We start from the raw sequence: 55,978 nt of genomic DNA on the forward strand, positions 1-55,978 counted from the left end.
GCGTTCTCGCGACGCCTTATGGGATCGAACCGGACAACTCCTCGACCTCTTCCCCGCCCACGAATGTCAGAATTATATCCGCCATGCCGGATATGATCCCGTATGATCACAAAATGCTCTAAATCAAAGGGCGATTTCGGCAAACGCCGCAGTTATAGCTCAGCGCGAGGGCGCCGTGGAATTTGTCCACGCCGCATAAGGACCGCTGGCCAAGATGGTCTCCGCAGCACAAGCTCCTAACACTGCCGTGGCCTAGAAGGCCATTGCCGGTTACGGATTGTCTTGGGCCTTGGATCGATCGATCACACCACCTGCTCGTTTCTTGCAAGATCCGGCATCAGGCCAACACGGTTGCGCTTAATATTTGCTCATCGTGTCCGGCTGATTCCTTTCACGCTGCGACGCCTTGAACTGTCCGCATAGTGCTACGTCGATACTGCTCGCCACTCACCATCATCTTCCAGGCGATCCGAGCGATCTTGTTGGCGAGAGCCACGGCTACAAGCTTCGGCTTTTTCCGCTCAAGCAAGCCCAGGAGCCAAGGAGAGGCGTTCCGGCCCTGCGTCCGACGAACATGGCCAATGACCGCAGTCGCACCGACGATCAGTGTGCTTCTGAGCAATTCATCGCCGGCCCGCGTGATACCCCCAAGCCTGGTCTTACCGGCAGTCGAATGATCTTTGGGCCTAAGCCCCATCCAGGCCGCAAAATCGCGACCCGACTTAAACAGCCGCGGATCTGGCGTCTTCATCATCAGGAAGGAGGCGCCGATCGGTCCAACGCCCGGGATCTTGGCCAATCGCTGGCTGCATTCGTCGCTGCGATGCCATGCCATCAGCTTCTCCTCGACCCGCTCGATCTCGCACTTGAGGGCGCCGTACTCCCCCGCATGAAGCGCAAACAGTTCACGCGCTAAAGCCGGGATTGTTTCATCCGCGGCTATCGTCTCAAGCAGGGGCTCGATCCGGCACATTCCGGTTGCAGTGGTCACGCCAAACTCGGCAGCGAACCCGCGTATTGCGTTCGCAAGCTGAGTGCGTCGTTTGATCAGACGTGCGCGCATTCCTACCAACATAAGCGCGGCCTGCTGGTCCGCGGTCTTCGCTGGCACGAAGCGCATCGTGGGGCGACTCATCGCCTCGCACAGCGCCTCGGCGTCGGCTGCGTCGTTCTTGCCGCGCTTCACGTAAGGCTTGGCCAACTGCGGCGCGATCAGCTTCACCTCATGACCAAAGGAACCCAACAGCCGCGCCCAAGGATGGGAAGCTCCACAAGCCTCAAGCGCAATGTCCGTAGGCGGCAGCTTCTCTAGAAACCTGATCATCTCACGGCGGCTCAACTGCTTGCGTAACACCACTTGTTCCGAAGCATCTACGCCATGCAGCTGGAAAACGCTCTTTGACGTGTCGATGCCGATGCGGGTAATATCTGTCACGGGCGGCTCCTTGATGTGAGTGTTTCAACGACCTCATCTTGGCACATCCGATGCCGTTGGGAGCCGTCCAACCCAACACTGCCCCAGGTGCCAGGGTGCCGCGGCACGGACCTGGCTCGCCGAGCGCGAGGACGCGATCGGCTACTTCCACGTCGTGTTCAGGCTGCCGGCCGAGGTGGCGGAGATCGCGTTCCACAACAAGGCGCTGGTCTATGATCTGCTGTTCAAGGCGGCGTCGGACACGATGCCGATCGCCGCCGATCGAAGCATCTTGGCGCGCGCATCGGCATCACCGCCGTCCTGCATACCTGGGGCTCGGCGATGACCCACCACCCGCACTCCATATGATCGTGCCGGGTGGTGGTATGGCGCAAGACGGTAGCCGCTGGATAACATCACGCCCGGCGTTCCTCCTGCCGGTTCGGGTGCTGGGCGCATTGTTCGGCGCCTGTTCCTGACCCGGCTGCTCGCGCTGCGCGATGCAGGGCGGCTCACGTTCTTCGGCCTTGCCCCCTTGCCTATCGCCGCGCGTTCCTGCGGCACCTCGCTCCGGTCAGAAGGAAGCGCTGGGTAGTCTATGCCAAGGCGCCGTTGCCGGCCCCGAAGCGGTACTCGCCTATCTGTCGCGTTACACGCATCGGGTCGCGATCTTGAACAGCCGGCTCATCGGCTTCAGCGAAAGCGGCGTCACGTTCCGCTACAAGGATTACCGCCGCGCCGGCACGGATCGGCAGCAGGTCATGACGCTCGGCGTTGACGAGTTCATCCGCAGGTTTCTGCTGCATATCCTGCCCAAGGGGTTCCATCTATCCGGCATTACGGCCTGCTCGCCGGGGCGATCCGCAAGGTCAGCATCGCGCTGGCCAGGACGCTGCTCGTGGTCGCACCACCATCTGGTCCCTGACGAGCTCGAAGAACCGCCCGATCCCCGGCCTCCTTGCCCATGTTGTGACGGTCGCATGATCGTCGTCGAGACCGTGCCGCTGGTGGCAGCCGCGCGGATCCAAAGATGCGGCGCGCCATGCTCAAAGTCTTTGCTTGGCCGGGCTTCCTTGACCCCACGGCTCGGCCGGTTCTTGAGACACTCACTCAGGATCATGAGGAAGAGATGTTCGCCGTTGCAAACGCACTGGCCAGCGAAAACCCGAGCCCCTTTAGCGGGAATTTTCTGTTATGGTCCTGCGCGGTCTCGGTACCAGAGGGCAAAGTTTCGCCAAGCTATTCAGTAACAGTGCTATCCGTGAGATCTCACAACCTCAGCCTTACGAAGCCGCGCCCCTTTCCGTCAGCCTTTAAGCGTAGCTCGCCTGCAAGCAGCCAATCAGCTGACGGCCCAGCTTAAGTCATTGCGCGCTCGTATTTCGGAGTCTCGGCCCGCGGGATTTCACCCGGCTCCAGTGATGCTGGGTCCATCATCTGCTCGATGCCATCGGCCCATTCTTGGAGCATGCGCCTGCGGGGCGAGAGGTAGAGCGCGCATGTTGGTTGCGGGGACAGGAACCACCAACGCGCAACTATCAACACAACACATTGGATTTACGTCAGACTATCCTGAAGCCGCGCCTGGAATATCCCCCTGGATATCCCCACAATGATCGGATGCGATGAGACGATACACGCCTGCGGCCAATGCCGAAGTGAGAACGCGGCGCTCTCCCCGTAAGCTGCTGATTGGTTCGCGAGTGACCTGCGCGCGACAGCCGCATCTGCTGCAGCCATCGGCCTCCTTCGGCACCCCAATGATCCGCTCTTCCGTGAACCTTGTACGCATCGACGAAGATGCAGGAGGTGCCGTCGCAGTGTCGGGGCTGTCGTAATGATATCATCGAGCGATGCAGGCAGCAGATAGTCCTGCCGACGGTCTTCCCCGTGAACCAAACGGCCCATGCCAAAGCCCCCGTAACGCCGGAGAACCAATATCAGATTCCGGCGTTTTTACACAACCTCGGACGCTTCCCGCCGGGCAGCTATCGGTCGCGTCGATGCGGATAGCTGACGTAGGCACACCTTTCCTGCCCGTTGTTTTCCGAACGGGTTGATGAACGTTGGCCTGCGGTAACAGTTGACTCTGGGCGACCCGTATACCGGTGTGCGGAAAACGGCCGTTTTCCGCACACTGCTTAAGCTCGCGCATTCGCGCTAGTGGATTGACGCTCGTGTCCGCCCTCGACCCGACCAGCGTAACCGATCGTGTCTCTGGTCCGTATAACCGGATGCTATCAACGCCAGGGAGGTTCCAATGCGCCACGTATCGTCGCTCGCTGTTCTTGCGCTTTTTGCCGCCGGTGCCCCAGCCATCGCCGTAACGGCGTCCGCGGCTGCTCCATCCATCCAGCCATTCAATCAAGCGGCGTTTGACGCCGCCCAGAAAGCGGACAAGCCGATCCTCGTATGGGTCCATGCGCCGTGGTGTCCGGTCTGCCGGGAGCAGGCGAAGACGATTGCCCGAGTGACGGCCGAGCCTGCCTATCGCGACATGCAGGTGTTCCGCATCGACTATGACACGCAGAAGCCGTTGTGGCAGAAGTTCGGCGCGACGATGCAGTCGACGGTGATCGCGTTCCACGGCAAGCGGGAGACTGCCCGGATCGCCCACGAAACAGATGACGGCAAGGTCGCCGCGGTGATCCGCAGCGCGATCGCCTGACGTCAAGGATGGCGTCCTCTCTCAATCCCGCGCTCGCCTATGCGGCGGGCGCGCTTACCATCCTGTCGCCCTGCGTCCTGCCGCTGGTGCCGATCGTGCTCTCGTCAGCGGCGCAGCGGCATCGTTTCGCGCCGCTGGCGCTGGCGACGGGGCTGGTGGTCGCGTTCACGGCGACGGGTTTTATCGTCGCGGCCTTCGGCCAGGCGCTGGGGATCGACACACTTGTCGTTCGCGCGGCAGGCGCGATTGTCCTATGCGTGGCCGGCGTGGTCCTGCTCATGCCGAAGCTGCAGGACGTGCTCACCCGTCTCGCGACGCCGCTTGCAGCCTGGGCGAGCCGTCGACAATCAGCGCTGGATGACAGGGCCGGACTATGGGGACAAGCGCTGGTCGGGGCGCTCCTCGGTATCGTCTGGGCGCCCTGCGTTGGTCCGACGCTGGGCGCCGCGGTCGCGCTCGCGGCGGAAGGCAAGGACCTGGGCGAAGTCGCCCTCGTCATGGTCGCGTTCGGCCTTGGCATCTCGACGGTGCTGCTGGTCATCGCCTTCGCGGCCCGCGGTGCCCTCGCCCGGTGGCGTGGTCGCATGATGGTGGCTGGCGGACGCGGAAAGGCGGTGCTGGGCATCCTCCTTTTCCTGGGCGGCATCTTCATCCTGACCGGGTTCGACCGGAAGGTCGAAGCATTCGCGCTCGATCATCTCCCGGACTGGATGGTCGAATGGTCGACCCAGTTCTGACATGTCCTTTCCCAACAGCCTCAGGGAGATGAAACATGAACCTTAGCGGAAAGCGTGCCCTGGTGACGGGCGGTTCGAGCGGCATCGGCCTCGAGATCGCGCGGGAGCTGCTGAAGGCGGGCGCGAGCGTCGGCATCACCGGCCGCCGACAGGAGGCCGTCGACAAGGCTCTCGGTGAATTGCGGAGCCTGGGCACGGTCAGCGGGGTCTCCGCGGACGTGCCGACGGCCGACGGTCGCGCCCGGTCCCTCGATCTGGTGACGCGGACGCTCGGTGGGCTGGACATCCTCGTCAACAATGCCGGCGGTGTCCGGGCGGGACGCCTCGAGGCGATCGAGGAAGACGAGATCCGCCAGATGGTCGAGGTGAACCTGACGGGTCCAATTCTGCTCACGCGGGCGGCGCTGCCGCTGCTGAAGAAGAGCGCGGACGCGCTGGTCGTGAACGTCAGCTCGGGCATCGCGCTCGTCGGCATGGCGTTCCACACGCCCTATGCGACGGTGAAGGCCGGCATCGCGCATTTCGGCAAGGTACTGCGTCGCGAGCTGGACGGCGAAGGCGTCCGCGTCCTGACGGTCTATCCGACCGCCACGGAGACGCCGATGATGGCCACCTCCGGCCTGACTCGGGACGGCGGCCGCGAAACGCCCTCGGACGTGGCCCGAGAGGCGATCGAGGCGATGGCGCACGACAGCATCGAGGTCGTGCGCGGCGGTCCCGAGGCGCATCGATACCCCTGCGAGCCCCTCCCGGTTCAGGCGCGATCGGCAGGCGCGAAGCGCATCGCGACGCCGTTCATGCAGTAGCGCTGGCCCGTAGGCCTGGGCCCGTCGTCGAACACATGGCCGAGATGCCCGTCGCAGCGGGCGCAGCGCACCTCGGTGCGCTCCATGAAGAAGCTGGTATCGCTCTTCGTGGTGATCGCATCGGGCAAGTGGGTCCAGAAGCTCGGCCAGCCGGTGCCGCTGTCGAACTTGGTACGAGCCGCGAACAGCGGCGGCGCGCAGCCGGCGCAGAGAAAGGTGCCGGTGCGGTGTTCCGAGTTGAGCGGGCTGGAGAACGGGCGCTCGGTCGCGGCCTGCCGGAACACGGCATAGGCTTGCGGCGACAGGCGCCGGCGCCACTCGGCGTCGGTCAGGCACAGGGGGCGCGGCGCTGCCGCGAGCGCGGGCTGGGCAGCGCCTGCCATGGCGGCGCCGGCGAGCGCGAGAACGCTGGTGGCGAGAAGGGCTCGGCGATCGGATGTCTGGGTCATGTCCGTCTTGCGCTCAATCGTAGGCGCCGGTTACGCGTAACTCTTCGCCCCGGCGCCGCGTATGTCCGAGCAGCAAAAGGAGTTCCCGGCCATGCGTTCAGTTTCCTATCTCGGCCTCGGTGGCGTTCTGGCAGTGGCGATGGTGGCGGCCTCCTCGGCCGTCGGCGCGTCCGCCGAGACGTTCGTCCATGCGCCTCAGCCGCGGGTCACGGCGCCGGCCGCAGGCAAGACCGAGACCGCGATCTTCGCGGGCGGCTGCTTCTGGGGCGTCGAGGGCGCGTTTTACCATGTGAAGGGCGTCATCTCGGCGGCGTCCGCCGATGCCGGCGGCACAACCGGCTCTCCCAGCTACGAGCAGGTGTCGACCGGCACGACCGGGCATGCGGAGGCGGTTCGGGTCGTGTTCGACCCCGCCAGGGTCAGCTATGCCGACCTGCTGCGCATCTATTTCTCGGTGGTGGCCGATCCGACGACGCTGAATGCGCAGGGGCCCGACCATAGCTCCCAGTACCGGACCGCGCTGTTTCCGCAGTCAGCCGGCCAGGAGCGGGTCGCGCGTGCCTACCTCCAGCAGCTCACGGCGGCGCACATCTTCGCCCGCCCGATCGTCACCCGGATCGAACATACCAGCCGCTTCTATCCGGCCGAGGACTATCACCAGAAGTTCATGGCGAAGAATCCGACCTACCCATACATCGTCATCAAGGACGCGCCCAAGGTCGACGCGCTTCGCCGCATGATGCCGAACGTCTATCGGTCGTGACGACCCGGTCGACTGCGCTCGCAAGCCCGTCTTCGCGAAGGACGTGCTGCCCGATAAGGTGAAATCGGAAATGTTGTAACCGCCCGCGGGTCGGCGGCGTAAGACCGGAATGAGGATGGGCACCAGCGAAGCCGAGCTCAAAGCGCTGATGATCGGCAGCCTGGGGGGCGATGCGCTCGCGCATAGCCTGTTGTTGCGCGCGCTCGTGCCCCTTCTCCAGACATTCTATCGTCGCCGCGTGGCCGATGCCGACGTCGACGATCTCGTACAGGACACCTTGATCGCCGTGCATACCCGCCGCGAGACCTTCGACAGGGACCGCCCCTTTACGGCGTGGCTCTATGCGATCGCGCGCTATCGGGCGATCGACCACTACCGGCGCCGTCGACAGACGGTGGCGATTGAGGATGTAGAGACCATTCTGGTGGCGGAAGGCTTCGAGGACGCCGCCAATGCTCGCATGGACGTCGACACTCTCCTGCTGACGCTTTCCCCCAAACAGGCCCGCGCGATCCGCGACACCCATGTTGATGGCAAGAGCGTCGCGGAAGCCGCTGCCGGCGCCGGAATCGGAGAGTCGGACGTGAAGGTTTCGGTGCACCGCGGCCTGAGGGCGCTCAGCGCCCGGATCAAAGGCTCATCACGATGAACACCGAACAGCTCATCCAGTCGCTCAGCCGGGACGTTCGGTCCGTGCCACGCCACGCCGTCGCGAAGCGGATCGGCCTGGGCATCGCTGCCGGTTGCGTTGTTGCGATGCTCCTGGTCACGGTGACGCTCGGCGTCCGCCCCGACCTCCGTGTCGCCATGCACGGCTTCTCCTTTTGGATGAAGTGGACCTACACGATCTCCCTCGGGCTCGGCGCGGTGTACGGGATCTCGCGCCTGGCGCGGCCCGCGCCGGGGTCGCTCGGCGGGCTATGGCTTCTTGCGGCGCCGGTGCTGGTCCTGGCCGGGATCGGGGTGGGCGAGCTCGCCCGAACACCATCGTCGGACTGGTTGGCGATGTGGCTCGGCCGTAGCTGGATGGTCTGCCCGTGGCTGGTGCTGGCGTTGGCGGCACCGATCTTCGCCGGGCTGCTCTGGTCATTCCGCAAGCTCGCGCCGACTCACCTGCGGGCGGCCGGGGCGGTTTCCGGCCTCGGCGCGGGAGCCTGGGCCGCAACGATCTACTGCGTCCATTGCCCTGAGGTGTCAGCGATCTTCGTGCTCACCTGGTACAGCTTGGGCATTCTGCTTGCGGCTGGGACCGGCGCGCTGCTCGGGCCGCGGCTGCTCCGCTGGTAGCAGAGCCGGGCCGTGGGAGCTGCTATCCCCGACGTCAGGTGCGAAAAGCCGACGGACAACAAACTACGGGCCGACACTTCGTCGGGTGATTACCGCAGCATCTCGTTGAACTCGATCACGTTGAGGTCGGGATCGCGAATGAAGCAGGTGATGCGCCGATCATGCCCCAGCCTGATCGGCCCTTCGCTGATCCAGATACCTTCCTCGCCAAGCCAGCGCACCAGCTCGTCCATGCAGTCGATGACGAAGGCGGCGTGGGTGTAACCCGGCCGCTTCACAGGAGCATCGAGAAGCACGTTGCCCTCGCTCGCGGGCTCGCCGTTGTAGATGAGGTGGATGCGCAGGCCGGTCGGATGCACCAGGCCGCGCCGACACTTCGGGTGCATCCTCGTCGGGATCGGGCACAAAGCCGAGCTTGGCGTAGAACCGCTCCGCGATCTCGAGATTGGAGACGCGGATGCCGATATGGTCGAGGTGCAGGTTGTCGAAGTTCACGAGCTGGGATCCCTGTTTTCGGGCTGGTGAGGTCCAGAGAATCGCTTCGAGGCCCGCCGGGGTCCGGCGGAACGGGATGAAGCCGGGCAGCGACTCGATCCGGCGCAGCCAATCCGCCACGGCCGGGTAAACCGGACGTATCGACGTTCCCCTCGGGCGCCCGCTCCACATAGCTGTAGAGCGCGACGTCCGCGATCGTGGGTTCGTCCGTGCCGGCGATCCAGCGGTTCCACTCCAGGGTCCGCTCCATCACTTCCAGGGTGGCGTGGGCTCGGCCGATGACTTCCTGGGCATTGAAGGAGGCACCGAACACGGTGATGAGGCGGGCGGCGCGGGCGCCGTATGCGATCTTCCCGGCCGCGACCGACAGCCAGCGCTGGACCCTGGCTTCCTCGACCGGGTCGGCCGGCAGCCAGTGCGACGGGGCCCACCTTGCGGGCGACACAGACCAGGATCGCATTCGAATCCGCGATGATGACGCCGTCGTCGTCGAGGACCGGGATCTCGCCAAAGGCATTGAGCGCCAGGAACTCGGGCGACTTGTGCTCCTTCGCAGCCAGGTCCACCTCGACCAGCTGGTGCGCCGCGCCGGCGAGCGAGAGAAACAGGTGCGCGCGGTGGGCGTGACCGGACAACGGATGGTAGTAGAGCTTCATTCGGGTCGTCCTCGTTCGGCGCGAGCTTCGATGCCGGCTCAGTGCTGGCGCTAGATCGCGGCGAACCACTGATAGTCGGCCGAATCTTCCCAATAGCCGCCCTTGCCCGCGCCGATCCCGGCGAGGCTGTCGACCGCCTCGACGCGCATCACATACTTGGCCTGCTTGTAGCCGAGCTGGCGTTCGACCCTCAGGCGAAGCGGCGCGCCATGGCCGATGCTCAGGAGCTGGTCGTTCATGCCCCAGGCGAGGATCGTCTGGGGATGATAGGCGTCGATCAGGTCGATGCTCTCATAATAGGGGTCGCCGTCGAAATCATCGGCACAGTGGAACACCACATAGCGGGCGGACGGCAGCACGCCGGCCGCGTCGAGCGCCAGCTTGAGCGGCAGGCCGGTCCACTTGCCGATCGCGCTCCAACCCTCGACGCAATCGTGGCGGGTGATCTGCGTGCGGGCGGGCATTGCCCTGATCTGGGCAAGAGACAGCTTCTGCGGCCGTCGGACCAGCCCGTCGACTTCGAGTCTCCAATCTGCAAACCGGTTGGCCGCGTGCGCCTGATAGGCTTCGCTCGCCGGCATCGTGTTGCCGTTGGTTCGGAAGACCGGCGATATGTCGGAGGCGGCGAACTCGCGGGCGAGCGCGCCCCGGTCGATGATGAGCCGCTGCGTGCGCATCGTCAGGCCCTCGCCCAGCTCGAGCACGTCCTGCACCTTGGGCGAGGCTGCGATCCGGTCGCAGCCGGAGAGCAGGAGGCCGCCCGCGCCGGCGCCGAGCGAGCCGATCAGGCGACGTCGGGTCAGCAGCGTCATTGGTCGCGCTCCCTGGGCAGGCGATACCAGCCGGTGATGATCGAGCGCAGCTCGTTCAGCAGTCCGGCCAGCAGCACCATCGCGAGGTGGACGATGATGAAGCCGGCGATGAGCGCCGCGCAGATGAAATGGATCGAGCGCGCCGACTGGCGGCCGCCGAACAGGTCCAGCAGCCACGGCCAGGCCGCGTCGATACCGGGTGACATGGTGAGCCCGGTCAGCACCATGAGGGGCAGCAGACCGAAGATCACGCCGACATAGCTGAGCTTCTGGAGCACGTTGTAGCGCCGCGCCGCCTCGCCGGTGTGGAAGCGCAGGCGAGCGTGATCCTTGACGTCCTGCCAGAGGCTGCGTGGCCTGAGCTCCTCTGCGGTCGGCGCGAGGTCGCGCTGGACGTGCCGTGAAACGAAACCCCACAGCCAGAACAGCAGGCCCGGCACGACGAGCAGCCAGGCGAAGAAGAAGTGCCACTGGCGGGCGGCGGCAAGGTTGTAGCCCGAGGGGATCGTCACCAGCGGCGGAAAGGCGCGCTCCTCCCCGCCGGCGAGACCCAGCACGCCGGTCGTGGGTATGATTGCAGGGCCGACGCGCAGATAGCCCCGCTCGCCATCGCTGCCGATCTCCAGCCAGGGCATATCATGGTTCGCGCCATACTGGCCCCAGTAGAGGTGAGGGTGCGCGTTGAGGTTCCGAACCTAGCCATTCTAGGGTGTTGGTCGACCTCGACAAATTTGTAAGTTTTCGATAAAAAATCAGTGCGTTGATCGGAGATTCCGCGCTCGATTGGACTTCATCAGTCCACTTGGATCCGCGCCGATCCACGACCCAAACCGGGTTGGAAACCGGGTTGCTAACCGAGGTGACAACCCCTCTCGGAAGTGTCGGAGATTGGCTGTGTCGCGTTCCATTCACAAGCTCAGCGCGAGGCGCGTCGAGGCGGAAAGGGTTATCGGCAAATATTCCGATGGCGGCGGATTGTGGCTCTACATCACGAGGGACGGTTCGAAGCGTTGGGTGTTCGCCTACGAGCGGGATAAGAAGCGCCGCGAAATGGGGCTGGGTGCGGCAAGCGATGTGCAGCTTGGTAAAGCGCGCAATCTTGCGGCTTCGGCCAGGCAGTTGCTCGTCGACGGCATCGATCCGATCGAGGCGCGTCGTGCAGCCGAGGCCGAAGCCGCCGAAGCGGCTAGGCAAGCCGAACTGGAGCGCCTGGGCCCAGTTCTCTTCGGCGCCTTTGCCGATAGGTACATGGATACTCACGAGGAGGGATGGAAGCACCCAAAGCATCGGCAGCAGTGGCGAAACTCGATCAAAACGCATGCCGCCGCGTTGCTCAAGAGACCCGTCCAGGACATCAGCACGGACGATGTGGTTGCGGTTCTCAAACCCATCTGGCGGTCCGTCCCGGAAACTTCGAGCAGGCTACGCGGCCGCATCGAAATCATACTTGATGCTGCTAAGGCAGCGAAACATATCCAAAGCCCCTGGGAAAACCCAGCACGGTGGCGCGGCAATCTTTGCCACCTGCTTCCCAAGCAAAGAAACAAGAATCAGGTCCGTCATCATCCAGCAATGCCGTTCGAAGAAATTCCGGCATTCTGGATACAGCTTCAGAAGAAGACCTCGCTCACCGCACGCGCACTCGAACTGACCATTCTCTGCGCAACACGGACCAGCGAGACATTATGTATGACCTGGTCCGAGGTCGACCTTGAGACCGCCGTGTGGACGATACCCGCCGCTCGCATGAAGATCGGAATTCAACATCGCATACCCTTGTGTAACACTGCCATTGCGCTGCTTCGGACATTGGCGAAGAGATCGAATTGCGAGCCGGATGCCTTCGTATTTCCCGGCCAGAAGATGGGCAGGCCTCTGTCACAGATGTCGATGCCGATGTTACTGCGCCGAATGGACGTTGGACATTATACCGTTCACGGCATGCGGAGCACGTTTCGCGACTATATGGGCGAAATGACCGATCACGCCGAATCTGTTGTCGAGCAGGCGCTCGCCCACCAGGTCGGTAGCGAGACCTCCCGTGCCTATCGCCGCGGTGATGCCTTTCTCAAACGCCGCGTATTGATGGACGACTGGGAAGCCTACCTGCTTGGTTCATAGAAGCGTCCGACACGCCCCCTTGGCAATAGGATGCGCGAACACCGGGTCGCTAGCAGCTCGCAGACTGCACGCGCTCGATCCATGCGTGAACCTCGCGCTCGCTCCACCGCGCGGCTTTCGGCGTAAGCTTGTAAGGGCGCGGAAATCTTCCCTCGGCGATCAGCGCATAGATCTTGCTCTTTCCGAGCCCCACCCGGCTTTTTACATCAGAGATGCGAAGTAGCCGATCTGGCATGTCGATGTTTCCCGTCATTTTCCACTCTCGCGAAGCGCCTCTCGCGCTTTGGCAAAGCCGCGATCTCCGGCCAGGAACGCCGCCAGCATGTGAGGTATGAGTTCGGTGACCGTCTCTTCGCGGCCATAGGCCGCCGCATAGCAGCGCGCATAATCCTGCAATGATCGATGCAGTTCGGGCGGCAGGCTGACCGATATTTTCACCGGCGTGCGGTCAGGCAACTGTCCCAGTTTGAGGTCGGTCATATTTCCTCCTATCCGCGCCACGGCGCGAGGATAAGGTCCTTGTGGACGGTGAGCAGCACCCGCGCGCCGGGCCGGATGGTGATCGCCGGCTGCACGGCGAGGTTGCGCGAAGTGATCTGGTCGCCCGCGCGCGAGACAGTGTCTTGGGTCGAGAGGCGGATCGCCTGGACGAGGTCGCTCTGCCCGGAAAGCGCGAGCTCCGGCCCCACCCCGAGCAGGGTCGAGAGCACCACACCCTTGAGCAGTGCCCAGCTGTGGAAGTCGACTTGCGAATTCATGCGCCGATGTCTTTGGCCGCACGCGGCTTGGACATGCACATCGGCCACCCGGCCGCGCTCACAGCAGCCAAGATCCTTCGTCCGCAAGCGAGGTTCTCAAGCCTCGGCACCCCGACTGGGTGCAAATGAAGACTATTCCCAAAGCAGCCGGCTGCGCAACCCCTACAACCACCGCAGCATTCGCGATCGACAGCCCATGCCGACGCCGCACTGCTGACGGCGCCTGACCCGAGGTTCGCGGCTCGATCCGCCGCTCGCGGATCTCGACAGGCGCAGATGTTGGCCGCGCGCCGCTCACTCGAGATACATATCGCGCAACTTTGCGAGATCGCCGCGCGACAGGCCAAGCGTATCTTGGAAATAGCCCTCCGGACCGCCGCGATGCTGGTCCAGGACGGCGAGCGCCGCTTCGATATAGCTGCGGTCCGCCGCCATCAGCGCCCGCTGCACAGGCGCGGGCAGCCGCATCCATGCATTGGGCGTCGTGCTGCCGGAAGCGATGAGCCGGCGCGTGTCGAGATAGCGATTGGTGAGCAGATAATTCTGGGTCACCGTCTCGCGCGGCACGCCGAGGGCGGTCAGCAGCAGGGCGGCCGCGACGCCGGTGCGGTCCTTGCCGGCCGTGCAGTTGAACACGAGCGGCGCGTGTCCTGCCAGCAGCTCCGCGAACATTCGCCGATGCTGGCCATTGAGGAAGGTCAACATGCGGGGATAGGTAGCGGCCATCATCCGCCGCGCCTCTGCAGGGGTTGCGCTCTGCATCGCGCGCAAGGGCATCATGCCGACCCGGGCTAACATATAGTCATCGGCGAGAAGCGTGGGCGCTCCGGCGGCCGGCTAGGCGACCGGCTCCGCGGCGCGCTCCTGGCTGTCGCGAAAGTCGCAGACCACGCGGATGCCGCGTTTTTCGAGAGAGGCATAATCGGCCGGCGTCAGGCCATGCGTCGATCCGGAGCGGAACGGGAGGCCCCATTTGACCGTTCGGCCATCGCGTGCGCGATAACCGCCGAGATCGCGAAAGTTGCGGCCGCCTTCGAGAGGCAGCAGCCGCTGGTGCTGGGCGGCGGCGACAGATGCCGCCGGACGGGTGATTGGGGCTCCGGCGGGCTGGCCGAGAAGAAGGAACAGGGTGCCAACGGCGAGCGGAAACGGAACACGCATGACGGACCTCCCGCGGAAGCGTCAGAACTTGACGCGGGCCTCGAAGCCGTAGGTCCGCGGTTCGTTGAAGATGGCGTAGGTGCCGAGCGCGGCAATAGCATCGCGCGCAGGAACATCTCCGGCGGGATCGATGGCCGACCAATACCGGAATAGAGCGACGCGAGCTCGCCCGACGGCCCCTCCAGCGCCTCGTTCACAACCGCGCAGATTGCTCGCAACTGATGGTCGGAACGAACCCGCTGCTCCAGGCGACATAGGAGAATAGCTCTCCCGCGCGCTTGTCCGTGCCCCGCATCTAATCCTCTCGACAGCTTCGTCGTCGACTGAATCACGTCCGAATCCGCTGCGCCACCCGCTTCTTCAACAGCCTGCTAAGCGTCCTTGACCGGCAGGTGCGAAGGACGACCATCGAGCAGAATAGTCTTCGTCTCGAGATAGGGATGGAGCCCTTCCACCCCACCTTCCCGACCCACGCCGGATTGCTTGAACCCGCCGAACGCGATCGAGAAATCCAGTCGAATCGCATTATGCCCCATGGTTCCCGAGCGAACCTGGCGCGAGACGGTATAGGCGCGGTCGATATCATTGGTGAAGACGGAACCGTTGAGGCCAAACGGGCTGTCATTGGCGAGGCGCACCGCCTCGGCTTCGTCGGCTGCCGGAATCACCGACAGAACCGGTCCGAATACCTCCTCTTGACCGAGCCTCGAGCGGTTGTCGACATTGCCGAAGACGGTAGGCTCGACATAATAGCCGCGATTGAGATGTGCCGGCCGCCCGCCGCCGGCCGCGAGGGTGAAACCGTCAGCACGGGCACCTGCAATATAGGCTTCGACCCGGTCCCGCTGACGTCGCGTGGCGAGCGGCCCCATCTGCGATGCGGGGTCGAAAGGATCACCGACCCGAATCGCGCCGAAGGAGGACGCGAGCGCCTCCAGCATTCGATCATGCCGGCTGCGCGACACTATCACGCGGGTGAGCGATGCGCAGACTTGACCGGTCATGTCCCTGGCACGCTCGGCGATCGTCTTGGCCGCGGTCTCGACGTCATAGTCGTCGAGAATGATCGCGGCAGATTTTCCGCCGAGCTCGAGCGTGTAACGCGCCATGCGGGCGCCGAGAATCGACGCGATCGCCTTGCCCGCAGCCGTTGATCCGGTGAAGGCAATCTTGTCGATGCCGGGATGGCACACCAGCGCTTCCGACGCGGCGCGATCGGCGGTGAGCACGTTGATCACACCGGCCGGCAACCCGATCTCTTCTGCGATCTCGGCCATGATCAGTGCATGGCCGGGGGCCTCGGGAGATGCCTTGATCACGACGGTGCATCCGGCCAGCAGCGCAGGGGCCACCTTGAAGGCGATCAGGTTGATCGGCCCGTTCCACGGGATGATGGCACCGACGACGCCGACGGGTTCGCGCACCAGAAGGCCGAGCTTGGCGCCGGAGAAGGTACGCCGCTCCTCCTCGAATGGAAAGCGCGTCGCCAGACCGCCATAGAATCTGTAAAGGCCGCTGACCCCCTTCGAATAGTTCTGCGCCATAGCGTACAGAATGCCCATCTCGTTGGGCCAGATCGCGGCGATGTCGGGCGCACGCTCATCGAGCTTTGCGGCGATGGCGTTGAGATAAGCGGCGCGATCGGCATGCGACAGGCGCGGCCACGGCCCTTCGTCGAACGCCAGGCGGGCGGCCGCGACGGCGCGCTCTATGTCCGTTTCCTTCGCCTCTGCGACGCGCAGGTAAGGCTCCTCCGTTCCCGGCGCGATCACCTCAATCGTCGCGTCACTCGAAGGCTCCACCCATGCGCCGCCGATGAACAGTCGATCGGGATATTTGACGGGCGCTTCGAAGGCGATGGTCGTGTTCATTGTAAATATCCTTTCCTGTCGCCAGTCAGGCGATGGTCATGCCGCCATCGACGCAAATGCTGGCGCCGGTGACATAGGAACTGTCGGGGGAGACCAGCCAGACCGCTGCGGCCGCGATTTCGTCCGGACTCGACATGCGCATCATCGGCACGCGCAGCATACCCTTCAGCGCCGGATTGGCCGCGGACGAGCGATGCGCGAGCGGCGTGTCGGAGGCGCCGGGAAGCAGCGCGTTGATCCGAATACCCTGCTCGGCATAATCCACCGCGGCACCGCGGACGAGACCGAGTATGCCAGCCTTACTGGCGCAATAGTCCGCGCTGTTGAGGAGGCCCTTGACCGCCGCCGCGGAGGAGACGGCAACGATCGCACCGCCACCGGTCTGATCGAGCATGGCGGCGATCTGATGCTTGATACAATGAAACATGCCGGTCAGGTTAACAGCAAGGGTGAGAGCCCATTCGCTTGCTTCGATCGCATGAGTCTGCTTGGCCGCTTGCGCCACGCCCGCGCAGTTGATCGCGCCGTCGAGCCGACCGAAAGCGTCGAGCGTCGCGGCGATGCTAGCCCGGACATTCTCTTCATCGCTGACGTCGAGCGCCGTAAACCGCGCGATGCCGCCGGCGGCCGCAATCTCCTCGACAGTCGCCACTCCGCCGGTCTCGTCGCGATCGGCGACCATCACCGCTGCACCATCCTTCGCCAACCGCTGGGCCGAGGCGCGACCGATGCCGCTGGCTCCGCCGGTCACCAGGAGGACCCGTTCAGCTTCCATCCGCTTTACTCCTCTGCTCCGCCGCAAATTGATCATCGAGAAAGGGCAGGCTCGCGACGTTGAAAGCGGCGTTGCAATCGGCCGCCAGCATATGGCTCGCGCCGGCGACCTGCATGATCTGGAGGTCGGGGACAGCCTCCCGCAACCTCGCTACTCCGGCAGCATCGACTATTTCGCTCTCGCCGTCGCGGATCAACAGCAGCGGATTGGCCGAGGTCGGGGCGGACCTATCCATGGTGCCCCAAACGGCGGCGAGGTCCTCCTCGGCTAAGCGAGGATCCCAATGCCAAAGCGCGTGGCCGTCATTGCCCTCACGCGGGTTGCACCGCAGGCCTTCCAGATCGGTCGGCAGCGGGCAATGCGGATCACAGGCTGCGACTGCCGCCGCCACCTCACCCGCCACCACCTCACCGATCTTCGGGAACCCATGAAGATAGGCGCACATGCAATCGCAGACGCGCTGCACCCCGCGACCATCGCGGACCCCATCCTGCGCCTCCATCTCAATCCTCATAATTTTGTGCGATATTGTATCTTATGTGCGAATATCCTCGCTTTGGCAAGGAGAGTCAAGCACCAGGTGCCACGCAGGATAGCGATGGGTGCGCTAGGCCACAGTGCGGCTCGCGCGCAGCCGGGCAATTTCCGCACCTTCGAGCCAGCGCTCCGAAACGTACCCTGTGCCCGGCGCCGGCGCTCGCGAAGGCGCAAACGCCTCCAAACGGATGCGCTCCAGCGTGACCAAAGGGCGCAGTGTGCCCACGCCCGCGATCGGGATCATAACAGTTGCCTCGGCTATAGTGAGGATCGCGGGCTCGGTCGGTCGGGCGATTGATAGGCCGCCGAGAAGTCATGCTCGATCAGCACCGACGTCCATGGATCAGCGCAGGCGTGCGGAACGGCGCGGCGAACGCGCACTTGATCGCGGCACTCCGACGCTGCGCGGAGCGCCCGCGAATCGAGATCAGGTTGTTCGACGAGCGCGCAGAATTTGCGCCACGCATCGAACGACGGCGCTTCGAGAAGGATGAGCCGGCCGCCGACGGTTTCATAGAGATCGAGGCGCGTCCAACCAGCCATCCGCTCCCGCTCATCGAGGAAGCCGGGCCGCAGCGCACCAGCGCCCGATTTACGGAGGGGTCCAGCCTGTCGGGTTCCAGTTCGCCGCGACGCAAGTGATGACCACTCTTGCGCTTGCGAACCCTCGCGCAAGTGCCGGCACTGCTCGCGACAGCTGCGGCGCCGTCAGACATCGAGTTCGGTCCCGTGCTAGCCGGCGTGCTCAATAATCGGCTGACTGGCGTCGGCCAACCTCTCTGCGTGGCAGTGTTGCTGAGCCGGCGGCCTGGCCGTTGCCGCGCGTGGAGCTGCTGCTATGGATGGGGGGCGGCGTTCTGTTCGCACCTGCTAGGCTCGTTGCAGGGGCGACATCCGAAGAATTGGAGGAGAACCAAGTTTTTCTCCCGAAGCGTCCGAGACCTCTCCCTTGCCGCCTTTGAGGGAGAGAGCCTGCATGCACAACTCGGCAGAAAAGGAGCCGTCTAACGGCCGTCAGTCTCCCGCCGCCGCCAGACATTGAGTGACCGCATCCTGGAACATGCGGATCTGCACCTCCATGCCGCCGAGCTGCACCTCGCTCATCGTGCCCGATCGCAGACCTTTGTCGCACAGCTCGGCCGCCCAATAATCCTCCTTGGCGAACACCCGCTCCATCAGGTCGAATGCCTCGCGCATCTTGCCGGCGATGCGTTCGTCGCGCGGCGGCGCGTCGTAGAGCTGGTAATAGTCGATCTCGGTGCGGTGATCGTCGATCGGCCGCACCACGCCCAGGCTGATATAGTGCGGGCTCACCACGATGATTCCGTTCGGGAAGCCGATATAGGAGAAGACCATCATCTTGCGCATCTCGCCGAAGCGGTTGCTGATGGCGGCGGGATCGAAATTGCCGCGATGCGCGGCATTGCGGATGTGCGGGCCGATCCGGTCGATCATATTCTCAGAATCGACGCTGAACTGGGCGAGCGAATCCTTGTGCAGCCGGGTGACGTGATAGCTGTCCAGCATCGAATCCATCAGCAGCTTCCAGTTCGCCTCCACCTTGAAGGTGGCCTTGTCGAACAGGAACAGCTCCTTCATCGAGAAGGCGTCGAGATCGGCCGCCAGCTCGCCCGTGACGGTCGAGAAATCCGGCGGGCTGTCGGGATCGAGGCCGACCCAGATCAGCCCGCCCGCTTCCTGGCAGGGCAATTCCTTGAGGCCGAGCTGCGCCTTTTCGAGCCCCGGGAAGGTCTCGGCGCGCGGCAGGCCGATGAGCTTGCCGTCGAGGTCATAGGTCCAGGCATGATAGGGGCAGACCAGCCGACCGGCTGCGACCGGGTCCGTGGAAAGGCAGAGTTTCATGCCCCGATGGCGGCAGACGTTCGCGAACGCCTTCGCCGTCCCCTCCCTGGTGCGGGTCAGCAGCACCGGCATGCCGACGATGTCGACGCCGGCATATTCGCGGGGCTTGGGCAGCAGCGCGGAGGGCGCCGCGATCACCGGCCGCTTGCGGAAGATCGCGGCCATCTCCGCATCGAACCGCGCCGGATCGGTATAGTTGGCGGCCGGGACGGTATCGCGCACCTCGGGCAGGCGGATCCGGTCGATCGTCGGCATCATTTCCAAGAGCCGCTGCTGGCCGGGGGTCAATCTATCGCGGGGGGCAGGCTGGTCCATGACGGGCTCCGTCATCCTTGCATCGGTTCGGGGAAGGGTGGGATGCCGCCCTCCGCCTCCGCGGCGATCGCGGCGAAGGCTAGGCGGGCGACGCGCTCCTTATGCGTGGTCGCGCTGCCGTACAGCAGCTGGTCGAGCTTGGCGCGCTTCAGGAACAGGTGACAGGGATGCTCCCAGGTGAAGCCGATGCCGCCATGCAGCTGCACCGCATCCTCGCAGATCGCGGCATAGACGTCGCAGGCATAGAATTTCGCGCTGGAGACGAGCGCGGCGGCGCCCTCCTCCCCCGCGGCCAGCGCCACCGCCGCATGGCGGACGAGCGCGCTCGCAGCTTCGAGCAGCACCTTCCAGCTCGCGGCGCGATGCTTGAGCGCCTGGAAGGAGCCGATCGGCCGGCCGAACTGGACGCGGATGCCGAGATAGTCGACGGTACGGGCCAATATCTCGGCCGCCCCGCCGATCGCGTCGCAGGCGATCGCGATGGCGAGCTGGTCGGCGATCGCGTCCCAGCCCTCGGCGCCCGGGCGCAGCAGATCGCGCTCGCGCACCGCCACGTCCCGGAGCCGCACCCAGCCGAGCGCACGGGTGAGATCGGATACCGGCCGTGCCTCCGCCGAAACGCCCGGCGCATCGGACGCGATCAGCGCCAGCACGGTCTCCGCGCCGTTGCGCACCGGCAGCAGGAACAGGCCGGCGTCGCCGGCGAAGGCGACATGCTCGATCGTGCCGGTGACGGCGCCGTTCGCGATGTCGGGGATCGCGGCGGCCGGCAGCGCGATCGTCGCCACCGTCTCGCCGGCCACGATCGCCGGCAGCAGCTGCGCCCTGGCGGTCTCCGCCCCGTGCGCCGCGATCGCATTGGCCGCGATCAGCGTCTCGATGGCGGGCACCGCGCCGAGCACGCCACCCAGTTCCTCGAAAAGCACGGCCAGATGCGCGATGCTGAGGCCGAGCCCGCCCTGCGCCTCGTCGATGCCGAGGCCGAGCCAGCCGAGCTCCGCCATGGTCGCCCAGAGCGCATGGTCGAACGGCGCGCCCGTCTCTTCGGGAATCGCATCCAGCGGTCCGGCATGGCCACGCAGCACCTGCCGGATCGCATCGCGCAGGTCGCCGAGGGAGAGTATGTCGTCCGCCATCGTCTTCACCCCGCCTCGGCGATCTGGGGCGCGGCGTCGGCGCCCGTCGCTTGTGTCGCCGCCGGCCACATCCGCCCGGCAATCTCCAGCCCGATGCCATGCACGCCGCCCGCCTCGGCCTGCAGCGCGCGGATGCGGTAGAGCCAGAAGTGGAGCAGGTGCTCGGTCGTCACGCCCATGCCGCCATGAAACTGGTGCAGGTCGAACAGCAGCTTCTGCACCCCCTGCTGGGCAAGGCTGGCGGCGCAGTCGGCATCCACCGCCTCACCGCTCCAGGCCGCGCGCAACGCCAGATAATAGGTGCTCTGCGCATGGGCATGGCATTGCACGAGCCGGTGCTGCACCGACTGGAAGGAGCCGACCGGCCGCCCGAACACCTGGCGCTGCTTCACATAGTCGAGCGTGAAGTCGAGCGCGGCCTGCGCGGCGCCCGCCACTTCCGCCGCCAGCGCGACGCGCCACCATTGCCGCAGCCGCGCGCCCGCGCCCGGCAGCCGCCGCGCCGCCGCAAGATCCGGGATCGCGCGGAAGCGGCCATAGGGATAGGCGAGGATGCTCGCGACCGGCTCGACATCGGCCGGATCGATGGTCAGCACCGCGACATCCTCGCCGAGATCGACCAGCGCGGTGCGCGCGATCGGCAGGTTGCGGTGCGCCTTGCCAATCGCGCCACCGGCGATCAGCGCCACCGGCCCATCCACCGGCCCGTCCGCCGGCAGCAGCATCGGCGCGACCAGCCCGGTCGCCGCGGTCTCGACCAGCACCGGCAGGCGCGCCGTCTCGATCGTCACCAGCGCCGCCTCCAGCGGGCCGATGTCGCGCGCGGCGCCCAGGAAGCCGCTCTCGCCGAGCAGCCGCTGCAGATCCGCGTTGAAATAGCTGTAGCTGAACCGTTCCGCCTGCGGCAGCTCGGCATGGTCCTGGAGGATCGACTGGAGCGCAGAGACCAGCGCCTCCTGATCCTCGGAAAGCTGAAAATCCATTGCGCGTCAGCCCCGTGGCAGCCCGAGGCCGCGTTGCGCGACCAGATCGAGCTGGATCTCGTTGGTCCCGCCGGTGATCCCGGCCGGAATGTTGATGCGATAATAATCCTCGAGCAGCGGATCGCCCCCGGCGAGGCAGTCCGGCACGAATTCGCCGAGGAAGTTCATGAGGTCGCTCACCGCCTCCAGCGAGGCGATGCGCGACAGGTTCGCATCGGTGGTGGCGGGCAGCCGGTGCACGCGCTGGTCGATCACCCGGTAGGTGAGCAGCCGTGCGCCCTCGAACCGGGCGGCGATCGATCCGGCGCGCGACCGGACGATCGGATCATCGTCCCATCGCCCCTCCGCCTTGAGCTGCTCGACGGCGAGCTCCAGCGCCAGCAGACCGGTATGATAGCGCGGCACGCCGACCCGCTCGTAGCTGAGCGCATAGGTCACGATCTTCCACGCCTCGCCCTCCTCGCCGACCCGATTCTGGACCGGCACCCGGACGTCGGTGAAGAACACCTCGTTGAGGTGGCCGTCCTTGATCACGCCGGGGAAGGAGGTGATGGAGATGCCCGGCGTATCCATCGGCACGAGCAGGATCGAGATGTCCTTGCGGGTCGGCCCGGTGCGCGCGAGCAGGAAGCACCAGTCGGCGGTGCGCGCATAGGATGTCCAGATCTTGGATCCGTTGACGACATAATGGTCGCCGTCGCGCTCGGCGCGGGTGCGCAGCGCGGCGAGGTCGGTGCCGGCATTGGGCTCGGAAAAGCCCTGGCACCAGATCACCTTGCCGCTGGCGATGCCCTTCACATGCTGGTCCTTCTGGGCCTCGCTCCCATAGGCCATCAGCGTCGGGCCGATCCAGTTGACGTTCATATATTGCGGCCCGCGCGGCTCGCCGGCGCCCTTCATCTCCTCGCCGAGGATGAAATGCTCCCAGTCCGGGCTCTCGTTGCCGCCATATTCGCGCGGCCAATGCGGCACCAGCAGGCCGCGTTCGGCCAGCTTCGCGCAGAATTCGCGCGAAAAATGGACCTGCAGGTCGGAGGCGTAGCTCTCCGGCACGTAGGTCTCGTCCCAATCCGCCGGCAGCAGCTCGTCGAGCGCGGCCTTCACCCGCTCGCGATACTGCTCCTGTTCCGGCGCCCAGCCAAATTCCATCGACGCTATCCCCCGGGTTCAGCCGGCCGCGGCCGGCTGTGGCTCGCGCGGCAGCTTCAGCCCGCGCTCGGCCACGATATTGCGTTGAATCTCGGAGCTGCCGCCGGAGATCGTCCAGGCCCAGGAATAGAGATAATCCTGCATCCAGTAGCCGGTCTCGTTGGCGCCGCCCATCAGCACCGGCTGGAGATACTGGCCGGCGACGCCGCCCAAGGTGACGCCGAGGGCGGTGAAGTCGCGCAGCAGCTCGCTATAGTAGATCTTGATGATCGACGGCTCGGTGCCCGTCTTCGCGCCGCGCAGCACCTGGGTCAGGAGGTCGTTGATCAGCAGCCGCAGCGCCTGGATGCGCGCATGGATGTCGACCAGCCGGCGGCGGATCTCGTCGTCGTCGATCAGCCGGCCGCCGAGCGGCGCCTCGGCCTGCGCGGCGTCGAGCAGCAGGCGGAAGCCGACGCGCATCCGCTCGGCCAGCTCCAGGATGGTGAGGCCGCGTTCGGAGGCGAGCGTCGATTGCGCCACCGCCCAGCCGCCATGTTCCGGGCCGATCAGGTTTTCGGCCGGGATCTCGACATCGTCGAGGAACAGCTCGTTGAAGTGCGAGGCCCCGGTCATCTGCTTGATCGGGCGCAGCGTGACGCCCGGCGTCTTCATGTCGAGGATGAAATAGGAAATGCCGCGCGTCTTGGTCGCCTTGGGGTCGGTGCGCGCGAGCAGCAGGCAATAATGCGCGTGGTGCGCGTTGGACGACCAGGTCTTCTGGCCGTTCACCACATAGACGTCGCCGCGCCGCTCCGCGCGGGTGCGCAGGCTCGCGAGGTCCGATCCGGCATTGGGTTCGGAAAAGCCCTGGCACCAGATCTCGTCGCCCGAGAGCACCGCCGGCAGATGCCGCTCGCGCTGCGCCTGCGTGCCCCATTCGAGCAGCGTTCCCGGCACATGATGGAGCGCGATGAAGTAGAGGATCAGGCGCGGCGCGCCGGCGCGGGCGATCTCTTCGTAGAGCACGATCTGCTGCGCGAAGGTGAAGCCGCTGCCGCCCCATGTCTTCGGCCAGTGCGGCGCACCGTAGCCGCCTTCCATCATCGTGCGGAACCATGCCTTCTGGAAGGCGACATGCTCCTCCTCCGAGGCGCCCAGCATGCGCTGCTGCCAGTCGGCCGGCAGATGCGCGGCCAGCCAGGCGCGCACCTCGGCCCGGAAGGGTTCCAGCTCTCTCAGTTCGTCGAGCATGTCCGTCTCACGCTGCGGCGCGCACGGCCGCGCATGCCGCCGGCACCCTCTCTTTCAACATTAAACCCAACGGATTGGAGCACGAAGTCCTTCCTCCCCAGCCGGACGCTGACTGCCGGTTCGACCGCGCATGTTGTGCGATTAACGGCCGCATGTTCGATATGGGGTCATCCATGAGAAGACCCCTCCTGTCAAGCAGCATGCCAGCCCCCTGCCCCTTTTGGTCGTTTTTCGTACGTTCGAGCTTTATCGCATCACCATTCCACGAGACACCCAAGTCCGCCGGTGAGCCGGGATGGCTTGCGGCGGAATTCCGGCGGATCGACGCACCGCCGAGCGCTTCGCCTCGCAGGCCGTGCAGCCGGCATTCTACCGGCTGTCCATCAGGCAATCGTCGCCGCGATCTTCGTCGTCGCGACCCATCACGGCTCGACCCACAGGCGGGACACGCTTCGGTCATCGACCGATAGGAAGCAGGCCGAGCGGATGGCAGCTCAATCGCGTGTGAAGACAAGGAACGGAGCGCGCCCGCTCATGAAGCCGACCACCCTCCCGTCCAACATCCTCGATCGGCAATGCAGGATCATGACTGACCACGCATATTTTCCCTCCCATCGCCCCATCGCCTCGCATCGCAGACGTCCTGCAACGGGCACGCGTCATCGGCCGGATCGAAGCGTGGGAGACCGGCCCGGACCGCCTCTCGACGGGCGGAGAACCGCGTTCCAGCGGCGGGGCCGACCAGCATTTGATGAGATCCCGGCCAAGGCGACCAACTCCGCGCGCGAGGGCCGTCATATATTCGTCCACCCGTTCATCGAGGCAGGCCATGTCTGATCTGTTCGCAGGACATCCCGGGTCGGGTCGGCGAGGGAAGCGATCGCGGACGGCGCCGTCCCGCTGCGCGGATTCGCGCGGCCCGATGAGGCCGATCTGCTCGCCGCGCTCCATGCCATCCTCGGCGCGTCGCCTTTCCGGCACATGACGACACCGGGCGGCTATATGATGTCGGTCGCGACGACCAATTGTGGCACGGCCGGCTGGGTCACGGATCGGACCGGCTATCGTTACGACAGGATAGATCCTCAGACGGGATCGCCATGGCCAGCCATGCCCGACTGCTTCTTGCAACTCGCCGGCGCCGCAGCCGATGTCGCTGGGGCTACGGGCGCAGGCGAGCGCTCCTTGCACGAGAGCAGAGAACCGCCGCTGCCCCGGGGGCGAAAAGCCGTCGGGAACCGCCGCGTGACGCCATGCGACCCTCGCTCGCCGCTCGAAACCGCGGACGATCTCGCCCGTGCTGTGATCACGCTGTCAAACGGCGCGCGCGTGCGTCTCGGCGAGATCGCAACGATCACCGAAGCCACCGCGTACCGATCGGAGAACCAACCTTATCGATGCAGACCTTCGCGCAGGAATTCCGGCTCTATACAAATCACCAAGATGGATCATGTCGGACGATGACGGGCATGGGCGCATGTCAATTGGCCGGATCGAGGCACGGATGGCGTGCCGAAGCGATGATGCCGGATGCTGCGAAGACTGATCTCGGTCCTTTTCGGCCGAATCCATGGCGGAGGAACAGGGGCGACCAGAGACGTAGCCATCGGCGCGTGTGCGCTGGACGACCTTGCCGGTACTTCCCGCTTTTGAGCACTCCGCCCGCGCGGCGAAGGCGGGGCAGGTCGACGACCCGCCCCTTGCGCGATGCCTACCAGCAGCGCCGGACGCGACGGTGATGATGCCAGACGGTGCGGCAATGACGGTTGTTGTGCCAGCGATCCCGGCGGTGCCGCCGTCCCTGATGATGCCAGCCGCCATGTCGGTTGTGCGCCATCCGGTCTCGACGGTCTCCGCGACCGCCCCGGTGCGATCCGCCTCGATCGCCCTGGCCCCGCGGTCCATGGGCCATCGGCCCCGGCGCAGCTTGCGCGAAGGAGGGCGCGACAAATCCCAGCGCCGCTACGGCGAACATTTTCGCCGTGACGAGATGTCCGATCTTCATCCAATCTCTCCTGTTTTGTTGAAATGCGGGCAGATGCCATGCGTGCGGCAGCTGCTTATCGGAGTGGTTCGAATCGCCGCGGAACCGATGGTGCTCCCTTCCCAAGGGAATACCAGCCGCAAGATCGCTCCGAAATGGAGATGGCCCGGTAGGGGGCTGCTTCCGTTTCCCACCTTCAGAGAGACAGAGGCATCACTCGGGAGTCCTCCTTGCGAACGGGCGACCTATTTGCCCTTCTTCCCGGACCTTTGGAGGTGTAGGCTCCAAGCCAAGTCGATGATGCGCCAGGCCCATCCATCCGGCGATGCCATGGAGCGTCCGAGCCATGAAGGACAAATAGAACGGCCGACGTCCAAAAGGGGAGCAGCAATGGACCTCAAGATCAATGGCGCGAACCATCAGGTCGATGTGCCGGATGATATGCCGCTGCTCTGGGTGATACGCGACGTGCTCGGCATGACCGGCACCAAGTTCGGCTGCGGCATTGCCCAATGCGGCGCCTGCACGGTCCACGTCGATGGCATCGCGATACGCTCCTGCCAATTGCCGGTCGGCACGGTCGGCGGGCGGGCGATCACCACGATCGAGGGCATCGGCGACACGTCCGCCGGCGCGAAGATCCAGAAGGCGTGGATCGAGCTGGAGGTCATCCAGTGCGGCTATTGCCAGCCGGGACAGATCATGTCGGCCGCCGCCCTGCTCGCGGCGAACCCGCAGCCCGACGATGACGCGATCGACGCGGCGATGGCCGGCAATCTCTGTCGCTGCGGCACCTATGTCCGCATCCGTGAGGGGATCAAGCATGCCGCCCGCGCCTGAGGCCGCGACCGGCCTGCCGCGGCGTGCGGTGCTTTACGGCGGAGCCGCGCTCACCGCCGGCCTGCTGATCGGCATCGAGCTGCCCTGGGGCGCCGCCCGCGCGGACGAGGCGGTACCGGCCGGAAAACGCTTCAACGCCTTCATCCATATCGCGCCCGACGATCGAGTGACCTTCACATTGCCCGCGGTGGAGATGGGCCAGGGCGTCTATACCTCGCAGGCCCAGTGCATCGCCGAGGAGCTCGACGTCGCGCTCGACGCGGTGATCGCCGCTCACGCCCCACCCGATCAGGCCAATTACGGCAGCCCGGTGTTCGTCGTCCAAGCGACCGGCGGCTCGACCACGACGATGGCCTGGAGCGGGCCGCTGCGGAAAGCCGGCGCGACCGCCCGCGCGATGCTGGTTGCAGCCGCCGCCGCGAGATGGCGGGTCGATGCCGGCAGCCTCACCACCGAAAGCGGCGTGATCGCCCATGGGCCGAGCGGGCGGTCGATTCGGTATGGCGAGGTGGCCGATGCCGCCTCCCGGCTTTCCCCGCCCACCGAGATCAAGCTCAAGGAGCCCGCGCAGTTCCGCCTGATCGGCAAGCCGATGCATCGCATCGACACGCCGGACAAGGCGGCCGGCAAGACGGTCTATGGCATCGACAGGATGTTGCCGGGGATGAAATTCGCCACGCTGATGGCCTCGCCGGTACTCGGCGGCAAGGTCGGCTCGGTCGACCAGTCGAAGGCGCTCGCCGTTCCGGGCGTCGCGCAGGTGGTGGTGCTCGACGATCTCGTCGCGGTGGTCGCGGGCAACACCTGGACGGCGATGCAGGGGCTGAACGCGCTCGCGATCGAATGGGCGCCCGGCACCAATGCCGGCCTCGATCAGGCACAGCTCTGGACGAATCTCGAAAAGGCGTCGCTTGGGCCGGGCGTGGTCGCCAAGCGGCAGGGCGATGCTCCGGCCAAGCTCAGGGACGGCGACGTGTTCGAGGAGAGCTACGAACTGCCCTATCTCGCCCATGCGCCGATGGAGATGACCAACTGCACCGTCCACGTGCATGACGGCGGCTGCGAGGTGTGGACGGGCACGCAGGTACCCGGCTTTGCCCAGACCGGCGCCGCGAAGGCGCTGGGCATCGCCCCCGAAAAGGTGACGATCAACAACCATATGATCGGCGGCGGCTTCGGCCGCCGGCTCGAGGTCGACGGCGTCATCAAGGCGGTGCGCATCGCGGCCCATGTCGACGGGCCGGTGAAGGTGACCTGGTCGCGCGAGGAGGATATCCGCCAGCAACTCTATCGCCCACTCTATCATGAGCGGCTGAAGGCACGCGTGGAGAATGGCCGGATCATCGCCTGGCACCATCGCGTCACCGGCGGCTCGGTCATGGCGCATTGGCTGCCGCCGGCGTTCAAGGACGGGATCGACAGCGATGCGGTCGATGGCGCAACCGAAGTCCCTTATGCGGTCGGCGACAGGCTGGTCGAATATATCCGTCATGAAAGCGCCGTTCCCGTCGCCTTCTGGCGTGGCGTAGGGCCGAACGGCAGCATCTTCGCGATGGAATGCTTCCTGGACCTGATCGCGAGCAAGACGGGCGTCGATCCCCTCGCCTTCCGGCGCGGCATGCTGGACGGGACCCCCCGCGCGCTCGGCGTGCTGAACCTCGCGGCGGACAAAGCGGGCTGGGGAACGGCAGCGCCGCCTTCCCCCTTCGGCACGCGGCGCGGACGCGGAATCGCGCTGATGAACGCCTTCGGCAGTTTCCTTGCCGCGGTTGCCGATGTCGCGGTGAGCGACGCGGGCGACGTGCGCGTCACCCGCCTGGTGATCGCGGCCGACGTCGGCAAGGTCGTCAATCCCGACATCCTGGAAGCTCAAATCCAGGGAGGGGCCGTATTCGGGCTGTCGGCCGTCCTGTTCGGCAAGATCAGCTTTGCCGGCGGCCAGGTCGAGCAGGGCAATTTCAACGACTATCGCATCCTCCGCATCGACGAGATGCCGGCGATCGAGGTGCATGTCGTGCCGAGCACGGCGGATTTCGGTGGGATCGGCGAGCCAGGCACGGTCGTCACGCAGCCGGCCATCGCCAATGCCGTGTTCGCGGCTACCGGCGTGCAGCTCACGCGCATGCCGATCGATCGCGCGCTGATCGCGAAGGGGGCCTGACCGATGCGGATTCGCCGCGTTCTCGTCCTTATCGCCGGCGCCATCGTCGTCGCCGTGGCCGCTATCGTCGGCTGGATGGTCTTTCAGCCCGGCCCTTATGCCTTCGCGAAAGGAAGTCCGGTCGACCTCGCCGCCTATAAGGGGCGGCCGCCGACCGGTGTCCCGCCGGAACTCGCCCATGCCGATGCGGCGACGCGCGGCGAATATCTGATCCGCATGGCCGATTGCGAGGCATGCCATACCGCCAAGGGCGGATCGCGTTTTGCCGGCGGACGGCCGTTCGTGCTGCCGTTCGGCACCATCTACACGCCGAACCTCACCCCCGATCCCGATACCGGCATCGGCAAGTGGAGCGACGCCCAGTTCCTGAACGCCGTGCACAAAGGCATCGCGCCGGACGGCTCGCATTATTATCCAGCCTTCCCCTACGCCTCCTACACCATGCTGACCGATGCCGACGTGCTGGCGATCAAGGCCTATCTCTTCTCGCTGAAGCCGGTCCACCAGGCGAACAGGCCCAACACGTTCGGTTTCCCGGTCAACCAGCGCTGGCTGATGGCGATCTGGGCGCGGCTGTTCAATCCGGACCACCGCTTCCGCCCGGTGGAAGGACAGAGCGAGGCATGGAATCGTGGCGCCTATCTGGTGGAGGCCGCCGGCCATTGCGGCGAGTGCCACACGCCGCGCAATCTGCTGCAGGCGCTCGACCAGCGCCGCAAGTTCGCAGGCGGGGTCGCAGAGGGCTGGAATGCCTATAATATCAGCACCGACAGGAACGATGGCATCGGCGATTGGCCGCCGGACGACCTCGCCGTCTATCTTGCGGCCGGGCACGCCAAAGGGCGCGGCGTCGCCTCCGGCCCGATGGGCGAGGCGGTCGCGCTGAGCCTGGCACATCTGACGAAATCGGATATCGCCGCGATCGTCACCTATCTGCGCAGCGTGCCGGCCATGGCGAGCGGTCTGCCGAAGGCAGCCGGCCCGGCACCGGCGACGCCGAAGCTGGCAAACATCGACAATCCGGTCGGCAAGCGCCTGTTCGAGGGCAATTGCGTCGGCTGCCACGCTTGGACCGGCGCCGGAGCGGCCGCCGACCACGCCCGATTGACGGGCCTGCGCTCGGTGAACGATCCGAGCGCCGCCAATGTGGTGCAGATCATCCTCAACGGCCGTGGCAAGCCGGGCACGCCGAAGCCTTACATGCCGAGTTTCGCCCGATCCTATTCCGACGCCGAGATCGCGGCCGTGGCCAATTACATCACCGCACGTTTCGGCAGCACCCCGTCCAAGGTCACGCCGGCCGACGTTGCCGCCTTCCGCAAGGAAAACTGAAGCAAAGCGCGGGCCCGAGGACGACGGGCCGGGACGCGGCGATCGATCGGGCCAGGGCGCAGGGCACACCGGCTCCCCCACCCGACGCTCGGCCCGATCCAGCGGGACCCTGCGAAGCGCCCGCCTCCCTCGCGCGGCTTTCCACTTCGTCTTCGATCCCGGCAAGGACCCGCCAGGCGGGTGAGGCAAAGACGCCTTGCCCTTTTGAGCGTTTTTCGCACATATGGGCTTTATCGAGCCATCCATTCCCATCAAATGCCCGAAGGAAAATCATGGATCCGCTGCAACGGCTCATCGCGATCGAGGAGATCAAGGCATTGAAGGCGCGCTATTTCCGGTGCGTCGACAGCAAGGACTGGACCGGCCTCGAGGCCGTGTTCGCCCCGGACATCGTGTTCGACCGCACCTATAGCAGCAGCGTCCGCAATCCCGGGACAAGCGCATGGAACCCACCCCTGCCCAGTCCGGCCCGACTCGTCCGTGGCCGCGAGGCGGTGATGCAGATGGTGCGCGCCGCGGTCGAGACGCTGCGCACCGTCCACCACGGCCACATGCCCGAGATCGAGCTGGTCGACGAGACGCACGCCACCGGTATCTGGGCGATGGCCGACGAACTGCGCGCACCGGACGGCACGCTCATCCTCGCCGGACGCGGCCATTATCACGACCGCTACGAACGCCTTCCGCACGGCTGGGCGATCGTCCGCTCGGGCATCGTCCGGCTCGAGCTACTGCGCACCCCGGCGGGAGAGGCCTGATGGATATCGGAGTGAAGGGCCGACGCGCGATCGTGTGCGGCGCCAGCCGTGGCATCAGCCGTGCCGCGGCGAACCGGCTGGCAGCCGAGGGCGCGTTCGTCACGCTCATCGCCCGCACTGCGGATGCCCTTGCAGAGGCCGCGGCCGAGATCCACGCCGCCACGGGCGTGCCCACCGATTTCATCGCGACCGACCTAACCACGCCCGAGGGCCGCGCCGAGCTGATCGCGCGCAAGCCGGACGCGGATATCCTCGTCACCAATGCCGGCGTGCCGCAGCGCACGATCCGCTATCAGGATCTCACCCGCGAGGAATGGATCCGTTGGTTCGACGCACATTTCTTTTCCGCGATCGAACTCATCCACGCCTATGTGCCGGGGATGTGCGAGCGGCGCTTCGGCCGCATCGTCAACATCTCCGCCAATTTCATCAAATTCCCTCAGATCGGCGTCGCCCCCTCCCATTCGGCCCGCCTCGCGCTGGCCGGTGCGATCGCCGCGCTGGTGCGTGAGGTTGCGCCCTATAACGTCTCGATCAACAGCATCCTGCCCGGGCTGATCGACACCGAGGCGCTGCGCGCTGCGCTCGACGAGCGGGCGCGGGCGCGCGGTGTTCCCTATGAGATGGTGGAAGCCGAAGTCCGCAAGCGCACCGCCGCAGGGCGACTCGCCGACCCGACCGAGGCCGGCGATCTGATCGCAATGCTCGCCTCCGCCCAGATGGGCTATGTGACCGGGCAGAACATCGTCAACGACGGCGGTGCCTATGAGGGGCTGTTCTAACCCCTCACCCTCAGATCCGCTCGATGATCGTCGCGGGGGCGAGACCGCCCGCGGCGCACATCGTCACCATGCCGACGTTGAGGTCACGCCGCTCCATCTCGTCGAGCAGCGTACCCATCAGTACCGCGCCGGTCGCACCGATCGGGTGGCCGAGCGCCATCGCGCCGCCGTTCGCGTTCACCTTGGCGGGATCGATACCGAGATCGCGCATGAACTTGAGCGGCACCACGGCAAAAGCCTCATTGATCTCGAACAGATCAATGTCGCCGATCGTCATGCCGGCCTGGGCGAGCGCCTTCTTCGCGGCCGGCACCGAACCGTTGAGCATCAGGGTCGGATCGTCGCCGACCGTCACCAGCGCACGGACCCGGGCACGCGGCTTGAGCCCATGAGCCCGCGCATAATCAGGCGAAGCGAGCAGCAGCGCTGCGGCCCCGTCGACCACACCCGAGCTGGTCGCCGCGGTGTGCATGTAACGTATTTCGGTATCCGGATAGGCTTGGCGCAGCAGCGAGCCATAGCTGTTGCCCTCCGCATCGATCGCGCGATCGTAGAAAGCGGGAAAGGCGGGATTCAGCGCAGCCAGGCCTTCGGCCGTCGTTTGCGGGCGCGGATATTGCTCGCGATCGAGCAGCACGGCGCCATCCTCGTCCCGCACCGCGATCAGGCTGCGATCGAATCGGCCTTCGCGGATCGCGGCATCGGCACGGCGCTGGCTTTCGAGCGCCAGCCCATCGAGCGCCTCGCGCTCGAACCCCTCCAGCGTCGCGATCATATCGGCGCACAGGCCCTGATGCGGTTGCGGGACGCGCTTGCGCAGCGCGAGATTGCCCGAATCCATCATGAACTCGCGCGCGAGCGTACGTGTATGCGACATCTGCTCGACGCCGCCGGCGACGACCAGTTGCTGTGCGCCGGACATCAGGCCCATCGCAGCGAGATTCACCGCCGTCAGCCCCGATCCGCAGAAGCGGTCGAGCGAAAAGCCCGGAATCGTCGACGGCAGACCCGCATCGAGCACCGCCATCCGGGCGAGGTTCAGCCCCTGCCTTCCCTGCTGCGTGTTCACGCCCGCGATCACGTCGTCAATATCCGCCGAATCGGCGCCGGTCCGGTCGACCAGCGCGGCGAGCAAGATGGAAAAAAGACGTTGGGGATGAACCGAGGCGAGCGCACCGCTCTCCTTGCCCAGGCCGCGCGGCGTCCGCACCGCATCGACGATCCATGCTTCGCTCATCACCGGAGCACCTCCTTAATGGGTCGATTATCGCTCTTTAGTTCTATATTTGCCGCGTGATACGCTGGCTGGCAGGCGAGTCAAGCGGCGTTCCGAGGACTTCGACAGGGGGAAAACGCCCATATTGCTTGATTGCAACAGGTCATCAACGGAACGCAGGACGCGATTGACACTGTCCGAGACCCGGCATATGGCTCCGTCCGTACAACGAACGTATGAGCGATTATCGCTCATAACGAGAGGAAAGGGGAGGCCCCATGTCGTCTCATTCGATCATTCTTCGTCGCCGTATCCGTCTGACAGCGCAGACCGGCGCCGGCCTGATCGCCATCGCCCTCGCCACGGCCGCCCACGCGCAGACCGAGCAGGCCGCGCCGGCCACGCAGGAGGATTCCTCGGCGGCCGCGACACCGTCGCAGGAAATCGTCGTCACCGCCCAGAAGCGCTCCGAGAAGCTGCAGGACGTTCCGATCTCGATCACGGCCGTGACCGGGCCACAGCTCGGCAAAGTCGGCATCACGCAGGTCACTCAGCTGCAGCAATCCGTGCCGGCACTGCGGCTCAACTATTCCGGCAATACCATCCAGCCCTCGATCCGCGGTATCGGCAGCTCGGTGGCGGGCCCTGGCCTCTATTCGAATATTCCAGTCTATGTGGACGGATATTATATTTCGAGCCCGACCTCGTCCGACATCGGGCTCATCGACGTCCAGAGCGTCAGCGTGCTCAAGGGTCCGCAAGGTACCTTGTTCGGCCGCAACGCGACCGGCGGCGCGATCCAGATCACAACCCGGACGCCACAGCAGCAGACCGAGATCGAGGCCAGGATCAGCTATGAATCCTACAACCACTCGACGGCATCGGCCTATCTGACGGGCGGCATCACCCCGACGCTGGCAGCCAGCATCGCGGCCTCCTACGAACATGGCGACGGTTATCTGAAGAACATCGTCACCGGCGACGACAATGTCGGCGAGTTTCGCAAATGGTCAGTCCGACCCAAGATCCTGTGGACGCCGAGCGACAATCTGAGCTTCACGCTCGCTTATGCGCACACCTATTCGAGCGACCCGCTGCTCAATAGCACCAACGTGCGCGTCGATTCCAACGGCAGCCCGATGACGGCGGGAAACGTGATTCCGGGCAATATCATCGCGACCAAGCCTTACGAAATCTCTGCCGGCGCGCAGAATTCCAACAAGATCAAGACCGATTCGATCACTCTCACCAGCGCGCTCAAGATGGATTGGGCCGACCTGACCTCCTATACGGGCTATCGCAAGGACCGCGTCTCGCAGGCGCTGGAATATGACGCCACGCCGGCAGCGATCGACGCCGCCGCCTGGACAATTCCGGACAAGAGCTTCACCCAGGAGCTCAATCTCACGTCGAAGCCGGGTGGCCGTCTGTCCTGGGTGGTCGGTCTCTTCTATTATTGGGCGAGCGACGTCTATAATTACAGCCTGGCGACGACTGCCGAAGGCCCTCCCTACACGCCGCTGTTCACATCCAAGAACACGACGCGGTCCTATGCCGCCTATGCCGACGTGACCTATGAGGTGCTCGACAAGCTCTTCCTCACCGCCGGCGGCCGCTACAGCAAGGACGATATCAAGCTGGGCTTCACGCTGCTGGGCAGCGACTGGCAATCCGGCAGCACGTCGTTCAACAATTTCTCGCCGCGCGCCGTCATCCGCTACCAGCTCACGCCGCGTTCGAACGTCTATGCCTCCTACACCAAGGGCTACAAGTCGGGTGCGTTGCCGGGTTCCGCCTTCTCGTTCACGCCGGTGAAGCCCGAGAAGATCGACGCCTATGAGGTCGGATACAAGATCGCGAACAGCAAGCTGCGCTTCAATGTCGCCGGCTATTATTACAACTACAAGAACATCCAAGTCGCATCCTTCTTCGACAAGGGCGTCAGCGTTGTCCGCAACGCGGCATCGGCGCACATCTACGGCGTCGATGGCGACCTCTCCTACGCCGTGACGCCGGACTTCCACATCAATCTGAGCGGCGCCTATACCCATGCGAACTACAACAAGTTCGAGAATGCGATCGGCTACGAGCAGGATCTGGCGCCCGGCAGCGCTACCTATTCCCTGTTCGAGCCCATCAACGTCGATGCGAGCGGTTATCCCGTCTTGCAGACACCGCGTTTCGCCGGCTCGATCGGTGCAGACTATGGCTTCGGTCTCGCCGACGGGCGCATGGTCCTCAACGCCAACCTCTTCTATACGAGCCGCTTCTATTTCGATCAGGCAAAGCAGCTGCCCCAAAAGGGTTATGCCCTGCTGAACCTGCGCGCGACATGGACCGATCCGTCGGGTCACCTCGATCTGTCCGTCTATGCGACCAACGTGACCGACAAGGCATATCGGATCGCCAATTTCACCGACACGTTCGCCAGTCGCCAGGTATGGGGCGAGCCGCGGTCGATCGGCGGCTCGCTTACCTTCCACTACTGAGTGGCATGTCGGCCGCTCGCATGTGAATGGGCAAAGGGGGTGTCGTCGCAAGACGGCACCCCCCGTCAATTGGAGGCGCATATGGGTACGATCTCCCGGCAAGGCGTGCCGGATCATGTCCGCGACGACCAGATCGTCGATTATGACTATTTCGCCGACGATCGCGTCACCAGCGATCCGCAGCTGGAGCTCACGCAACTGCATGGCGAGGCGCCCGATATCTTCTATACTCCCCGTCAAGGCGGCTTCTGGGTGGTGACGCGCTACGAACTGATGTCCAGCATCCTGCGCGACACCAAACATTTCTCCAACCGCGAACTCGACATTCCGAAATCGGGCAGCACCAACGTGATGATCCCGCTCAACCTCGATCCGCCGGAGCATCTCGGCTACCGCATGGCGCTGATGCGGCATTTCGACCGCAAGCATGTCGCCGCGCTGGAGCCCAAGCTGCGCGCCTGGGCGAACCGGCTGATCGATCGCGTTATCGACAGCGGTGGATGCGAGTTCACCGAACAGGTGGGCGCGGCCTTCCCCGTTTCCGTCTTCATGGAGCTGATGGGATTGCCGCTCGACCGCTTCGAGCAGTTTCGCGAGATCGTGCACGAATATTTCGGCGGCACCACGGTGGAGCGCCGCATCGAACTCCAGAACATCATCATCGAGACGATGCGGGACTATTTTACGCGCCGGCGCGCAGAACCGCAGGACGATCTGATGAGCAAGCTCGTCAACGAACAGGTCAAGGGCCGCCCGTTGACCGATGAGGAACTGGATTCGATCGGCTTCCTGCTGTTCATCGCCGGACTCGACACGGTCGCCAATACTCTCACCTTCACCTGGCGCTATCTCGCCGAGCATCCCGAGCTGCAGGACCGGCTCGCCCGCGATCCCGAATCCTATACCGACTTCGTCGAGGAGGCGCTGCGGCGCTTCTCGATCGTCCAGCAGACGCGGCTGGTGAAGAAGGATTATGAATTCGCCGGCGTCCAGTTCCGCGAGGGCGACATGATCGCCTGTCCGCTCACGCTCGGCGGCATGGACGGCCGCCGCAACCCCGAACCGCAGAAATTCGACATCGACCGGCAGGATCGTGCCCATGTCGCCTTTTCGACCGGACCGCACACCTGCGTCGGCAATTTCCTGGCCCGCGCCGAAATGCGGGTGCTGGCCGAGGAGTGGATCCGCCGCATCCCCCGCTTCCGCATCAAGCCGGGCACCGAAGCCAAATGGCGGATGGGCGGCGTGATGGCGCTGTCCGACGTGTTCCTGGAGTGGCCGGTGGCGACTTGATCGCCATCCCGACACAAGTCGGGACGATGTCGATTCCCAATCCGTTCCAGGAGGAGCCTGGCGCTCCTCCTCCGTCCTTCACATCCGGATCGCGCCGTCCAGGCGCACATGCTCTCCGTTGAAATAGCTGTTGGCGCACATTTCGACGACGAGGCTGGCGAATTCCTCCGCCTTACCGAGCCGGCGCGGGAAAGGAACGCTGTCGCCGAGCTGCTTGCGCAGCTCGGGCCGCGCGGTGGCGAACAGGGGCGTGTCGAAAATGCCGGGCAGGATCGCGTTGACGCGGATGCCGTCCTTGCGCAGATCGCGCGCCACCGGCAGGGTGAGCCCGACGATGCCGTTCTTGGACGAGGCATAGGCCGCCTGCCCCGCCTGCCCGTCCTGCGCCGCAACCGAAGCGGTATTGACGATCGCGCCGCGCTCGCCATCCTCCATGGGATCGAGGCTCAGCATCCCGGCCGCCGACTTGGCGATGCAGCGGAAAGTGCCGATCAGGTTGATCTGCACGATGCGCTCGAACTGGTCGATCGGGAAATGGCTGATCTCGCCGGTCTCGCGCGAACGCTGCGCGGTCTTGAAGGTGTTGCCGCGCCCGGCGCAGTTGACCAGGATCCTTTCCTGTCCATGCGCCGCGCGGGCGGCCGCGAAGCCGGCATCGACCGAGTCATCGCTGGTCACGTCCACCTCGCAGAAGGTGCCGCCCAGCTCCGCGGCGACGGTTTCGCCCCGTTCGCGGTTCAGATCGAAGATCGCCACCTTCACCCCCCGCGCAGCCAGCGCCCGCGCCGTCGCCTCGCCCAGCCCGCTGGCGCCGCCCGTCACCACCGCGGCTGCTCCGTCCAACTTCATGCAAATCTCCGTCGCTACATTATCAGATAAAGAAGTGGCTTAGGCGCTTCCGCCGTCAGGCAGGCCGTTGCCGGCTCGGCCGCGCCGCGCGGATCGCCTCGACATCGGGCGGCCGACGCAGATGAAGGCCACCGTCGACATGGATGGTCTCCCCGGTGATCCAGGATGGCGTCGTCGCCAGCCAGGCGACCGCCTCGGCCACCTCGGCCGGCGTCGACGGCCGACCGAGCGGCATCTCGGCCGCGAATACCGCGCCTGCCGGCGAATCGAACAAGGCGTCGGCCGAAGGCGTGCGGATGGGGCCGGGGCATACCGCGTTCACCCGGATGCCGCGCGGCGCATATTCCAGCGCGGCATAGCGCACCAGCGTCTGCACCGCCGCCTTGGCGCCACCATAGGCGAAATATCCGGGCCAGGGATTGGTCGCCGCGATCGAGCTCATCAGCAGATGCTGCCCCCTTCGGACAGGCTGCGCGCGGCATGCTCGATCACGCCGCCGCCCAGATCGCGCGCCGCGGCGATGAAGGCGGTGACCTGCGCCTCGTCGGTGGCGTCGCAGGCGACCGGAGTACCGCCGATCTTCGCCGCCAGCCGTTCCAGGCTAGCAAGGCGCCGGGCACCGGCCACGACATGAAGGCCTTGCGCCGCCAGCGCCTCGGCGATCGTCCAGCCGGTGCCGCCTTCTTCGGACGCACCCAGCACCACCGCCGTTCCGCGACCGTCCATCCTCTTTCTCCCTCTCGCTATGCGCGCTCGACGCGCTTCGGCTGCAGCTTGAACACGCCGCTGCCACGCAGCACCGGCCCCTGCGGGCCGACCAGCATCGCCTGCGGAAAGCCGATCCGATGGGTCAGCCGCGGCACCTCCACCCGGCTTTCTATCCATTCGCCGAAATAGGCCGGGGCGAGATAATCGAGCGTCATGCTGATCGTGATCACCGGACTCGGCGCGCCCTCGGCGATGAGCCCACCAGCCAGGACGATATCGAAGAACGTGGCCAGCATGCCGCCATGGCAGACCATCCGCGGGTTGCAATGCTCCCGCCCAACGCGAAAGCCGAGTCGCACCCGCTCGCCGGGAAGCAGCGCTTCGCGCGTGGTGTAGAATGGGCCCGTGAAGTCGGTGAACGGGCCGCCACGCTCATAATCGCGCCAGATACGATCGGCAGGCGGGCCGGGCTCCTCCCCGATGTCCCGCCGCCACTCCACGCCGACACCCGCCAACCTGTTTCTCCCTTGGGCAGCATTGCGCGAACCGTTGTCAAAACGCTCCGGCTCGCCTAACATCGTACGTATGTAACATATTCGCACACATTGAATAGCTGATTCTGCGCCACAGTGCGGATATCGGCGGATTCAGCCGGGAGGGGCAGAATGATGGCCTATAGTTTCCTGCAGCATAAGATTATGGGCGCGATTGAAGCGGACGACGAATATTGGCGCTGGCTAGAGGAAGGCGAATTTCGCCTGCCGCGCTGCGCCTCGTGTCAGCATTGGACCTGGCCGGCGCATTTCCGGTGCGGCCGGTGCGGATCCTGGGAGTTCGAGTGGACCGCGATCGCGCCCGAGGGCCGCATCTTCTCGTGGACGCGCAGCTGGTACGCCTTCGATCGCGTGATGGAGCGCAAGAAGGACGTGCCCTATATCACGATCGTCACGGAGCTGCCGGCTGCGGGCGGGGCGCGCGTGATGGGCGTGCTGACCGGCGATACGAGCAACGTCCGGATCGGCATGGCGGTGCGCGGCACCATCCAACCGCCCTCGGCGAAGACCAAATTTTATCCGTCCGTCACCTGGGAGATCGTCCGCTGATCCTCGCGGGCCCGATCCACGACGTGATGATCCTGGGAGAGAGAAAGTGAGCAAGTTTCGCGGCGCCGCGGCTGTCGTCGGCATCGGCCAGACCCCTTATTACAAGCGTGGCACCTCGCCCGATCCGGAGCTGAAGCTCGCGCTGCGCGCGATCACCGCCGCGGCCGAGGATGCCGGCATCGACGTGCGCGACATCGACGGCTTCGTCTCCTACGCGTCCGAGCGCAGCGATCCGGCCAAGCTGATGCCAGCGCTCGGCACGCGCAACCTGCGCTTCGCCTCGCTCGCCTGGTTCCACGGCGGCGCGCTCCCCGCGACGCTGAACCTCGCGACCGGCGCGATCCTGTCGGGCCAGGCGGAGATCGTCGCCGTCTATCGCTCGATGGCGGAGAGCAGCAGCCAGCGCCTGCGGGTCGTCGTCGCGCAGAACGACACCTCGTCGCAATATCTGGTCAACGGTCTCGAATCCCCCGCGCAGATCCTCGCGCTGCGCGCGCAGCGCCTGATGGAGCATGACGGCGTGCCCCGCTCGGCGCTGTGGGCGACGGTGCAGGCCTCCTACCATCATGCGCGCAACAATCCGCATGCCTATGGCCGCAACACCGAGATGACCGAGGAGATCTACGAGAATGCCCGCCTGATATCCGAGCCCTATCGGCTGTTCGATTGCTCGCGCGAGAATGACGGCGCGGCCTGCGTGCTGGTCGTCTCGGCGGAACGGGCCAGGGACTTGAGGCAGAAACCCGCCTATATCCTCTCCGCGCCGATGGGCACGATGGAAGGCGGCGGCGCGCTGGAGGAGAATTGGCGGCCCTATTATGGCACGGCCGGCCATAAGGAGCTGGCGGCGCGGATGTGGGCGGAGGCCGGCTATGGGCCCCAGGATGTCGACGTGGCGCAAGTCTATATGAACATGACCTCGATGGGCATCGGATCGATGATCGACCATGGCTTCTTCACCACCGAGGAAGCCGGCGACTTCTGCCGGTTCGAGAATTTGATCGCCCCCTCCGGCAAACTGCCGATCAACACGTCGGGCGGCGATCTCGGCGAGGGCTTCATCCATGGCATGGGCCTGATCCCCGAGGCGGTGCGTCAGATCCGCGGCACCTCGGTCAACCAGGTGCCGGGCGCGAAACTCTCGCTCGTCACCGGCGGCCCCGGCGATATCGTCAGCAGCACGGGCCTGCTGGGCAGCGAGGAGACGCTCTGAGATGAGCTTCACGCTCACCAACGCCATCCGCTGGTGGGTCCGCGAGCATCCCACCCGCGTCGCGCTGGATTTCGATGGCGAAGAACTCAGCTATGCCGGGCTCTACGAATGGGCCGCGCGCGTCGCGGCGGCGTTGATCGCCGACGGGGTGAAGCCGGGCGACCGCGTATCGATCGTCGCGGCCAATACGTTGGACTATGCCGTGCTGATCGTCGCGATCATGCTGGCCGGCGGTATCCATGCGCCGCTCAGCTTCCGCTCGAGCGCACGCGAGCTGCGCCAGTCGCTCGACACGGTGACACCGACGCTGCTCTTCACCGACGCGGACCGCGAGGCGACGGCCCGCGAGGCGCTGGGCGAAACACCGGCCACGGCGCTACGCTCTCTCGCCGCGATCCGGCCGCTGCGCCAGGCAGCCGCCCCGCTGCCGGGCCTGCTGCACCACCCGCAACCGGACGAACCGCTGTTCATCATCGGAACCAGCGGATCGACCGGCACGCCCAAGGGCGTCGTCTACACGCACCGCTCGGTGATGACCTATGCCGCCGAGTTCGCGATCATGGAGCCACGCACCGGCAATGGCGGCAGCATCCTCGCCGCCGGTCCCTATAGCTCTACCTCGGGCACGCTGCTGCTGATGCAGTTCCTTTCGGTGGGGAACACCATCTACACGCAGAGCCGCTTCACGCCCGACATTGCGCTCGGCCTGCTGCAGGAAAAGAAGATCACCACCTTCCTCGCCTCGACCATCTTCTTCGAGCGGATCGCGGCACTGCCGGAATTTGCCAGGGCCGATCTTTCGACCATCGCCTTTGCCCAGATCAGCGGCGCACGGGTGAACCCGGCGATCTTGCAGGCCTATCGCGAGAAGGGCGTCGTGCTGCGCCCGGCCTATGGCTGCACCGAGGCCGGCGGCGCCTGGGCGGCGCGCGACGAGACCGCCTTTACCGAGCCGGAGAAATGCGGTCCCGGCGCGATGTTCAGCGAATTCGCGATATTGGGCGAGGATGGCGGCTTGGCGCCGGCCGGCACGCCAGGCGAGATACTGATCCGCAGCGCCAGCCTGTCGCAGGGCTATTGGAACAATCCGCAGGCCACCGCGGAAACGTTCCGCGACGGCTGGCTGCACACCGGCGACAAGGGCCTGCTGGACGAGCGTGGCAACCTGACCTTCATCGATCGCATCAAGGACATCATCATCTCGGGCGGGCTCAACATCTCAGCGATGGAGGTGGAAAGCGTGATCGCCGAGGTGCCGGGCGTCGCGGAGGTGGTGGTGCTCTCCGCTCGCGACGACCAGTTCGGCGAGACGCCGCTGGCGGTGGTGCATGGCGACGCGGGGGTGACGGTGGAGGCGATCATCGCCCACTGCAACGCGCATCTCGCCAATTACAAGGTACCCCGCTACGTCGCGATCGAAGACGAGCCGCTGCCGCGCATGGCCTCGGGCAAGATCTCGAAGATCCTGTTGCGGGAGAAATATCGGGATGCGCCGGACTTTCTGGCGAAGGTGCGGTAGAGGCGTCTTGGTTCGAACGGGTTTGGTGCGGTGAATTCAGTTCACCGGGGGAAGATCCTCGATCCGCGCCGCGCCCTCGGGCAGATCGAGCAGCGCGAAGCTGCGGATGAAGCCGGTTGCGGTCGGCCGGCCATGACCGATCGAGCCGGGGTTGACGATCAATTTGCCGTCGAGTTCCCCCACCACCGGCTCGTGCGTATGACCATAGAGGATGATGTCCGCCTCGCTCTCGGCAAAGCGCGGGAAGAGCCGGTGATTGGGCGTGACATAGGCATAGTCCGACGGCCACGACGTTGCGTGGACCATCTGGAGCCGGCGTCCTTCGACCGTGAGCATGTGCCGCTCGGGCAAGCCCGCAAGCCATGCCAGATCGTCCTGCTCGGCGACCCTGCCGCGCCGCGCCGCCGCGCCCGGCCCTTCCAGGAACATCGCGTCGTGATTGCCGCGGATCGCGATCGCATCGCGCTGGCGCAACATGCGCACTGTCTCGGCCGAGAAACGCGCCTCGTCGATGACGTCGCCGAGCACGAGCAGCCGGTCGATCGGCCCCATCCGCTCGAGCGCAAGGGCAAGGGCGTCGATCTGGCAATGAATGTCCGAGACGATGCCGATGCGCATCGGCCTTCAGCCGGCAGCCTTCTGCCGCTCCGCCCAGAAAGCGGGGCCGCCGCGCCAGGCCGGCCAGCGCGCGGCGCGAACCATCGCCACGTCGATATCGGAGGCGCGCGCCGCCACGCCTTCGGCCAGCAGCGCCTCGATCTCGGCCGCGAGCGGCGCGAACAGGCGGGCTTCGAGGGCTGCATCGGGCGTTCCGGCACCGTCGGACGGGGCAAGGAGGCCAGGCACCAGCGCGACGACAGCCTCCCGCGGCACGCCGGCCTCGACCAGCGTCTCGGCCGAGCGGCTGGCGACGCGCACCAGCCGTTCCACGATCAGCACCTCGGCCGCCTCCCGCCCTTCGCGACGCGCGGCGCGCTCCGCGAAAAAGAGGTGGCGCTGCGCGGCGGATTCCGGACTTGCGATCAGTTCGCGCGAGATGCTGCGTTCGCGGTCGAGCCCTTCGTCGAACGGCAGCGCGACCGCCGCCTCGATCGCGCGCAGCACGCCGTCGGCCGCCTTGAAGCCGATGAACAGCGCCGGATGAGCCGCGCGGAAATCGGCGAACACCGCCTGCGCACCCGCCCGATCGAGATCGGTCGCAAGATCGCGCACCCGGCGCAGCGGCGCGCCGATCCTGCTGCGGGCGAAGGCAATGGCTTCGGCCACCATTGCGGTCTCGCCGACCACCGCGTCGATCAGGCCGATGCGCAGCGCATCCGCCGCCCCGACAGGCTTGCCGAGCCCGATCATCTCCACCGCCGCCGCCACGCCGACGAGGCGCGGCACGCGCTGCGTACCCCCTGCCCCCGGCAGCAACCCCAACGCCACCTCCGGCAGGCCGACCTTCGCTGTGGGCACGGCGACGCGATAGTGGCAGGCCAATGCCAGCTCCAGCCCACCGCCGAGCGCAGTGCCGTGGAGCGCGGCGATGACCGGCTTGTCTGCGGCCTCCATCCTGTCCATCAGATCCCTGAGCAAAGGCGGCTCGATCGGCCGGTTGAGCTCGGTCACGTCCGCGCCGGCGAAGAAGGTGCGGCCAGCGCAGGCCAGCACCACCCCGGCGACCCTCGGATCAGCGAGCGCCTGCGAAAGCCCGTCGCGGATCGCGATCCGCACGCGATGGCTGAGTGCATTGACCGGAGGAGAATCGATCATGAGGAGCGCGACATCCTCTTCGACCTGCAGGTCGAGCACCGGCCTGCCCTCCATGGGATTCATCCTTCCTATGCGATTGGGGGAACGACTTGCTCCAGAGCATGACCCGAAAGCGCCGTCTTGGAGGAAGACCTACTTGACGACCGGGGGCCTATCAAGCCAAAAGTCCGATATGGCAACATAAGAACGATTATCGCACATCCTGATGTGATAGAGAGTTGAGGAAACGACATGGCGCTGGCCCCGGATCTGCGCGCGGCGATGGTGCTGCCGGCGATATGCGCGCCGATGATGATGGTCTCCGGGCCGGAGCTGGTCGGCGCCGCTTGCCGGGCGGGGATCATGGCCGGCCTGCCGCGCCACAATGCACGCAGCGCCCAGGAATTCGGCGGCTGGCTGGACGCGCTCCGCCGATCCTTCGACGACCATCGCGAGACCCATCCTGACGCGCCGGCCGGTCCGCTTGCGGTGAATCTCATCAACGCGCGGCCGCTGGATGAGCTGATCGCCGATCTCGACCTTTGTTTCGCGCACGGCGTGCAGCTGTTCATCACCGCGATGGGCAATCCGACCGATCTCACCCGCGCCATCCATGATCGCGGTGGCACCGTGTTCCACGACGTCACCAGCCTGCGCTTCGCCGAGAGGGCGATCGCGGCAGGGGTCGACGGACTGGTTTGCATCGGCAGCGGCGGAGGCGGCCATTCCGGCACGCTCAACGCGCTTGCCTTCCTGCCGCGCGTGCGCGCGCTGTGGGAAGGCACGATCATCTTCGCCGGCGCCGTGTCGGACGGCGCCGCAATCCGCGCGGCGGAGATATTGGGCGCGGACCTCGTCTATCTCGGCACCCGCTTCATCGCGACCCGAGAAGCCCGCGCCGACGATGCCTATAAGGCGATGCTGGTCGACAGCGGGGTCGGCGATCTCGTCTATACCGACCGGATCAGCGGCGTGCCGGCCAATTGGCTGGCGCCATCGCTGGCCCGTCAGGGACTGGATCCGGCGAACCTGCCCGTCTCGCCCGGCCCGCGCCGTCACGACCATCTTCCCGAGGGCGTACGGCCGTGGCGCGAGCTGTGGAGCGCCGGCCAGGGCATCGAGACGATCCGCGACGTACCGGACGTGGCCGAGTTGGTCACGCGGCTGCGGCGCGACTATGTCGCCGCCTGCGCGACGCCGGATTGGCGCGACCGCGCGACCGGAACGGCGCGATGATCGAAGGAAGCGCCGAGCCGATCGTCGTCGCGGATCGTGGCGCGGTGCGCCTCGTCATCCTCAATCGACCCGAGGCCCGCAATGCGCTGACTCGCCAGATGCGGCGCGATTTCGCGCAGCTGCTGGCCGAGGCGGATGCGGATCCCGCGGTCGCCGCCATCATCCTGACCGGTACCGATCCCGCATTCAGCGGCGGCGTCGACCTACGCGAGCGTGCGGCCGGGCCGCCTCAGCCGCCAGTCGAGCCCAATCCCGGCGTCGTGCTGCGCCGCCTCGTCAAGCCGGCGGTCGCCGCGATCAATGGCGCCTGCGTGTCCGGCGCGCTGGAGATGGTGCTGAGCTGCGGCTTCGCGATCGCATCCGAGCGGGCGTGTTTCGCGGACACCCATGTCCGCGTCGGCCTGTTCCCGCGCTGGGGCCAGGGCGTGCTGTTGACCGAGGCGGTCGGCATTCGCCGCGCACGCCAGATGATGCTCGCCAGCCAGCCGATCGACGCTGCCACCGCGCTCGCCTGGGGCATCGTCAACGAGGTGGTGCCGCATGACGCGCTGCTCAGCCGGGCGATGGACCTGGCAGAGGCGATCGCGGCGACCGCGGCGGCGCATCCCCTCCCCTTCGAGCTGTGCGTCGCCATGCTGCGCGATATGGAAGGCGGACGCGCCGCCGGGGCGGCCGAGATCGAGCGCAGGAAGCTGGCTGCGTTCGACGCGCAGAGAAGACAGGACGGAGCGTGAGCGACTACGATTATGTCATCGTCGGGGCAGGCGCAGCCGGCTGCGTGCTGGCCTACCGCCTTTCCCAGGATCCAGCCAACCGCGTGCTGCTGATCGAGGCGGGCGGCGGGGACGGCCACCCGTTCATCCACATGCCCAAGGGGCTGGGCAAGATCCTGTTCAATCCCCGCTTCCTCTGGCCGTTCATGACCGAGCCCGAGGCAGTCTCCAACGACACCGGCGAATCCTGGGCGCGCGGGCGCGTGCTCGGCGGATCGAGCGCGGTGAACGGCATGGTCTGGGTCCATGGCGAGGCGGCCAATTATGACAGGCTCGCCGAGCTGGCCGGTGCCGATTGGAGCTGGACGCATATCCGTCAGGCCTATTGCGAGCTCGAGGGCCATCAGCTCGGCGACGGGCCGGCGCGGGGCGGCAAGGGGCCGCTGCGCATTTCCCTGTCCGACTATCGCAGCCGCCTGACCGAAGCGATGGTCGCGGCCGGCGTGGCGATGGGGCTGAAGCGCGCAGAAGATGTCAACGATCCCGAAGATGGCGAGCGCGTCGGCTATGCGCCGCGCACCATTTGGCGTGGGCGGCGGCAGAGTGCGGCGACGGCCTTCCTGCGCCCTGCCCGACGTCGGCCGAACCTCACCATCGTGACCGGCGTGACAGTCGATCGCGTCGCAGTGGAGAACGGCCGCACGACCGGCGTCGAGGGCCGCAAGGACGGCGCGGCGGCACGGTATACGGCCGCGAAGGAGGTGCTGCTCTGCGCGGGCACCATCGCATCGCCCGCGATCCTGCAGCGCTCGGGGATCGGGCCGGCGGCGTCTCTCCGGTCGCTCGGCATCCCGGTGGTGCGGGATCTACCCGCGGTCGGCGCCAATCTGCGCGAGCATCGCGGCATCGTGATGCAGTGGAAGGTGGACGATCGGCTTTCACAGAATCGCGACTATCGCGGCGTCGGGCTCGTCCGCAGCGTGCTGCGCTATTTCGCGCAGCATAAGGGCCCGATGGCCGGCGGCGCCTACGACATGGGCGCCTGGTTCAAGACACGGCCGGAACTGCCGATCCCGGACGGGCAATTGCTCATGTCGCCCTATAGCTTCGACTATGGCGCGCCGTCGCTCAGGGTCGAGCCATCGGGCGGCTTCAACATCTGCGTCTACAAGCTGCGCCCGGATTCGCAGGGCTCGATCCTGATCCGCTCGCGTGATCCCGCCGATCCGCCGGTCATCCACGCCCGCTATGCGAGCGACGAGAGCGACCGCGCGAGCATCCCCGTGCTCGTCCGCTACGCGCGGCGTTATGTCGCGCAGGCTCCGCTCAGGGATATGGTGATCGCCGAGACTCGGCCGGGCCCGGAGTTCGAGACCGACGCGCAGATCTTCGAAGCCTATCGCCGCTTCGGCTATGGCAATTATCACGCCTGCGGCACGTGCCGGATGGGATCGGATGAGGATGCGGTAGTCGACGGCGCGCTCAACGTGCGGGGCGTCCAAGGCTTGCGGGTCGTCGACGCGTCCGTCTTCCCCTTCATGCTGGCGGGCAATACCCAGGCGCCGGTCATGGCGATCGCCTGGCGCGCCGCGGACATCGTGCTGCGCGAAAGCCGATGATCGAAGGAGGACGCTCATCGCTATACAAGCCTCCAAGGGCGTGCAATAATCGCACGAATTGGACGATCACCTCAACAGGAAGGGTGAATGGGCACAGCATACGGGGACGGCGCAGCGAAAGCGGAACGGATGGAAACGGGCCCGGGCGAGGGCCGCACGCTGCGCGACGTGGACCGCATGGGCGGTTTCGCGAAGGGGCTCTCGGTCATCGAATCTTTCGGCAAGGGCCGCAACCGGCTGACCATCGCAGAGGTGGCGCGGCTGAGCGGACTCGACCGGGCATCAGCGCGGCGATGCCTGCTCACCCTGGTGGAGGCGGGTTATGCCACCACCGACGATCGCTATTTCGAGCTGACGCCGCGCATCCTGCGGCTCGGCCATTCCTATCTCTCCGCCTCGCTGCCGCGGCTGATCCAGCCTTCGCTCGACCAGCTCTCGAACCGGCTGCGCGAATCCTGCTCGGCCGCCGTGCTGGACGGCAAGGACGTAATCTACATCGCCCGCTCGTCGCAGCATCACATCATGGGCGCGGGCCTGCATGCCGGCAGCCGCCTGCCCGCCTATTGCTCGACGCTCGGCCGCGCGATGCTGGCCGCGTTGCCGCCGGAGCAGGCGCGCGAGATACTGGAAACGAGCGATCGCGCGAAGTTGACCGAAAAGACCCTGACCGACGTCGACGCGCTGATGGCCGAGCTCGCGCGGATTCGCGAAGCGGGCTACGCCTATATCGACCAGGAGCTGGAAATCGGTTCCCGCTCCATCGCCGTGCCGATCCGCAATCTTTCGAACCGCACGGTGGCGGCGGTGAATGTCGGGCTGCACGTCTCGCGCGGCAGCAGCGAGCGTATCCAAGACGAGATATTGCCCGCGCTATTCGATCTCCAGACCTTGCTCGGCGAGATACTGCCCTAGGCTTGCGCCCCGCGCACGGGCTCTGCCCATCGACGGATTCCGTAGCCGGGACGCCGAGGGCGTCGCGGCTGCTTCGCCACGCCCTGAACAGGAGACTCGTGCCGTGAACAACCCCTCCGCCGACCGCCTCGCCGGCCGCGCCGTCATCGTCACCGGCGCCGCCTCCCCGGCCGGCATCGGCTTCGCCGCGGCGCGCCGGCTCGCCGCCGAGGGCACGCGGCTGTGCCTGACCGATATCGATGGCACCGCCGTGGCAGCCCGCGCGGAGGAATTGCGGTCGGAAGGCGCCGACGCGTTCGGCCTGGCGCAGGACGTTCGCGACGAAGCGGGCTGGGACGCGGTGATGGGCCGGACGGTCGGCGCCTATGGCGCGCTCGACGGGCTGGTCAACAATGCCGGGATCGTCGTGCTCGCGCTGGTCGAGCAGCTATCAATCGAGGACTGGCGCCGCCAGATCGACGTGAACCTGACGAGCTGCTTCCTCGGCTGCCGCGCGGCCTTCCGCCATTTCGGCCCACGCGGCGGCGCGATCGTCAATATCTCGTCGATCAGCGGCCTCGTTGGATCCAACCGCACCGCTGCCTATGCCGCGAGCAAGGGCGGCATCAGGCTGATGACCAAATCGTTGGCGATCGAGGGCGGGCCGCGCAACATCCGGGTCAATTCGGTTCATCCCGGCGTCACCGAAACCGACATGCAAACCATCGCGCGCGCCGATGCTACTGGAGATTCCGCAGCCATCGCCGAGGCCATCCCGCTGCGCCGGACGACCGGGCCGGACGCCATCGCGGCCGCCATCGCCTTCCTGCTTTCGAGCGACGGGGACTATGTCACGGGCACGGAGCTGGTGATCGATGGCGGGCTGACGGCACAGTGAGACGAAACTCTTTCCCACTTGTCGGAGAGGTGCAAACAGCTCCGGGGGCCGTTTGAAGGTGAGAGCCTTATTTTTCGGCGTGAAGAAAAAAGAAGACCCTCATCCAACCTTCTCCCGCGGAGGGCTTGAGAAGAAGAAGAAGAAGAAGAAGAAGAAGAAGAAGAGAGAAAAAAACGATTATCGCCCCCTGAACTCGGGCCTGCGCTTCTCGAGGAACGCCCGCGCGCCTTCCTTGTGATCTTCTGTGAAGAGAGAGAGCTGGTCGTAGGCGAGCGACGTCTCGAAGGCCCCGCCGGTCATCTGCTTCAGCATCAGGTTCACCGCCATCTTGGTATAGGAGATGGCGAGCGGCGCGCCGGCTGAGAGCTTGCGGGCAAGCGTGTCGACAAAGTCGTCTAGCTCCACATCAGGCAGGCAATAATTGATCAGACCGATCGCCTCGGCGCGCTGCGCGTCGATTGGATCGCCGATCATCAGATATTCCTTGGCGCGATGGAAGCCGATCAGCAATGGCCATAGCGCGGCACCGCCATCCCCTGCGGCGATACCCATCTTCACATGGGAATCGCAGAAGCGCGCATGCTCCGCCGCCACGACGATGTCGGCCGCCATGGCGATGTTCACGCCCACGCCGTAGGCAGGCCCGCGCACCTTTGCGATGATCGGCTTCTCGCAATCGAGCATGTTCCAGAACAGCCGGCGCGCGCTGCGCGTCGGCGGGCGACCCGGGCGGCCTTCCTGATTATCGGCATCCTGCACGCTGAGATCGGTGCCGGCGCAGAAGGCATCGCCCTCTCCGGTGAGGATCACGACCCGGATATCGTCATCTGCATCGACATCGTCCCAGATCCGCTCGATCTCCTTGTGCATAGGACGGGAGACGGCATTCTTCCTGCGTGGATTGTTGAGCGTCAGCGTTGCGATGCCATCCGCTTTCGTGACCTTGATCCATTGATAGCGGTCGGGATCGATTGCCGGCATTGTACCCTCCTTAAAGTTCGATTTTCGTACATTTGAGCGATTGATAAATCGAATAGCGCAGTGGGTGGCACAATCAAGCCTTTAGACACACTGCATCGTGGGGTGCCGATGTGGAAGCGAGGCGCAGATAGCGCTCGATACCATCGTCGATCTTCCCGATGCGCTCGCCGACCTCGGCTTCCCGCGCTCGACTGACCTGCGAACCGATACAACCCACGACCAGCCCCAGGGAAAATAGCTCAACCCGTAATAGCCATAGACCTGCTCGCCATAGCCGCGATCGAACGCCGGCTCGTCATTGCTGTGATGCGGCACGCTGTCGAGCATCTCCTTGTCGAAATCGACGACATAGCCGCCCTACGCATTGCCTCGCCAGAAAAGCTCCTTTGTTTGATTGGGGTGCCCCATCAGAGATGTTCCCGATCGCGGGTGATCGGGGATTGCAGGGATGAGGAAGGTGAGCATGGCGACGCGCGAGGAATTTGGTTGCAGCGATCCGCAATCTCTATGCGGGAGCCACGTCCAGCGAAGGCGCCGATTCTGGACGAGTTTGTAGCGGTAACGGGCTTTCACGGGAAACACGCAATGCCGCATACACGGCGAAACCCACTGAAAGACGGCCCACGAGATTGATCGCGACCATCCTTGCCGCGCTTCCCGCCGCCACTCCATCCATCTACCCCGAGATCGTCACCGATTGCCGTGTAGGCGATGGTGACACAACCCGCTGCGGGCGTGAGCGTATCCGCCTTCATGGGATCGACGCGCCCGAGCTGCCCAGCCATTGCCGCTGAGGCCGCGACTGCGCGTCGGGGGATCCCTTCGCCTCCATGCAGCGCCTGCGCTCGCCGATGGCGCCGACGATGCGAATCAAGCGGATCGTGCAGGACCGCTATGGCCGTACGAAGGGGGATCTAGGCCGGATCGACATTCAGGGTTCCCAAGCGTGCTGATGGCTGATTCATAGGGCTCTGTGATGGATCACGGAGCAGCTGATGGCGATCAAGCGATACGAGTTGAGCGATGCGCAGTGGGCGAAGATTGCGCCGTTGCTTCCTGGCAAGGCTGGTGATCCTGGTCGCACGGGATCAGATAACCGATTGTTTGTGAACGGATGTTTGTGGGTTCTGCGATCTGGCGCGCACTGGTGCGACCTGCCTGAGCGCTACGGCCGATGGAAGACAGTGCACCGGCGCTTCAGTCGCTGGTGTAATGCCGGTGTATGGGAGCGGGTATTCGATGCGCTCGCGACGGACCGCGACAACCAGTATCTGATGATCGACAGCACTATCGTTCGTGCCCACCAGCAGGCGGCGACCGGAAAAGGGGGCGCAGGACCAGGCGCTGGGGCGTTCCCGAGGAGGACTGACGACCAAGATCCATATGCTGGCTGATGCGTTGGGTCGACCATTGCGATTTCGCATCACCGCCGGACAGGCCCATGACATCACTGCCGCTTCCGACCTCCTGGAAGATCAGCAAACGGAGGCCGTGCTCGCCGACAAAGCCTATGACAGCAATGCTTTACGCGACAAGATTGCCCAGATGGAGGCGCAGGCGGTGATCCCGTCCAAGCGCAATCGCAAGCTCCTCATCCCGCACGACACAGAACTCTACAAACAGCGCAATCGGATCGAGCGATGCTTTGGCCGCCTCAAACATTTCCGACGCTTCGCAACACGCTACGATCGCCGATCCATCCACTTCCTCGGCTTCATTCACCTCGCCGCCGCCATAATCTGGTTACGCTGAATGTCGATCCGGCCTAGTTTTGGGGGCTGCTTTGGGCGAGCGGATCGGGGTCTCAGACGAAGAATGGGGAGTGATCGGGCCGCTGTTGCCCCCTGAGCAAGGTCGTGGATGCCGCCCGGCTCAGGATAACCGCCGCTATTTTGAAGGCATGATATGCATCGCGCGGACCGGTGGGCAGTGGCGGCACCTGCCGGACGAGTATGGCAATTGGAACAGCGTGTTCCGACGCTATCGACGATGGGTCACGACCGGCGTGTTCGATGCCATGCTCGAGACGCTGACCGAATTGGCGGGGCGCGACACGGCAGCCGACATGATCGACAGCACAGTGGTCCGGGCACATCATTGTGTCGTCGGCATAAAAGGGGACTCAGCAAACCGAGGCGCTTGGCCGATCGCGAGGCGGCTTCACCAAGCTCCACGCAAGGTGCGACGCCAGAGGCCTCCCGCTCGGCTTCGTGCTGACACCCGGGCAGGCACACGACGTGCAGGGCTTCGCACCGCTGTTCCGCATGATAACCGACCGGATCGAAGCCTTCCTGGCCGATCGAGGCTACGATGCCGATACGATACGCGAGGAGATCGAGGCGGCCGGTGTCGAAGCGGTGATCCCCGCCAAGGTCAACCGGCGCAATCCTGCCCCGCACGACCGTGCCAAATACAAATGGCGCAACCTGATCGAGCGCATGTTCAACAAACTCAAGAACTGGCGGCGCATCGCGACCCGCTACGACAAAATCAGGGAATCTTATCTCGGTTTCGTCGCTCTCGCCCCAGTCAAACTCTGGATACCCTTTGTCCACGAAACCTAGATCCGCCGCCTTGTTCGCGTTCTCGGAAGCGAGAAGCTTCAGCATATTCGCTTCCAAGCCGATATTCTCGCCTTTCGACTGTTTGTCGGCGCAGAAATGGAGCATCAACTCGGTCGTTTTCTGCATGGTCGCGATATTGGCGACATAATGCTGGAGGCTTTGAAAGCGGCCGATGATGCCGCCGAACGCCTGGTGCTGCTTCATATAGTCAACCGCATCTTCCAGCACGCCGTCGATGACGCCGAGGCAGAACGCGCCGACCATGATGCGCTCGTTGTTGAGCGTCGGCAGCAGCATGTACCAGGCCTTGTGCGGCTCGCCGAGGACGAGGTCGTCTGGCACGAAAACATCTTCGAAATGGACCGAGCAGCTGCCCATTGAGCACATGCCGAGCTTCGAGAGCGGCGTGATCTTCACCCCCTCGCTCTTGGTCGGCACCCAGAACAGGGTCAGCCCCTGATGCTTCTTCTCCGCGTTCTTGTCGCTGCGGGTGATTACGAGGAGATAGTCCGCGACATGCACCGACGAACTCCAGATTTTCTCGCCGTTGAGAATCCAGCCGCCATCCCCGCGCTCGGCGGTGGTAGCCATCGCGCCGAGCAGGTCGGTGCCGCCCGCAGGTTCGGTAAAGGCGATCGCCGCCTTGAGTTGCCCCGTTGCGATCAGCGGCAGGAACTGCTTCTTCTGCGCGTCGGTGCCATAGAGGCCGATCGACTTCGAGCCTGCAAATGAGGTTATCCCCCAGATCCAGGCGAGTCCGCCGAGCGTCCGCGCGAGCTCGCGCGCCAGCAGCATCTGCATGACGCCCTCCGCCGCGCCTCTCCAAAGATAGGGTTGCACGCAGCCAGGGATGACGATGGGCCCGTGCCCCATGGCAACGTGCTCGCTGCAGGCGTGCAGCGCAGATCGGTCGACCCGTCCTTCGAGCGGCGGCCAGAGTCGTGCTGTACCGCTAGCGCAGGCGGACGATGGAGACGGCGACATCGCCTCGCTGTCCAAGTGCCGATCTCACCCCGGCAACCACGTGGCTGCGCACCATGTCTCGTCAGCACGAAATCGCCCCCCCAATTCGCCTCTCGAGACCTTTCTCGCCGAACCACCTCGATCCGTGACATCGGCCAGGGCTTTCAATCTTCTGCGGACTGATCGGACTTGCCAAGCTCCCCGACTTCCATCATCTGGTAACGCTATCATAATTGAAAGGGCGAGGATGATGAAAGCGACGACCACCCTGCTTTCGCGTCGACGACTGCTTGCAGGAGCCGCGACTGCCGGCATCTTGGCCGCGTTGTCGACGAGTAGCCCGATCTTGGCTGCGGTCGCTTCCCGCAACCGCGCGTTTCCACTCATCGCCAACGGCTTGCCAGCCACCCTCGTGGTCGAACAAAGTGCGGATTCCGCGGTCCATTTCGCGGCCAAATGCCTCGCCGACGATATCAAACGCACATCCGGACGATCGCCGCAGGTTCGCATCGATATGGTGGCGACGGACGGTCCGGTCGTGCTGATCGGCGTCCTGGGGCAAAGCCCGGCAATCGATGCGCTGGTGGCGGGGCGCAGGATCGACGTGTCGCGCATCAGGGGCCAGTGGGAAGCTTATCTTCGCCTGGTGATCGACAAGCCGTTCCCGGGCGTGGAGGAAGCACTCGTCATCATGGGCGCCGACCGTCGCGGCGCCGCGTTCGCGGTCTATGACCTGTGCGAGCAGGTCGGCGTGTCAGCCTGGCACTGGTTCGCCGACGTCCCGGTCCAGCGTCGGAACAACGTTTACATCCCGCGAGAGCCCTGGGTCGACCAGCCGAAGGTTCGATATCGCGGCTTCTTCATCAACGACGAGAACCCGTGCTTCAGCGGTTGGGCGCAGAAGAAGTTCGGCGGCATCAATTCGGCGATGTACGCCCATGTGTTCGAACTGCTGCTGCGTATGAAGGGCAACTACCTCTGGCCGGCGATGTGGGCGCCCAAGGCGTTCGCCGCCGACGATCCCGAAAACATGATCGTCGCGGATGCGATGGGTGTGGTGATGGGCAATTCCCATCATGAGCCGATGCTGCGCGCGCAGGACGAGTGGCACCGCCATACGGAGCAGGGCATTACCGGCGGCCCGTGGAACTATGTCACCAACGGCGAGAACCTGCGCGCCTTCTGGCGGGGCGGCATCGAAAGGATGGTCTCCAAGGGCAAGGGACAGGTCTACGAATCACTGGTCACGGTGGGCATGCGCGGCGACGGCGACGAAGCCATGGTCGAGGGCACGGCGACCGAACTGCTCGAGCGGATCGTCGCCGACCAGCGCAAGATCATCGCGGAGGTCACGAAGAAGCCGGCCAGCGAAACGCCGCAGCTCTGGGCGCTCTACAAGGAGGTCCAGGACTATTACGACCGCGGAATGAAGGCGCCCGACGACGTCACGCTGCTGTTCGCAGACGACAATTGGGGGCAGATCCGCCGGCTGCCGCCGCTGGGTGCGCCGCCCCGCCAGGGCGGTTACGGCGTCTATTATCATTTCGACTATGTCGGGGTACCGCGCAACTACAAGTGGCTGAACACCAACCAGATCGAGAAGGTTTGGCAACAGATGGACCTGGCCTATCGACGCGGCGCCAGACAGATATGGATCGCCAATGTCGGCGACATCAAGCCGATGGAATTCCCGCTGGGCTTCTTCCTGTCGATGGCATGGAATCCGGAGGCGATGACCGCCGAGGCGCTGCGAGCCTATCCGCAGGCCTGGGCGCGAGCGAGCTTTGGTGCCGCCCTGGCCGCCGAGATCGGTGACATCATCACGACCTACAGCAAGCTGGCGGCGCGGCGTAAGCCAGAACTGATCGATCAGGACAGCTTCCCCCTGGGCAAGGTGACCGCGGACGCCCTGGACGGCGGCGAGTTCGGGCAGATGGTCGACGAGTGGAACGCGCTGGAAACCCGCATGCTGGCGGTGCGCGGCAAGCTGCCGCCGGAGCAGGCGGACGCCTATTACCAGTTGCTCGAATTTCCGGTGTCGGCGATGGCGAACCTCTATCGCCTTTATTACTGCACCGCCTGGAATCGCAAACTCGCCGCGTCGAACGACGCGCGCGCCAATTATTTCGCCACCGAGGCCGAG

Annotated in this window: 52 protein-coding genes and 6 pseudogenes (1 of these 58 cut by a window edge); 29 read left to right on the forward strand and 29 right to left on the reverse strand. The window is 65.4% G+C overall.

From position 1 onward, the window contains the following. Nucleotides 1-391: 391 nt before the first annotated feature. A complete protein-coding gene (locus GQY20_RS28995) occupies nt 392-1,435 on the reverse strand; it encodes an IS110 family RNA-guided transposase (RefSeq protein WP_157220670.1) in 1,044 nt (347 codons plus the stop codon). 154 nt (nt 1,436-1,589) lie between these two features. Between GQY20_RS28995 and GQY20_RS33120 the strand changes: the two genes are divergently transcribed. The 5 genes and pseudogenes from GQY20_RS33120 (at nt 1,590) to GQY20_RS29015 (ending at nt 5,625) form a co-directional block, all read left to right on the forward strand. Beyond that, complete coding sequence (locus GQY20_RS33120; RefSeq protein ID WP_408641148.1) at nt 1,590-1,760, forward strand: hypothetical protein; 171 nt, start codon at nt 1,590-1,592, stop codon at nt 1,758-1,760. Nucleotides 1,761-1,779: 19 nt separating this feature from the next. After that, nucleotides 1,780-2,664, forward strand: a pseudogene (locus GQY20_RS29000) (transposase). A gap of 1,010 nt (nt 2,665-3,674) precedes the next feature. Then, nucleotides 3,675-4,082, forward strand: a complete 408-nt coding sequence (locus tag GQY20_RS29005; protein WP_157220671.1) for a thioredoxin family protein — start codon at nt 3,675-3,677, stop codon at nt 4,080-4,082. Nucleotides 4,083-4,090: 8 nt separating this feature from the next. Then, entirely contained in the window at nt 4,091-4,819 is a 729-nt protein-coding gene (locus GQY20_RS29010; RefSeq protein ID WP_157220672.1) for a cytochrome c biogenesis CcdA family protein, read from the forward strand. 35 nt (nt 4,820-4,854) lie between these two features. After that, nucleotides 4,855-5,625 carry an SDR family NAD(P)-dependent oxidoreductase gene (locus GQY20_RS29015; RefSeq protein ID WP_157220673.1) on the forward strand — a complete coding sequence of 257 codons (771 nt, stop codon included), beginning with the start codon at nt 4,855-4,857 and terminating at the stop codon, nt 5,623-5,625. Here the strand turns inward: GQY20_RS29015 and msrB are convergent. After that, entirely contained in the window at nt 5,574-6,074 is a 501-nt protein-coding gene (gene msrB / locus GQY20_RS29020) for a peptide-methionine (R)-S-oxide reductase MsrB (protein WP_157220674.1), read from the reverse strand. The genes GQY20_RS29015 and msrB overlap by 52 nt on opposite strands. Before the next feature lie 91 nt (nt 6,075-6,165). Here msrB and msrA point away from each other — a divergent pair, with 91 nt between their 5' ends. From msrA to GQY20_RS29035, 3 genes are all read left to right on the forward strand, one after another. Further along, nucleotides 6,166-6,837: a peptide-methionine (S)-S-oxide reductase MsrA gene (gene msrA, locus GQY20_RS29025; RefSeq protein WP_157220675.1), complete on the forward strand. Its 672-nt coding sequence runs from the start codon at nt 6,166-6,168 to the stop codon at nt 6,835-6,837. Nucleotides 6,838-6,952: 115 nt separating this feature from the next. Beyond that, entirely contained in the window at nt 6,953-7,486 is a 534-nt protein-coding gene (locus GQY20_RS29030) for a sigma-70 family RNA polymerase sigma factor (RefSeq protein ID WP_157220676.1), read from the forward strand. Then, a complete protein-coding gene (locus GQY20_RS29035) occupies nt 7,483-8,124 on the forward strand; it encodes a DUF1109 domain-containing protein (protein WP_157220677.1) in 642 nt (213 codons plus the stop codon). The genes GQY20_RS29030 and GQY20_RS29035 overlap by 4 nt, the downstream gene beginning before the upstream one ends. 89 nt (nt 8,125-8,213) lie before the next feature. Here the strand turns inward: GQY20_RS29035 and GQY20_RS29040 are convergent, their stop codons facing one another. The 4 genes and pseudogenes from GQY20_RS29040 to GQY20_RS29055 form a co-directional block, all read right to left on the reverse strand. Further along, a complete protein-coding gene (locus tag GQY20_RS29040; RefSeq protein ID WP_232476312.1) occupies nt 8,214-8,483 on the reverse strand; it encodes a VOC family protein in 270 nt (89 codons plus the stop codon). Between the two features lie 132 nt (nt 8,484-8,615). Continuing rightward, nucleotides 8,616-9,275, reverse strand: coding sequence for a glutathione S-transferase N-terminal domain-containing protein (locus GQY20_RS29045; protein ID WP_232476313.1), 660 nt, complete (start codon nt 9,273-9,275; stop codon nt 8,616-8,618). A 50-nt stretch (nt 9,276-9,325) separates the two neighbouring features. Then, entirely contained in the window at nt 9,326-10,087 is a 762-nt protein-coding gene (locus tag GQY20_RS29050) for a molybdopterin-binding protein (RefSeq protein WP_157220678.1), read from the reverse strand. Then, nucleotides 10,084-10,770 (reverse strand): annotated as a pseudogene (locus GQY20_RS29055) (cytochrome b/b6 domain-containing protein); the annotation flags it as partial. The gene GQY20_RS29050 and the pseudogene GQY20_RS29055, both read right to left, overlap by 4 nt. Before the next feature lie 211 nt (nt 10,771-10,981). Here GQY20_RS29055 and GQY20_RS29060 point away from each other — a divergent pair. After that, on the forward strand, nt 10,982-12,208 hold the full coding sequence (locus GQY20_RS29060) for a tyrosine-type recombinase/integrase (protein ID WP_157220679.1): 1,227 nt from the start codon (nt 10,982-10,984) through the stop codon (nt 12,206-12,208). Between the two features lie 49 nt (nt 12,209-12,257). Here the strand turns inward: GQY20_RS29060 and GQY20_RS29065 are convergent, their stop codons facing one another. The 8 genes and pseudogenes from GQY20_RS29065 to GQY20_RS29095 form a co-directional block, all read right to left on the reverse strand. Beyond that, nucleotides 12,258-12,461, reverse strand: a complete 204-nt coding sequence (locus GQY20_RS29065; RefSeq protein WP_157220680.1) for a helix-turn-helix transcriptional regulator — start codon at nt 12,459-12,461, stop codon at nt 12,258-12,260. Next, nucleotides 12,458-12,688, reverse strand: a complete 231-nt coding sequence (locus tag GQY20_RS29070; protein WP_157220681.1) for a DUF2274 domain-containing protein — start codon at nt 12,686-12,688, stop codon at nt 12,458-12,460. Before GQY20_RS29070 ends, GQY20_RS29065 begins: the two co-directional genes overlap by 4 nt. An 8-nt stretch (nt 12,689-12,696) precedes the next feature. Continuing rightward, nucleotides 12,697-12,966 carry a TrbI/VirB10 family protein gene (locus tag GQY20_RS29075; RefSeq protein ID WP_157220682.1) on the reverse strand — a complete coding sequence of 90 codons (270 nt, stop codon included), beginning with the start codon at nt 12,964-12,966 and terminating at the stop codon, nt 12,697-12,699. Between the two features lie 294 nt (nt 12,967-13,260). Further along, nucleotides 13,261-14,127, reverse strand: a pseudogene (locus GQY20_RS29080) (tyrosine-protein phosphatase). 92 nt (nt 14,128-14,219) lie between these two features. Further along, nucleotides 14,220-14,422 (reverse strand): annotated as a pseudogene (locus GQY20_RS32705) (IS5/IS1182 family transposase); the annotation flags it as partial. A gap of 76 nt (nt 14,423-14,498) precedes the next feature. Beyond that, nucleotides 14,499-15,998 carry an aldehyde dehydrogenase gene (locus GQY20_RS29085; RefSeq protein ID WP_157220683.1) on the reverse strand — a complete coding sequence of 500 codons (1,500 nt, stop codon included), beginning with the start codon at nt 15,996-15,998 and terminating at the stop codon, nt 14,499-14,501. A gap of 25 nt (nt 15,999-16,023) precedes the next feature. Next, nucleotides 16,024-16,773, reverse strand: a complete 750-nt coding sequence (locus GQY20_RS29090) for an SDR family NAD(P)-dependent oxidoreductase (RefSeq protein ID WP_157220684.1) — start codon at nt 16,771-16,773, stop codon at nt 16,024-16,026. Beyond that, nucleotides 16,763-17,275, reverse strand: a complete 513-nt coding sequence (locus GQY20_RS29095; RefSeq protein WP_157220685.1) for an alpha/beta fold hydrolase — start codon at nt 17,273-17,275, stop codon at nt 16,763-16,765. The genes GQY20_RS29090 and GQY20_RS29095 overlap by 11 nt, the downstream gene beginning before the upstream one ends. 350 nt (nt 17,276-17,625) lie before the next feature. Here GQY20_RS29095 and GQY20_RS29100 point away from each other — a divergent pair, with 350 nt between their 5' ends. Beyond that, nucleotides 17,626-17,952 (forward strand): hypothetical protein, encoded by a 327-nt coding sequence (locus tag GQY20_RS29100; RefSeq protein ID WP_157220686.1) that lies wholly within the window; start codon nt 17,626-17,628, stop codon nt 17,950-17,952. Between the two features lie 372 nt (nt 17,953-18,324). On the opposite strand, the gene GQY20_RS29105 is transcribed toward GQY20_RS29100, so the two are convergent. From GQY20_RS29105 to GQY20_RS29125, 5 genes are read right to left on the reverse strand one after another with little or no spacing between them, the layout of a single operon-like run. Further along, nucleotides 18,325-19,488, reverse strand: a complete 1,164-nt coding sequence (locus GQY20_RS29105) for an aromatic ring-hydroxylating oxygenase subunit alpha (protein ID WP_198351273.1) — start codon at nt 19,486-19,488, stop codon at nt 18,325-18,327. An 11-nt stretch (nt 19,489-19,499) separates the two neighbouring features. Next, the gene (locus GQY20_RS29110) at nt 19,500-20,624 is read right to left on the reverse strand and encodes an acyl-CoA dehydrogenase family protein (RefSeq protein ID WP_157220688.1); all 1,125 of its coding nucleotides are present in this window, start codon (nt 20,622-20,624) and stop codon (nt 19,500-19,502) included. Nucleotides 20,625-20,629: 5 nt separating this feature from the next. Continuing rightward, nucleotides 20,630-21,607 (reverse strand): acyl-CoA dehydrogenase, encoded by a 978-nt coding sequence (locus GQY20_RS29115; protein ID WP_157220689.1) that lies wholly within the window; start codon nt 21,605-21,607, stop codon nt 20,630-20,632. A gap of 6 nt (nt 21,608-21,613) precedes the next feature. Next, nucleotides 21,614-22,756 (reverse strand): acyl-CoA dehydrogenase family protein, encoded by a 1,143-nt coding sequence (locus tag GQY20_RS29120; protein ID WP_157220690.1) that lies wholly within the window; start codon nt 22,754-22,756, stop codon nt 21,614-21,616. A gap of 18 nt (nt 22,757-22,774) precedes the next feature. Further along, nucleotides 22,775-23,989, reverse strand: coding sequence for an acyl-CoA dehydrogenase family protein (locus tag GQY20_RS29125; RefSeq protein ID WP_157220691.1), 1,215 nt, complete (start codon nt 23,987-23,989; stop codon nt 22,775-22,777). A 954-nt stretch (nt 23,990-24,943) separates the two neighbouring features. Here GQY20_RS29125 and GQY20_RS29130 point away from each other — a divergent pair. Continuing rightward, on the forward strand, nt 24,944-25,453 hold the full coding sequence (locus GQY20_RS29130) for an alpha-ketoglutarate-dependent dioxygenase AlkB (protein ID WP_408641150.1): 510 nt from the start codon (nt 24,944-24,946) through the stop codon (nt 25,451-25,453). 247 nt (nt 25,454-25,700) lie between these two features. Here GQY20_RS29130 and GQY20_RS32330 read toward each other — a convergent pair whose 3' ends face one another. Further along, nucleotides 25,701-25,994, reverse strand: coding sequence for a hypothetical protein (locus tag GQY20_RS32330; protein WP_198351274.1), 294 nt, complete (start codon nt 25,992-25,994; stop codon nt 25,701-25,703). A 369-nt stretch (nt 25,995-26,363) separates the two neighbouring features. Here GQY20_RS32330 and GQY20_RS29135 point away from each other — a divergent pair, with 369 nt between their 5' ends. The 5 genes from GQY20_RS29135 (at nt 26,364) to GQY20_RS29155 (ending at nt 31,846) form a co-directional block, all read left to right on the forward strand. Continuing rightward, complete coding sequence (locus tag GQY20_RS29135) at nt 26,364-26,813, forward strand: (2Fe-2S)-binding protein (protein WP_198351275.1); 450 nt, start codon at nt 26,364-26,366, stop codon at nt 26,811-26,813. Continuing rightward, a complete protein-coding gene (locus GQY20_RS29140) occupies nt 26,797-28,974 on the forward strand; it encodes a xanthine dehydrogenase family protein molybdopterin-binding subunit (protein ID WP_157220692.1) in 2,178 nt (725 codons plus the stop codon). The genes GQY20_RS29135 and GQY20_RS29140 overlap by 17 nt, the downstream gene beginning before the upstream one ends. Before the next feature lie 3 nt (nt 28,975-28,977). Then, nucleotides 28,978-30,306 carry a cytochrome c gene (locus GQY20_RS29145; RefSeq protein WP_232476315.1) on the forward strand — a complete coding sequence of 443 codons (1,329 nt, stop codon included), beginning with the start codon at nt 28,978-28,980 and terminating at the stop codon, nt 30,304-30,306. Between the two features lie 272 nt (nt 30,307-30,578). Beyond that, nucleotides 30,579-31,064 (forward strand): nuclear transport factor 2 family protein, encoded by a 486-nt coding sequence (locus GQY20_RS29150; protein WP_157220693.1) that lies wholly within the window; start codon nt 30,579-30,581, stop codon nt 31,062-31,064. Beyond that, nucleotides 31,064-31,846 (forward strand): SDR family NAD(P)-dependent oxidoreductase, encoded by a 783-nt coding sequence (locus GQY20_RS29155; protein ID WP_157220694.1) that lies wholly within the window; start codon nt 31,064-31,066, stop codon nt 31,844-31,846. Before GQY20_RS29150 ends, GQY20_RS29155 begins: the two co-directional genes overlap by 1 nt. Nucleotides 31,847-31,856: 10 nt before the next feature. Here the strand turns inward: GQY20_RS29155 and GQY20_RS29160 are convergent, their stop codons facing one another. Then, nucleotides 31,857-33,083, reverse strand: a complete 1,227-nt coding sequence (locus GQY20_RS29160; RefSeq protein WP_157220695.1) for an acetyl-CoA C-acetyltransferase — start codon at nt 33,081-33,083, stop codon at nt 31,857-31,859. A gap of 257 nt (nt 33,084-33,340) precedes the next feature. Between GQY20_RS29160 and GQY20_RS29165 the strand changes: the two genes are divergently transcribed. Continuing rightward, the gene (locus GQY20_RS29165; RefSeq protein WP_157220696.1) at nt 33,341-35,551 is read left to right on the forward strand and encodes a TonB-dependent receptor; all 2,211 of its coding nucleotides are present in this window, start codon (nt 33,341-33,343) and stop codon (nt 35,549-35,551) included. Nucleotides 35,552-35,632: 81 nt separating this feature from the next. After that, nucleotides 35,633-36,844: a cytochrome P450 gene (locus GQY20_RS29170; RefSeq protein ID WP_157220697.1), complete on the forward strand. Its 1,212-nt coding sequence runs from the start codon at nt 35,633-35,635 to the stop codon at nt 36,842-36,844. 78 nt (nt 36,845-36,922) lie between these two features. Here GQY20_RS29170 and GQY20_RS29175 read toward each other — a convergent pair whose 3' ends face one another. From GQY20_RS29175 to GQY20_RS29190, 4 genes are read right to left on the reverse strand one after another with little or no spacing between them, the layout of a single operon-like run. Continuing rightward, nucleotides 36,923-37,693, reverse strand: coding sequence for an SDR family NAD(P)-dependent oxidoreductase (locus GQY20_RS29175; protein ID WP_157220698.1), 771 nt, complete (start codon nt 37,691-37,693; stop codon nt 36,923-36,925). A gap of 55 nt (nt 37,694-37,748) precedes the next feature. Further along, complete coding sequence (locus GQY20_RS32900) at nt 37,749-38,135, reverse strand: SDR family oxidoreductase (RefSeq protein WP_157220699.1); 387 nt, start codon at nt 38,133-38,135, stop codon at nt 37,749-37,751. Further along, nucleotides 38,135-38,419, reverse strand: a complete 285-nt coding sequence (locus GQY20_RS32905) for an SDR family oxidoreductase (RefSeq protein ID WP_157220700.1) — start codon at nt 38,417-38,419, stop codon at nt 38,135-38,137. Before GQY20_RS32905 ends, GQY20_RS32900 begins: the two co-directional genes overlap by 1 nt. 17 nt (nt 38,420-38,436) lie before the next feature. Next, nucleotides 38,437-38,916, reverse strand: coding sequence for a PaaI family thioesterase (locus GQY20_RS29190; RefSeq protein ID WP_157220701.1), 480 nt, complete (start codon nt 38,914-38,916; stop codon nt 38,437-38,439). A 153-nt stretch (nt 38,917-39,069) separates the two neighbouring features. On the opposite strand from GQY20_RS29190, the gene GQY20_RS29195 reads away from it, so the two are divergent. The 3 genes from GQY20_RS29195 to GQY20_RS29205 are packed head-to-tail and all read left to right on the forward strand — an operon-like array spanning nt 39,070 to nt 42,236. Further along, nucleotides 39,070-39,504: a Zn-ribbon domain-containing OB-fold protein gene (locus GQY20_RS29195; protein ID WP_198351276.1), complete on the forward strand. Its 435-nt coding sequence runs from the start codon at nt 39,070-39,072 to the stop codon at nt 39,502-39,504. Between the two features lie 46 nt (nt 39,505-39,550). Next, nucleotides 39,551-40,717, forward strand: a complete 1,167-nt coding sequence (locus GQY20_RS29200) for a thiolase C-terminal domain-containing protein (RefSeq protein WP_157220703.1) — start codon at nt 39,551-39,553, stop codon at nt 40,715-40,717. Between the two features lies 1 nt (nt 40,718). Then, nucleotides 40,719-42,236 (forward strand): class I adenylate-forming enzyme family protein, encoded by a 1,518-nt coding sequence (locus GQY20_RS29205; RefSeq protein WP_157220704.1) that lies wholly within the window; start codon nt 40,719-40,721, stop codon nt 42,234-42,236. A gap of 36 nt (nt 42,237-42,272) precedes the next feature. Here GQY20_RS29205 and GQY20_RS29210 read toward each other — a convergent pair whose 3' ends face one another. Beyond that, the gene (locus GQY20_RS29210) at nt 42,273-42,854 is read right to left on the reverse strand and encodes a metallophosphoesterase family protein (RefSeq protein WP_157220705.1); all 582 of its coding nucleotides are present in this window, start codon (nt 42,852-42,854) and stop codon (nt 42,273-42,275) included. 6 nt (nt 42,855-42,860) lie between these two features. Further along, nucleotides 42,861-44,045, reverse strand: a complete 1,185-nt coding sequence (locus tag GQY20_RS29215; RefSeq protein WP_232476316.1) for an enoyl-CoA hydratase-related protein — start codon at nt 44,043-44,045, stop codon at nt 42,861-42,863. 177 nt (nt 44,046-44,222) lie between these two features. On the opposite strand from GQY20_RS29215, the gene GQY20_RS29220 reads away from it, so the two are divergent. The 5 genes from GQY20_RS29220 to GQY20_RS29240 all read left to right on the forward strand — a co-directional run bounded on the left by GQY20_RS29220 (nt 44,223) and on the right by GQY20_RS29240 (nt 49,327). Beyond that, entirely contained in the window at nt 44,223-45,206 is a 984-nt protein-coding gene (locus tag GQY20_RS29220) for an NAD(P)H-dependent flavin oxidoreductase (protein WP_157220707.1), read from the forward strand. Beyond that, nucleotides 45,203-45,940, forward strand: a complete 738-nt coding sequence (locus GQY20_RS29225) for an enoyl-CoA hydratase-related protein (RefSeq protein WP_157220708.1) — start codon at nt 45,203-45,205, stop codon at nt 45,938-45,940. The genes GQY20_RS29220 and GQY20_RS29225 overlap by 4 nt, the downstream gene beginning before the upstream one ends. Beyond that, a complete protein-coding gene (locus tag GQY20_RS29230) occupies nt 45,937-47,538 on the forward strand; it encodes a GMC family oxidoreductase (protein ID WP_157220709.1) in 1,602 nt (533 codons plus the stop codon). Before GQY20_RS29225 ends, GQY20_RS29230 begins: the two co-directional genes overlap by 4 nt. Nucleotides 47,539-47,625: 87 nt before the next feature. Continuing rightward, nucleotides 47,626-48,450: an IclR family transcriptional regulator domain-containing protein gene (locus GQY20_RS29235; protein ID WP_198351277.1), complete on the forward strand. Its 825-nt coding sequence runs from the start codon at nt 47,626-47,628 to the stop codon at nt 48,448-48,450. 103 nt (nt 48,451-48,553) lie between these two features. Then, entirely contained in the window at nt 48,554-49,327 is a 774-nt protein-coding gene (locus tag GQY20_RS29240; protein ID WP_232476317.1) for an SDR family NAD(P)-dependent oxidoreductase, read from the forward strand. A 177-nt stretch (nt 49,328-49,504) separates the two neighbouring features. On the opposite strand, the gene GQY20_RS29245 is transcribed toward GQY20_RS29240, so the two are convergent. Next, nucleotides 49,505-50,308 (reverse strand): enoyl-CoA hydratase/isomerase family protein, encoded by an 804-nt coding sequence (locus tag GQY20_RS29245; RefSeq protein ID WP_157220711.1) that lies wholly within the window; start codon nt 50,306-50,308, stop codon nt 49,505-49,507. Between the two features lie 1,001 nt (nt 50,309-51,309). Between GQY20_RS29245 and GQY20_RS29250 the strand changes: the two genes are divergently transcribed. Then, nucleotides 51,310-52,060, forward strand: a protein-coding gene (locus GQY20_RS29250) for an IS5 family transposase (protein ID WP_408641151.1) whose coding sequence is annotated in 2 segments (ribosomal slippage) — nt 51,310-51,641 and nt 51,640-52,060 — 753 coding nt in all. Because the reading frame shifts where the segments join, the coding sequence is not laid out codon by codon here. 70 nt (nt 52,061-52,130) lie between these two features. Then, nucleotides 52,131-52,872 (forward strand): annotated as a pseudogene (locus tag GQY20_RS29255) (IS5 family transposase). 9 nt (nt 52,873-52,881) lie between these two features. On the opposite strand, the pseudogene GQY20_RS29260 reads toward GQY20_RS29255, so the two are convergent. Further along, a pseudogene (locus tag GQY20_RS29260) lies at nt 52,882-53,856 on the reverse strand (acyl-CoA dehydrogenase family protein); the annotation flags it as partial. A 229-nt stretch (nt 53,857-54,085) separates the two neighbouring features. On the opposite strand from GQY20_RS29260, the gene GQY20_RS29265 reads away from it, so the two are divergent. Continuing rightward, nucleotides 54,086-55,978: the 5' portion of a glycosyl hydrolase 115 family protein gene (locus tag GQY20_RS29265; protein WP_232476318.1), read on the forward strand. 732 nt of this gene lie beyond the right edge of the window; 1,893 of the gene's 2,625 nt are visible here — the first part of the coding sequence; its start codon is at nt 54,086-54,088; its stop codon lies beyond the right edge, outside the window.

This window comes from Flavisphingomonas formosensis (genome assembly GCF_009755815.1).
Classification (GTDB): domain Bacteria; phylum Pseudomonadota; class Alphaproteobacteria; order Sphingomonadales; family Sphingomonadaceae; genus Flavisphingomonas; species Flavisphingomonas formosensis.

What these genes read in the sequence shown, in the direction of transcription:
- GQY20_RS29045 (WP_232476313.1), bottom strand. Translation starts at nt 9,275, where the DNA reads ATGAAGCTCTACTACCATCCGTTGTCCGGTCACGCCCACCGCGCGCAC.
- GQY20_RS32900 (WP_157220699.1), bottom strand. Translation starts at nt 38,135, where the DNA reads ATGAGCTCGATCGCGGCGACCAATCCCTGGCCCGGATATTTCGCCTAT.
- GQY20_RS29105 (WP_198351273.1), bottom strand. Translation starts at nt 19,488, where the DNA reads ATGGACCAGCCTGCCCCCCGCGATAGATTGACCCCCGGCCAGCAGCGG.
- GQY20_RS29175 (WP_157220698.1), bottom strand. Translation starts at nt 37,693, where the DNA reads ATGAAGTTGGACGGAGCAGCCGCGGTGGTGACGGGCGGCGCCAGCGGG.
- GQY20_RS29225 (WP_157220708.1), top strand. Translation starts at nt 45,203, where the DNA reads ATGATCGAAGGAAGCGCCGAGCCGATCGTCGTCGCGGATCGTGGCGCG.
- GQY20_RS29220 (WP_157220707.1), top strand. Translation starts at nt 44,223, where the DNA reads ATGGCGCTGGCCCCGGATCTGCGCGCGGCGATGGTGCTGCCGGCGATA.
- GQY20_RS29120 (WP_157220690.1), bottom strand. Translation starts at nt 22,756, where the DNA reads ATGGAATTTGGCTGGGCGCCGGAACAGGAGCAGTATCGCGAGCGGGTG.
- GQY20_RS29115 (WP_157220689.1), bottom strand. Translation starts at nt 21,607, where the DNA reads ATGGATTTTCAGCTTTCCGAGGATCAGGAGGCGCTGGTCTCTGCGCTC.
- GQY20_RS29235 (WP_198351277.1), top strand. Translation starts at nt 47,626, where the DNA reads ATGGGCACAGCATACGGGGACGGCGCAGCGAAAGCGGAACGGATGGAA.
- GQY20_RS29125 (WP_157220691.1), bottom strand. Translation starts at nt 23,989, where the DNA reads ATGCTCGACGAACTGAGAGAGCTGGAACCCTTCCGGGCCGAGGTGCGC.
- GQY20_RS29165 (WP_157220696.1), top strand. Translation starts at nt 33,341, where the DNA reads ATGTCGTCTCATTCGATCATTCTTCGTCGCCGTATCCGTCTGACAGCG.
- GQY20_RS29210 (WP_157220705.1), bottom strand. Translation starts at nt 42,854, where the DNA reads ATGCGCATCGGCATCGTCTCGGACATTCATTGCCAGATCGACGCCCTT.
- GQY20_RS29160 (WP_157220695.1), bottom strand. Translation starts at nt 33,083, where the DNA reads ATGAGCGAAGCATGGATCGTCGATGCGGTGCGGACGCCGCGCGGCCTG.
- GQY20_RS29170 (WP_157220697.1), top strand. Translation starts at nt 35,633, where the DNA reads ATGGGTACGATCTCCCGGCAAGGCGTGCCGGATCATGTCCGCGACGAC.
- GQY20_RS29155 (WP_157220694.1), top strand. Translation starts at nt 31,064, where the DNA reads ATGGATATCGGAGTGAAGGGCCGACGCGCGATCGTGTGCGGCGCCAGC.
- msrA (WP_157220675.1), top strand. Translation starts at nt 6,166, where the DNA reads ATGCGTTCAGTTTCCTATCTCGGCCTCGGTGGCGTTCTGGCAGTGGCG.
- GQY20_RS29030 (WP_157220676.1), top strand. Translation starts at nt 6,953, where the DNA reads ATGGGCACCAGCGAAGCCGAGCTCAAAGCGCTGATGATCGGCAGCCTG.
- GQY20_RS32330 (WP_198351274.1), bottom strand. Translation starts at nt 25,994, where the DNA reads ATGAAGATCGGACATCTCGTCACGGCGAAAATGTTCGCCGTAGCGGCG.
- GQY20_RS29075 (WP_157220682.1), bottom strand. Translation starts at nt 12,966, where the DNA reads ATGAATTCGCAAGTCGACTTCCACAGCTGGGCACTGCTCAAGGGTGTG.
- msrB (WP_157220674.1), bottom strand. Translation starts at nt 6,074, where the DNA reads ATGACCCAGACATCCGATCGCCGAGCCCTTCTCGCCACCAGCGTTCTC.
- GQY20_RS29205 (WP_157220704.1), top strand. Translation starts at nt 40,719, where the DNA reads ATGAGCTTCACGCTCACCAACGCCATCCGCTGGTGGGTCCGCGAGCAT.
- GQY20_RS29215 (WP_232476316.1), bottom strand. Translation starts at nt 44,045, where the DNA reads ATGGAGGGCAGGCCGGTGCTCGACCTGCAGGTCGAAGAGGATGTCGCG.
- GQY20_RS29135 (WP_198351275.1), top strand. Translation starts at nt 26,364, where the DNA reads ATGGACCTCAAGATCAATGGCGCGAACCATCAGGTCGATGTGCCGGAT.
- GQY20_RS29090 (WP_157220684.1), bottom strand. Translation starts at nt 16,773, where the DNA reads ATGGAAGCTGAACGGGTCCTCCTGGTGACCGGCGGAGCCAGCGGCATC.
- GQY20_RS29245 (WP_157220711.1), bottom strand. Translation starts at nt 50,308, where the DNA reads ATGCCGGCAATCGATCCCGACCGCTATCAATGGATCAAGGTCACGAAA.
- GQY20_RS29095 (WP_157220685.1), bottom strand. Translation starts at nt 17,275, where the DNA reads ATGGAGGCGCAGGATGGGGTCCGCGATGGTCGCGGGGTGCAGCGCGTC.
- GQY20_RS29140 (WP_157220692.1), top strand. Translation starts at nt 26,797, where the DNA reads ATGCCGCCCGCGCCTGAGGCCGCGACCGGCCTGCCGCGGCGTGCGGTG.
- GQY20_RS29145 (WP_232476315.1), top strand. Translation starts at nt 28,978, where the DNA reads ATGCGGATTCGCCGCGTTCTCGTCCTTATCGCCGGCGCCATCGTCGTC.
- GQY20_RS29050 (WP_157220678.1), bottom strand. Translation starts at nt 10,087, where the DNA reads ATGACGCTGCTGACCCGACGTCGCCTGATCGGCTCGCTCGGCGCCGGC.
- GQY20_RS29085 (WP_157220683.1), bottom strand. Translation starts at nt 15,998, where the DNA reads ATGAACACGACCATCGCCTTCGAAGCGCCCGTCAAATATCCCGATCGA.
- GQY20_RS29035 (WP_157220677.1), top strand. Translation starts at nt 7,483, where the DNA reads ATGAACACCGAACAGCTCATCCAGTCGCTCAGCCGGGACGTTCGGTCC.
- GQY20_RS29070 (WP_157220681.1), bottom strand. Translation starts at nt 12,688, where the DNA reads ATGACCGACCTCAAACTGGGACAGTTGCCTGACCGCACGCCGGTGAAA.
- GQY20_RS29100 (WP_157220686.1), top strand. Translation starts at nt 17,626, where the DNA reads ATGCTCGATCAGCACCGACGTCCATGGATCAGCGCAGGCGTGCGGAAC.
- GQY20_RS29010 (WP_157220672.1), top strand. Translation starts at nt 4,091, where the DNA reads ATGGCGTCCTCTCTCAATCCCGCGCTCGCCTATGCGGCGGGCGCGCTT.
- GQY20_RS29015 (WP_157220673.1), top strand. Translation starts at nt 4,855, where the DNA reads ATGAACCTTAGCGGAAAGCGTGCCCTGGTGACGGGCGGTTCGAGCGGC.
- GQY20_RS29110 (WP_157220688.1), bottom strand. Translation starts at nt 20,624, where the DNA reads ATGGCGGACGACATACTCTCCCTCGGCGACCTGCGCGATGCGATCCGG.
- GQY20_RS29150 (WP_157220693.1), top strand. Translation starts at nt 30,579, where the DNA reads ATGGATCCGCTGCAACGGCTCATCGCGATCGAGGAGATCAAGGCATTG.
- GQY20_RS29195 (WP_198351276.1), top strand. Translation starts at nt 39,070, where the DNA reads ATGGCCTATAGTTTCCTGCAGCATAAGATTATGGGCGCGATTGAAGCG.
- GQY20_RS32905 (WP_157220700.1), bottom strand. Translation starts at nt 38,419, where the DNA reads ATGGACGGTCGCGGAACGGCGGTGGTGCTGGGTGCGTCCGAAGAAGGC.
- GQY20_RS29065 (WP_157220680.1), bottom strand. Translation starts at nt 12,461, where the DNA reads ATGACGGGAAACATCGACATGCCAGATCGGCTACTTCGCATCTCTGAT.
- GQY20_RS29005 (WP_157220671.1), top strand. Translation starts at nt 3,675, where the DNA reads ATGCGCCACGTATCGTCGCTCGCTGTTCTTGCGCTTTTTGCCGCCGGT.